General features: G+C 42.1%; 57 protein-coding genes, 1 rRNA gene and 1 riboswitch. Of the genes, 19 read left to right on the top strand and 39 right to left on the bottom strand.

The genetic code is table 11. The annotated features are described in order from the left end of the window. Window positions 1-280: 280 nt before the first annotated feature. Together ACHUFV_RS26225 and ACHUFV_RS26220 are read right to left on the bottom strand one after the other, a co-directional pair. Window positions 281-790, bottom strand: a complete 510-nt coding sequence (locus ACHUFV_RS26225; protein WP_394239388.1) for a YwhD family protein — start codon at window positions 788-790, stop codon at window positions 281-283. A gap of 262 nt (window positions 791-1,052) precedes the next feature. Next, on the bottom strand, window positions 1,053-1,763 hold the full coding sequence (locus ACHUFV_RS26220) for a site-2 protease family protein (RefSeq protein ID WP_394239387.1): 711 nt from the start codon (window positions 1,761-1,763) through the stop codon (window positions 1,053-1,055). A 143-nt stretch (window positions 1,764-1,906) separates the two neighbouring features. On the opposite strand from ACHUFV_RS26220, the gene ACHUFV_RS26215 reads away from it, so the two are divergent. After that, window positions 1,907-2,092 carry a 2-hydroxymuconate tautomerase gene (locus ACHUFV_RS26215; RefSeq protein ID WP_394239386.1) on the top strand — a complete coding sequence of 62 codons (186 nt, stop codon included), beginning with the start codon at window positions 1,907-1,909 and terminating at the stop codon, window positions 2,090-2,092. A 109-nt stretch (window positions 2,093-2,201) separates the two neighbouring features. Further along, the gene (locus ACHUFV_RS26210; RefSeq protein ID WP_394239385.1) at window positions 2,202-2,501 is read left to right on the top strand and encodes a hypothetical protein; all 300 of its coding nucleotides are present in this window, start codon (window positions 2,202-2,204) and stop codon (window positions 2,499-2,501) included. A gap of 12 nt (window positions 2,502-2,513) precedes the next feature. On the opposite strand, the gene ACHUFV_RS26205 is transcribed toward ACHUFV_RS26210, so the two are convergent. The 5 genes from ACHUFV_RS26205 to ACHUFV_RS26185 form a co-directional block, all read right to left on the bottom strand. After that, window positions 2,514-4,541 carry a Na+/H+ antiporter gene (locus ACHUFV_RS26205; protein WP_394239384.1) on the bottom strand — a complete coding sequence of 676 codons (2,028 nt, stop codon included), beginning with the start codon at window positions 4,539-4,541 and terminating at the stop codon, window positions 2,514-2,516. Window positions 4,542-4,657: 116 nt separating this feature from the next. Continuing rightward, window positions 4,658-5,167 carry a YwgA family protein gene (locus ACHUFV_RS26200; protein ID WP_394239383.1) on the bottom strand — a complete coding sequence of 170 codons (510 nt, stop codon included), beginning with the start codon at window positions 5,165-5,167 and terminating at the stop codon, window positions 4,658-4,660. A 23-nt stretch (window positions 5,168-5,190) separates the two neighbouring features. Further along, complete coding sequence (locus ACHUFV_RS26195; RefSeq protein WP_394239394.1) at window positions 5,191-6,507, bottom strand: HD domain-containing protein; 1,317 nt, start codon at window positions 6,505-6,507, stop codon at window positions 5,191-5,193. A 527-nt stretch (window positions 6,508-7,034) separates the two neighbouring features. Then, window positions 7,035-8,213, bottom strand: coding sequence for a phosphoglycerate dehydrogenase (locus ACHUFV_RS26190; protein ID WP_394239382.1), 1,179 nt, complete (start codon window positions 8,211-8,213; stop codon window positions 7,035-7,037). A 181-nt stretch (window positions 8,214-8,394) separates the two neighbouring features. Next, a riboswitch (glycine riboswitch) is annotated at window positions 8,395-8,471 on the bottom strand. A gap of 499 nt (window positions 8,472-8,970) precedes the next feature. Further along, on the bottom strand, window positions 8,971-9,195 hold the full coding sequence (locus tag ACHUFV_RS26185; RefSeq protein ID WP_394239393.1) for a DUF1450 domain-containing protein: 225 nt from the start codon (window positions 9,193-9,195) through the stop codon (window positions 8,971-8,973). A gap of 425 nt (window positions 9,196-9,620) precedes the next feature. Here ACHUFV_RS26185 and ACHUFV_RS26180 point away from each other — a divergent pair, with 425 nt between their 5' ends. Further along, window positions 9,621-10,364 (top strand): RsfA family transcriptional regulator, encoded by a 744-nt coding sequence (locus ACHUFV_RS26180; protein WP_394239381.1) that lies wholly within the window; start codon window positions 9,621-9,623, stop codon window positions 10,362-10,364. Window positions 10,365-10,487: 123 nt separating this feature from the next. Here ACHUFV_RS26180 and lipL read toward each other — a convergent pair whose 3' ends face one another. Both lipL and pta read right to left on the bottom strand, forming a co-directional pair. Continuing rightward, on the bottom strand, window positions 10,488-11,327 hold the full coding sequence (lipL, locus tag ACHUFV_RS26175; protein ID WP_394239392.1) for an octanoyl-[GcvH]:protein N-octanoyltransferase: 840 nt from the start codon (window positions 11,325-11,327) through the stop codon (window positions 10,488-10,490). Between the two features lie 358 nt (window positions 11,328-11,685). After that, on the bottom strand, window positions 11,686-12,663 hold the full coding sequence (gene pta, locus ACHUFV_RS26170) for a phosphate acetyltransferase (RefSeq protein WP_394239380.1): 978 nt from the start codon (window positions 12,661-12,663) through the stop codon (window positions 11,686-11,688). Between the two features lie 279 nt (window positions 12,664-12,942). Here pta and hemQ point away from each other — a divergent pair, with 279 nt between their 5' ends. Continuing rightward, a complete protein-coding gene (gene hemQ, locus ACHUFV_RS26165; RefSeq protein ID WP_394239379.1) occupies window positions 12,943-13,686 on the top strand; it encodes a hydrogen peroxide-dependent heme synthase in 744 nt (247 codons plus the stop codon). Between the two features lie 309 nt (window positions 13,687-13,995). Next, window positions 13,996-14,511 (top strand): spore coat protein GerQ, encoded by a 516-nt coding sequence (gene gerQ / locus ACHUFV_RS26160; protein ID WP_394239378.1) that lies wholly within the window; start codon window positions 13,996-13,998, stop codon window positions 14,509-14,511. Window positions 14,512-14,613: 102 nt separating this feature from the next. On the opposite strand, the gene ACHUFV_RS26155 is transcribed toward gerQ, so the two are convergent. Both ACHUFV_RS26155 and ACHUFV_RS26150 read right to left on the bottom strand, forming a co-directional pair. After that, complete coding sequence (locus ACHUFV_RS26155) at window positions 14,614-14,985, bottom strand: DUF423 domain-containing protein (RefSeq protein ID WP_394239377.1); 372 nt, start codon at window positions 14,983-14,985, stop codon at window positions 14,614-14,616. Window positions 14,986-15,116: 131 nt separating this feature from the next. Then, complete coding sequence (locus ACHUFV_RS26150; RefSeq protein ID WP_394239376.1) at window positions 15,117-15,419, bottom strand: YwdI family protein; 303 nt, start codon at window positions 15,417-15,419, stop codon at window positions 15,117-15,119. 334 nt (window positions 15,420-15,753) lie between these two features. On the opposite strand from ACHUFV_RS26150, the gene ACHUFV_RS26145 reads away from it, so the two are divergent. The 3 genes from ACHUFV_RS26145 to ACHUFV_RS26135 all read left to right on the top strand — a co-directional run bounded on the left by ACHUFV_RS26145 (window position 15,754) and on the right by ACHUFV_RS26135 (window position 18,214). Then, complete coding sequence (locus ACHUFV_RS26145; protein ID WP_394239375.1) at window positions 15,754-17,127, top strand: sensor histidine kinase; 1,374 nt, start codon at window positions 15,754-15,756, stop codon at window positions 17,125-17,127. Next, window positions 17,124-17,801 carry a response regulator transcription factor gene (locus ACHUFV_RS26140; protein WP_394239374.1) on the top strand — a complete coding sequence of 226 codons (678 nt, stop codon included), beginning with the start codon at window positions 17,124-17,126 and terminating at the stop codon, window positions 17,799-17,801. The genes ACHUFV_RS26145 and ACHUFV_RS26140 overlap by 4 nt, the downstream gene beginning before the upstream one ends. Before the next feature lie 131 nt (window positions 17,802-17,932). Further along, window positions 17,933-18,214, top strand: coding sequence for a hypothetical protein (locus ACHUFV_RS26135; RefSeq protein ID WP_394239373.1), 282 nt, complete (start codon window positions 17,933-17,935; stop codon window positions 18,212-18,214). Between the two features lie 104 nt (window positions 18,215-18,318). On the opposite strand, the gene ACHUFV_RS26130 is transcribed toward ACHUFV_RS26135, so the two are convergent. From ACHUFV_RS26130 to ACHUFV_RS26115, 4 genes are all read right to left on the bottom strand, one after another. Then, on the bottom strand, window positions 18,319-18,450 hold the full coding sequence (locus ACHUFV_RS26130; RefSeq protein ID WP_394239372.1) for a hypothetical protein: 132 nt from the start codon (window positions 18,448-18,450) through the stop codon (window positions 18,319-18,321). A gap of 13 nt (window positions 18,451-18,463) precedes the next feature. Next, window positions 18,464-20,902, bottom strand: a complete 2,439-nt coding sequence (locus ACHUFV_RS26125; RefSeq protein ID WP_394239371.1) for a heavy metal translocating P-type ATPase — start codon at window positions 20,900-20,902, stop codon at window positions 18,464-18,466. 97 nt (window positions 20,903-20,999) lie between these two features. Then, window positions 21,000-21,206: a copper chaperone CopZ gene (gene copZ, locus ACHUFV_RS26120; protein WP_394239370.1), complete on the bottom strand. Its 207-nt coding sequence runs from the start codon at window positions 21,204-21,206 to the stop codon at window positions 21,000-21,002. A gap of 15 nt (window positions 21,207-21,221) precedes the next feature. Next, entirely contained in the window at window positions 21,222-21,563 is a 342-nt protein-coding gene (locus ACHUFV_RS26115) for a metal-sensitive transcriptional regulator (RefSeq protein WP_394239369.1), read from the bottom strand. A gap of 268 nt (window positions 21,564-21,831) precedes the next feature. Here ACHUFV_RS26115 and ACHUFV_RS26110 point away from each other — a divergent pair, with 268 nt between their 5' ends. After that, a complete protein-coding gene (locus ACHUFV_RS26110) occupies window positions 21,832-22,881 on the top strand; it encodes a sulfite oxidase (protein WP_394239368.1) in 1,050 nt (349 codons plus the stop codon). Between the two features lie 71 nt (window positions 22,882-22,952). On the opposite strand, the gene ACHUFV_RS26105 is transcribed toward ACHUFV_RS26110, so the two are convergent. Continuing rightward, window positions 22,953-23,333, bottom strand: a complete 381-nt coding sequence (locus ACHUFV_RS26105; protein ID WP_394239367.1) for a YmaF family protein — start codon at window positions 23,331-23,333, stop codon at window positions 22,953-22,955. Window positions 23,334-23,773: 440 nt separating this feature from the next. On the opposite strand from ACHUFV_RS26105, the gene ACHUFV_RS26100 reads away from it, so the two are divergent. The 6 genes from ACHUFV_RS26100 to ACHUFV_RS26075 all read left to right on the top strand — a co-directional run bounded on the left by ACHUFV_RS26100 (window position 23,774) and on the right by ACHUFV_RS26075 (window position 27,059). Then, on the top strand, window positions 23,774-24,442 hold the full coding sequence (locus ACHUFV_RS26100; protein WP_394239366.1) for a copper amine oxidase N-terminal domain-containing protein: 669 nt from the start codon (window positions 23,774-23,776) through the stop codon (window positions 24,440-24,442). A gap of 10 nt (window positions 24,443-24,452) precedes the next feature. After that, window positions 24,453-24,704, top strand: coding sequence for a hypothetical protein (locus tag ACHUFV_RS26095; RefSeq protein WP_394239365.1), 252 nt, complete (start codon window positions 24,453-24,455; stop codon window positions 24,702-24,704). After that, complete coding sequence (locus tag ACHUFV_RS26090; protein ID WP_394239364.1) at window positions 24,670-25,602, top strand: FAD:protein FMN transferase; 933 nt, start codon at window positions 24,670-24,672, stop codon at window positions 25,600-25,602. The genes ACHUFV_RS26095 and ACHUFV_RS26090 overlap by 35 nt, the downstream gene beginning before the upstream one ends. A gap of 1 nt (window position 25,603) precedes the next feature. Beyond that, the gene (locus ACHUFV_RS26085; RefSeq protein WP_394239363.1) at window positions 25,604-26,158 is read left to right on the top strand and encodes a ferric reductase-like transmembrane domain-containing protein; all 555 of its coding nucleotides are present in this window, start codon (window positions 25,604-25,606) and stop codon (window positions 26,156-26,158) included. A gap of 197 nt (window positions 26,159-26,355) precedes the next feature. Continuing rightward, complete coding sequence (locus ACHUFV_RS26080; RefSeq protein WP_394239362.1) at window positions 26,356-26,691, top strand: DMT family transporter; 336 nt, start codon at window positions 26,356-26,358, stop codon at window positions 26,689-26,691. A 17-nt stretch (window positions 26,692-26,708) separates the two neighbouring features. After that, a complete protein-coding gene (locus ACHUFV_RS26075) occupies window positions 26,709-27,059 on the top strand; it encodes a DMT family transporter (protein WP_394239361.1) in 351 nt (116 codons plus the stop codon). Window positions 27,060-27,351: 292 nt separating this feature from the next. Here the strand turns inward: ACHUFV_RS26075 and ACHUFV_RS26070 are convergent, their stop codons facing one another. Next, complete coding sequence (locus ACHUFV_RS26070) at window positions 27,352-28,548, bottom strand: sensor histidine kinase (protein WP_394239360.1); 1,197 nt, start codon at window positions 28,546-28,548, stop codon at window positions 27,352-27,354. Then, window positions 28,541-29,218 (bottom strand): response regulator transcription factor, encoded by a 678-nt coding sequence (locus tag ACHUFV_RS26065; protein WP_394239359.1) that lies wholly within the window; start codon window positions 29,216-29,218, stop codon window positions 28,541-28,543. Before ACHUFV_RS26065 ends, ACHUFV_RS26070 begins: the two co-directional genes overlap by 8 nt. A gap of 164 nt (window positions 29,219-29,382) precedes the next feature. Here ACHUFV_RS26065 and ACHUFV_RS26060 point away from each other — a divergent pair, with 164 nt between their 5' ends. Next, complete coding sequence (locus ACHUFV_RS26060; protein ID WP_394239358.1) at window positions 29,383-29,670, top strand: hypothetical protein; 288 nt, start codon at window positions 29,383-29,385, stop codon at window positions 29,668-29,670. 61 nt (window positions 29,671-29,731) lie between these two features. On the opposite strand, the gene ACHUFV_RS26055 is transcribed toward ACHUFV_RS26060, so the two are convergent. From ACHUFV_RS26055 to fdhD, 18 genes are all read right to left on the bottom strand, one after another. Then, a complete protein-coding gene (locus ACHUFV_RS26055; protein ID WP_394239357.1) occupies window positions 29,732-30,934 on the bottom strand; it encodes an NAD(P)-dependent malic enzyme in 1,203 nt (400 codons plus the stop codon). 80 nt (window positions 30,935-31,014) lie between these two features. Next, window positions 31,015-32,358 carry a 2-hydroxycarboxylate transporter family protein gene (locus ACHUFV_RS26050; RefSeq protein WP_394239356.1) on the bottom strand — a complete coding sequence of 448 codons (1,344 nt, stop codon included), beginning with the start codon at window positions 32,356-32,358 and terminating at the stop codon, window positions 31,015-31,017. A gap of 120 nt (window positions 32,359-32,478) precedes the next feature. Further along, window positions 32,479-33,186 (bottom strand): response regulator, encoded by a 708-nt coding sequence (locus ACHUFV_RS26045; protein WP_394239355.1) that lies wholly within the window; start codon window positions 33,184-33,186, stop codon window positions 32,479-32,481. Window positions 33,187-33,197: 11 nt separating this feature from the next. Beyond that, window positions 33,198-34,781 carry a DcuS/MalK family sensor histidine kinase gene (gene dcuS / locus ACHUFV_RS26040; RefSeq protein WP_394239354.1) on the bottom strand — a complete coding sequence of 528 codons (1,584 nt, stop codon included), beginning with the start codon at window positions 34,779-34,781 and terminating at the stop codon, window positions 33,198-33,200. A gap of 164 nt (window positions 34,782-34,945) precedes the next feature. Continuing rightward, window positions 34,946-35,641, bottom strand: a complete 696-nt coding sequence (locus ACHUFV_RS26035) for a Crp/Fnr family transcriptional regulator (RefSeq protein ID WP_394239391.1) — start codon at window positions 35,639-35,641, stop codon at window positions 34,946-34,948. A gap of 31 nt (window positions 35,642-35,672) precedes the next feature. Next, window positions 35,673-37,571, bottom strand: coding sequence for a heavy metal translocating P-type ATPase (locus ACHUFV_RS26030; protein WP_394239353.1), 1,899 nt, complete (start codon window positions 37,569-37,571; stop codon window positions 35,673-35,675). A gap of 172 nt (window positions 37,572-37,743) precedes the next feature. Beyond that, complete coding sequence (locus ACHUFV_RS26025; protein ID WP_394239352.1) at window positions 37,744-37,965, bottom strand: heavy-metal-associated domain-containing protein; 222 nt, start codon at window positions 37,963-37,965, stop codon at window positions 37,744-37,746. Between the two features lie 686 nt (window positions 37,966-38,651). Further along, window positions 38,652-39,671: a MoeB/ThiF family adenylyltransferase gene (locus tag ACHUFV_RS26020; RefSeq protein ID WP_394239351.1), complete on the bottom strand. Its 1,020-nt coding sequence runs from the start codon at window positions 39,669-39,671 to the stop codon at window positions 38,652-38,654. A gap of 5 nt (window positions 39,672-39,676) precedes the next feature. Continuing rightward, on the bottom strand, window positions 39,677-39,910 hold the full coding sequence (moaD, locus tag ACHUFV_RS26015; RefSeq protein ID WP_394239350.1) for a molybdopterin converting factor subunit 1: 234 nt from the start codon (window positions 39,908-39,910) through the stop codon (window positions 39,677-39,679). Next, entirely contained in the window at window positions 39,903-40,367 is a 465-nt protein-coding gene (locus tag ACHUFV_RS26010; protein ID WP_394239349.1) for a molybdenum cofactor biosynthesis protein MoaE, read from the bottom strand. The genes moaD and ACHUFV_RS26010 overlap by 8 nt, the downstream gene beginning before the upstream one ends. Before the next feature lie 95 nt (window positions 40,368-40,462). Continuing rightward, entirely contained in the window at window positions 40,463-42,382 is a 1,920-nt protein-coding gene (locus ACHUFV_RS26005) for a molybdopterin biosynthesis protein (protein ID WP_394239348.1), read from the bottom strand. A gap of 10 nt (window positions 42,383-42,392) precedes the next feature. Continuing rightward, window positions 42,393-43,607, bottom strand: coding sequence for a molybdopterin molybdotransferase MoeA (locus ACHUFV_RS26000; RefSeq protein WP_394239347.1), 1,215 nt, complete (start codon window positions 43,605-43,607; stop codon window positions 42,393-42,395). After that, the gene (mobA, locus tag ACHUFV_RS25995; protein WP_394239345.1) at window positions 43,594-44,229 is read right to left on the bottom strand and encodes a molybdenum cofactor guanylyltransferase; all 636 of its coding nucleotides are present in this window, start codon (window positions 44,227-44,229) and stop codon (window positions 43,594-43,596) included. The genes ACHUFV_RS26000 and mobA overlap by 14 nt, the downstream gene beginning before the upstream one ends. A 13-nt stretch (window positions 44,230-44,242) precedes the next feature. Continuing rightward, entirely contained in the window at window positions 44,243-45,040 is a 798-nt protein-coding gene (locus ACHUFV_RS25990; protein WP_394239343.1) for a formate dehydrogenase accessory protein FdhE, read from the bottom strand. A 211-nt stretch (window positions 45,041-45,251) separates the two neighbouring features. Next, on the bottom strand, window positions 45,252-46,001 hold the full coding sequence (locus ACHUFV_RS25985) for a formate dehydrogenase subunit gamma (protein WP_394239341.1): 750 nt from the start codon (window positions 45,999-46,001) through the stop codon (window positions 45,252-45,254). Beyond that, window positions 45,991-46,815: a 4Fe-4S dicluster domain-containing protein gene (locus tag ACHUFV_RS25980; RefSeq protein ID WP_394239339.1), complete on the bottom strand. Its 825-nt coding sequence runs from the start codon at window positions 46,813-46,815 to the stop codon at window positions 45,991-45,993. Before ACHUFV_RS25980 ends, ACHUFV_RS25985 begins: the two co-directional genes overlap by 11 nt. After that, window positions 46,815-49,793: a formate dehydrogenase-N subunit alpha gene (fdnG, locus tag ACHUFV_RS25975; protein ID WP_394239337.1), complete on the bottom strand. Its 2,979-nt coding sequence runs from the start codon at window positions 49,791-49,793 to the stop codon at window positions 46,815-46,817. The genes ACHUFV_RS25980 and fdnG overlap by 1 nt, the downstream gene beginning before the upstream one ends. 52 nt (window positions 49,794-49,845) lie before the next feature. Continuing rightward, on the bottom strand, window positions 49,846-50,622 hold the full coding sequence (gene fdhD / locus ACHUFV_RS25970; RefSeq protein WP_394239335.1) for a formate dehydrogenase accessory sulfurtransferase FdhD: 777 nt from the start codon (window positions 50,620-50,622) through the stop codon (window positions 49,846-49,848). A 530-nt stretch (window positions 50,623-51,152) separates the two neighbouring features. Here fdhD and ACHUFV_RS25965 point away from each other — a divergent pair. The 3 genes from ACHUFV_RS25965 to bshB2 all read left to right on the top strand — a co-directional run bounded on the left by ACHUFV_RS25965 (window position 51,153) and on the right by bshB2 (window position 53,734). Further along, a complete protein-coding gene (locus tag ACHUFV_RS25965) occupies window positions 51,153-52,151 on the top strand; it encodes an NADPH:quinone oxidoreductase family protein (RefSeq protein WP_394239390.1) in 999 nt (332 codons plus the stop codon). A gap of 465 nt (window positions 52,152-52,616) precedes the next feature. After that, window positions 52,617-52,967, top strand: coding sequence for a YojF family protein (locus tag ACHUFV_RS25960; RefSeq protein ID WP_394239333.1), 351 nt, complete (start codon window positions 52,617-52,619; stop codon window positions 52,965-52,967). A 101-nt stretch (window positions 52,968-53,068) separates the two neighbouring features. Then, window positions 53,069-53,734 carry a bacillithiol biosynthesis deacetylase BshB2 gene (gene bshB2, locus ACHUFV_RS25955; protein WP_394239389.1) on the top strand — a complete coding sequence of 222 codons (666 nt, stop codon included), beginning with the start codon at window positions 53,069-53,071 and terminating at the stop codon, window positions 53,732-53,734. Between the two features lie 76 nt (window positions 53,735-53,810). On the opposite strand, the gene ACHUFV_RS25950 is transcribed toward bshB2, so the two are convergent. The 3 genes from ACHUFV_RS25950 to rrf all read right to left on the bottom strand — a co-directional run bounded on the left by ACHUFV_RS25950 (window position 53,811) and on the right by rrf (window position 55,171). After that, window positions 53,811-54,077, bottom strand: a complete 267-nt coding sequence (locus tag ACHUFV_RS25950) for a hypothetical protein (RefSeq protein ID WP_394239331.1) — start codon at window positions 54,075-54,077, stop codon at window positions 53,811-53,813. A gap of 149 nt (window positions 54,078-54,226) precedes the next feature. Next, on the bottom strand, window positions 54,227-54,895 hold the full coding sequence (locus ACHUFV_RS25945) for a DNA alkylation repair protein (RefSeq protein ID WP_394239329.1): 669 nt from the start codon (window positions 54,893-54,895) through the stop codon (window positions 54,227-54,229). Between the two features lie 159 nt (window positions 54,896-55,054). Beyond that, window positions 55,055-55,171, bottom strand: a 5S ribosomal RNA gene (rrf, locus tag ACHUFV_RS25940). Between the last annotated feature and the right edge of the window lie 178 nt (window positions 55,172-55,349).

Genomic DNA, 55,349 nt, shown 5'->3' with positions numbered 1-55,349 from the left:
CTGAAACGGGCATCAGGTCCCACTTCTGATTACCTTTTTACACTCTCGCCCTCTGAAACGGGCATCAGATCACACTCCTGATTCCCTTTTACCTCCCTTTCCCTCTTCAACAGTCATCAGATCGACCTCCTGATTCCCTTTTACCTCCCTCACCCTCCACAAAGGGCATCAGATCATACTCTTAATTACCATTTACACCGTTCTTCACCCTCAACGAGCATCAATAACCCCTCTACAAGTCTTCCTAACAAACAAAAAAAGCCTAGGGTCTCCCCTAAGCTTATGCTTGCAAATCGTCCTTTAATTGCTGCGCTGAACGTTCCCACATGCCTTCATCATGTTTCTGCAGGAACTCCCGCAATATCCCTTTTGACTTCTCATCCATATGGTCAACAATAATATGGCGCTTAATTGATTTATCCATGCGGTTCACATGCTCAGGTAATGACTTGTATCCTCTGCGGATTTCGCGGTCTACTGTCATCTCACATGCTGTCACCCCTGCATAATGCGGCCCGCGTTCATCACGGTCCACCGTTACCCAAACAAGCCAATAAGGCTTGCCATTTGGAACCTCATCTTTATTTGGCAGGAACTTAATCCCCTTTTCCACCACGCTTCTGGCATGCATGGCACCGATATCAATGACAGCGTCACCTTCTTCGACATCAATGATTACCGGTGACACATTATCAAGACTCAACGCGCCTTTGCCAAACCCTTTATGTCCATCCAGCGGTTCATTTTTAATAATATTAAACTCAAGCTTCTTTTTCTTTTTTTCTTCCATCTATAAAAATCCCCTTTCACTTTTAAACAGCGTTGTTGATTTCCGTTGCGGGCACTTCGCTTTCCGCGGGCGACCGCCGAGCCTCCTCGACACTTCGTGTCTGCGGGGTCTCGACTGTCTCGCTTCTCCCGCAGGACATTGAAATTACTTCTTCGAACCTACCCACGCAAGAGAAAATTCGATAGAATTTTCGAGGAGTCTTCGTGCCCTCCACTGCAATCAACCTGCTAAATCTAAATCAAAACTAAAGGTTTTCTCTGCTTTAAAAAAACCAACTATAAAAAAACTCATTCAATCCATTTACCAGCCATGGCAGGACGGTGCCGAAGATCGGCTGGATTGTGTAACGGTCAAGCGGTGTAATGACGAGGATAAGAAATATCAGCATCCCATACTGTTCAAACTGCGTCATTTTTGCCCGTAAGTCAGTTGGTGCAAGGTCCTCAAGGATCCGGTAGCCGTCAAGCGGCGGGAGCGGAAGCAGATTAAAAATAAATAGCACGGCATTCAGCTGAATAAATACATCAAGAAAATCCGGAACAAACGACGGCAGCGATGCGGCCAGCCCTGAGGCCACCAAGCTATACCAAATGATAAAAGCGATACAGACCATAATTAAATTACTCAGCGGTCCGGCAAAGGACACCGTGATGCCGGCAACGCGCGGCTTTTTAAAGAAAAAGCGATTGACCGGTACAGGACGCGCCCAGCCGAAACCAGCAATAAAAATGAGAATCGTACCGATTGGGTCTAGGTGTGAGGCCGGGTTTAAGGTCAATCTTCCCTGATTTTTCGCTGTATCATCGCCAAATCTCCAGGCCGTAAACGCATGCGCAAACTCATGGACGGAAAAAGCAATAATCAATGTTAACGCGACATAAGGAATTTTTTCTAACGGGTATGCCAAAAATTGCGAGAATGAGGAATCCAACGGCAAAAACTCCTTTTCAACTCTTTGAATAAAAGTATACATGATTACCGCGGTAAAGTGAAAAATGTTGCCATTCTGCCTGCAAACAAAAGGAAATTAAATAGGAAAACTTGTGGTACACTAGGTAACAGGTGAAATCCACCGCAGGGCAATACATACTACTCAATAATAGGAGGCTTGTGAACATGCCATATGTTACCGTAAAAATGCTTGAAGGCAGAACAGATGAACAAAAAAAGGCACTCGCTGAAAAGGTAACCGATGCCGTAAGTGAAACAACAGGAGCACCAAAGGAAGCAATCGTTGTCTTCATCGAGGAAATGACAAAAGACAACTATGCTGTAGCCGGGAAACGCTTAAGCGATCAATAATCGCACACCATTCCCCTTGCAAAAAAATATGGTTCTATCCACAGCGATAGAGCCATATTTTTTGATAGAATGAATGTAACAGCTACTCATGGCGCTAGGGGGAACCAAGATGGAAGTCGGGACAAAAATTGCTCAAGTTCAGAACCAAATCAACCAGCATATCGAAACAATTGAGAAATTGGTCAATACATACGAAATTGAGGTTAAACATAATCAATCCTACTCGGAAGATGATCGTATGGTTTTTAAATTATGGCTGCGTGATAATATTTTCCGCATCTGGCTGAACGTCCTTCAGCAGGCCCTCCAAAGCATAGACGACAGCAATAAAACTGACATTATACGTCTATTGACTGAATTTGAAAAACCGATTGCCGACTATATCAATAAGGAATTAGATCTATCATAGACTGCCGTACCCTCATTCCACATGCTCGTACAATGTCACACTCTCAATATAATTAATAAATCGTCTTAATTCCTTTGCCTGCTCCTTGTTGATATCACCCGCTTCGTACATGCGGTGAATTTCGGAACGTTCGATATCCATAACCTTGATACGAAGCTCTTCCTTTTGCTCTTCACTTTTCTCATTATAATGAACAGTCGGCCGCTTTAAACGCCTAATCAGCCGATTATAATCGGCAATCACAATGCTCAGCACCTCTGTCTGATCCATTTCTGACTGCCGCGAATATTCCTCCAGCTTCTTCACCGCATTTTGCAGCGTCTTTATTTGAATGTCCCTTCCAAGAACTCGCAATTCCGCTAATCTTGTTTCCTGACGATTCTGCCCGAGAAAACGAAGCCAAGCTCGTTTAGATCTCCCAATTATGAATAGGATTCCCGAGCGGACATTATTTGACAGGGCGTCTTCCCGGTAATCAAGGGATTTCTCAAAGGTGGCAAACAATTCTTCATCCATCCTGCCTTGACCCATCATCTCCTGGATATACTGCCTTTCTGCTCTTAAGGCTGTCAGGCGGACTTCGCGCACTTTTTTCTGAAACGCATCTGTGTTTGAAGTCTGCTCCTGCTTGTATTTGGCAAACATTCGTTTATACTCATCCATTAATTCATAGGCAACAGCCGCATTTTCCTCCGTCATTTCCACTTTGATTTTCTGTATCGCAGCAAGTAATATTCGACTCTTGGCCTCCGTCAAGTTAAGGACAGAAGGTTCCTCACCTGCCGTCTGCTCCTCTTTACTTAATAGCGGCAGGAAAACTGTCGCCACAATCAACGTAAACAGAATGACGCCCGCTGCTAAAAAAAGGATTAGTGAACGGTGAGGAAACGCTTCTCCATTCTGGATGACAAACGGTATTGAAAGGACCCCTGCCATCGTCACCGCACCACGAACACCTGTCAGACTAATGAACAAGGTATTTTTCACATTTGGTTTGACGTCCATTTTCTTTTTCAAAAACCGATATTCTTGATAGGAAAAAAGATACGACCAGGCAAAGCGGATGGCTAATATCATCAATCCAACTGCCACCACATACCCAATAGCAAGCCAATTACCGATATTCGGGTTTTCTACCGTTTCAATCATGGACGAAGGAATATTTAATCCCAGCAGCAAAAAGACAATCCCGTTTAAGATAAACAAGACAATCGACCAAATATTTTCCGTCAGCACCTTTTCCTGAGCATTCATCGTTTCCGTTTTTTCATGGATAAGCGAGTGAACAATCCCTGCCACCACAACAGCAATCACACCAGAGGCATGGAGCATTTCCTCCGTTATGATAAAAATAATAAATGGAGTCATGATCTGTAAAAGGGAATGAAAGGTAATATCATTAATCCCCTGCTTCCGTAAAATAAAGCGAATCCAAATAATCAGCAGCCCAAGTATAAGACCGAGTAAAGCACCGGCAATGAACATATAGGTAAAATCAAAAACTGCTTCTTTTATCGAAAAGAAGCCAGTAACAACCGCAACAACTGCATAATCAAACGCTACTAAACCGGAAGCATCATTGATAAGTGATTCCCCTCTGACCAGATTCAACACCTGCTCAGGAATGTGGATTCGTTTCGCAATTCCATTCACGGCTACAGGGTCCGTCGGTGAAAGAATCGCTGCCAAGGCGAACGATGCGGCGAGTGGGATTTCAGGAACCATCCAATGAATAAAATAACCACCGCCAACCGCTGTTAGCAAAACCAGCACAATGGCATTTCCAAAGATAGACGCCCTCATCCTCCATAATTCCTCACGCGGAAAATGCCGCCCGTCGTTGTACAAAAGCGGCGCCACAAACAACAGCAAAAACCATTCTGTTTCCAGCTCAAGGGAGATATCCCCGTTAACTAGAGCCAGAACGACCCCAAAGGCAATCTGTGTTAAGGCCGTTGGAATAAACGGAATATAATGGCTGATCACATTTGAAATTAATAAACACAATAATAGCAGTAAGATCGTAAGCAAAAAGTCCAAATGAATATCCTCCCTTTAAAACCTCCTTTTATTTTGCTCTTTTTCTTAATTCTTATTTGAAGAAGGTCTTCAATCACATAAAAAAAGTACAGCGCCCTCTAGCACTGTACTCTGATCTATTGAAGCTCCGCTTTCCCCTTCAGCATCGCAATATATTCATACGCACTATCTACTTCCTCGGTTGTATAGCGCTGTTTGCTTTTTAACGTAAAAATCTTTTCCTGCACTTCTTCCTTTGGCAGGTTATCAAAATATAATACTGTTGAGACAAGTTCAAGAAATCTAGCATTTTGGTTATTCATATCTGTTAAGCATTCCTGCAGATGAGGGATGTCGACATGGCTTTCAGACAGGAATTCCTTGCCGTTATCGGTTACGGTATAACGATATTGATAGTAACCGCCCTTTTTTTCCTTTACTTCTTCTAAAAATCTCATGTTACAAAGCTCTTCAACCTGTACCGTTAACTCCTCTGAGTAGGGTCCATAAAAATGAAATTGAAATTTTTCTCCGAATGGAAAGGATAATTTTTTTGAGATATAAATCATCTTTTGAAGCTTTTTCCTTCCGATAACTTCTCCAGAGGCTGCAATGGCCTGCATGACCTTAGCATGATCTTTTAACACAATTTTCAACTCCTACATCTATATCAATGGACTTTACTTTCGTCTATATCCAGCAGCTTGCGTATTTTCCTTTTAATCTCTTTTGCCGATGAATCATCACAAATGAAATCAATTGGATAATACAGCTTATGATCTGTTCTTCTTTTTCCCGAAATGGCATCAACAATTTCCGACTCTCGTGACAGCTCACGAATCTCGCCGCTTTTCATTAATAAATGAATCGGCAGACGCTCCTCTTCCTCACCAGGCCGGTAAAAATCATACGGTAAATCCGAGGACGAATCGACAACAAGATAATACTCAGGATCCATTCCTGCCTTGTCAAACAGGATAGACAGCTCGGCCAGCTTTTTGTATTCCTTGGCCGGATCAAACTCGGCATATTTAAATAGATTGCGATTCATAAAGCGGCGGCATAGATCACTCAGGATTAGATCATCTTCCTCCTGCCACATTTGAAAATAATAAAGAATCACTGACTCATCCAGCTTCAAATAATCCTCCAGAGTGACCTCTTCTTCAAACATAGAATAGAAATGAACAGGATGGGATTTAAAGGAATAATACTGTTCATGAAGCGCCTTGGCACGGTGCAAAATTTTGGTCAAAATAACCTCCGCACTGCGGGTGACCGGGTGAAAATACACCTGCCAATACATTTGGTAACGGCTCATGATATAATCTTCCACCGCATGCATCCCGCTTTTCTTGATGACAACCTGGTCCTCTCGAGGGCGCATCACCCGCAAGATCCGCTCCATGTCAAAATGGCCGTAGCTAACCCCTGTAAAATACGCATCGCGCTGCAGGTAATCCATACGGTCAGCATCGATTTGACTGGAAATCAAGCTGATGACTAGCTTATTTTGATAGGTTTTAGCAATGACCTCGGCTACATTTTTCGGAAAATCATCTCCTACTCTGCTTAGTACAGCATTTACCTCTGTATCTCCTAAAATAATGGCCTGTGTAAAATACTCATGATCCAGCTGGAACACTTTTTCAAAGGAGTGAGAAAATGGTCCATGTCCTAAATCATGAAGCAGCGCAGCACAGAGGGATAGCAGCCGTTCGTCATGACTCCAGCCTGGACGGCCTTCAAACACATCATCAGCAATACGCCGGACAATCTCATAGACTCCAAGTGAATGGTTAAACCGACTATGCTCTGCTCCATGGAAGGTCAGGAAGGTTGTCCCCAACTGTTTAATTCTACGCAGACGCTGAAATTCCTTCGTTCCAATTAGGTCCCATATCACCCGGTCACGCACATGCACATACCGGTGCACAGGATCCTTGAATACCTTTTCCTCCAACAGCTTTTCCTCTGAATAGGCCATTTTCTCCCCTCTTTTCTGTTCAATCTCATTATGGCAGCCTTCTTGTAGGCGGATTATTTTCTTATGAAAACTTTTATCGGCTTTCGGTACATTGTCCATCATACCCAAATAAATCTGCGATCTCGACAACACTTTATTTATTATACTCAATCTCCCTGCCACTTCTCTACAAAATTCAACAAAAACCAACCTTTTCTATAAACTGTTAACTTTGTTGTTGATTTCCGTTCAAGAAACTTCGCGCACCTTAGGGCGACCGCCGAGCCTCCTCGACACTTCGTGTCTCCGGGGTCTCGACTGTCTCGCTTCTCCCGCAGGACATTGAATTACTTCCTTGAATCCGCCCACGCACGAGAAAATTCGATAGAATTTTCGAGGAGTCTTCGTGCCTTCCACTGCAATCAACCTACTCACTAAAATTAAGTTTTTTTATAATACATTCTAATATAGTACTGTTGCTATTCTATTCTTCTCCAAAAAAATAAAGCACCTGCCCTAAGGCAAATGCTCTATTTTTTAAAAATCTATTAGATAATACGAACGTTAACCATTCCTGGGATTTTTCCGATATTTTCTTCTAAAGCAGGTGTTAAGTCGCCATTAAATTTATTATCGATATCGATAAGAGTATACGCGTATTCCCCACGGCTTCTGTTTACCATGTCCGCAATGTTTAAGTCATAGTTTGATAAAACAGCTGTAATGGAACCAACCATTCCTTTTACGTTTTGATGGAAAGCTGCCACACGGCGTTTTCCTTCATAAGGAAGTGAAGCATTCGGGAAATTCACTGAATTAACAACATTTCCTGTTTCTAAGAATTCCTTCACTTGGCGGGATGCCATAATCGCACAGTTCTCTTCAGACTCTGAAGTAGATGCACCAAGGTGTGGAATGCACACACAGTTTGTCATTTTTAATACTTTTTCATTCGGGAAGTCTGTAATATACTTGCCAACCTTACCACTGACAAGCGCTTCAGCCATATCGTCCTCGTTCACAAGCTCACCACGGGAGAAGTTCAAAATATGAACGCCATCCTTCATAAGTGCGAAAGAATCTTTGTTGAACATTCCACCTGTATCCTTAGTAAATGGAACGTGAACTGTAATGTAATCAGCCTTTGCATAAAGCTGCTCAAGAGTCATCGCACGTTGTACATTACGAGAAAGGTTCCAAGCGATATCAACTGAGATGAATGGATCAAATCCGATTACGTCCATATCTAAACGAAGCGCATCGTTTGCAACGCGGGCACCGATTGCTCCAAGTCCGATGATACCAAGCGTTTTACCTTTAATTTCTTTCCCAACAAACTGCTTCTTACCTGCTTCAACTAGCTTAGGAACCTCTTCACCCTTGCCCTCTAAGCCTTTTGTCCATTGAATTCCGGCAAACAGATTACGAGAAGATGCCATTAATGTTGTTAATACCAATTCTTTAACCGCATTCGCATTTGCACCTGGTGTATTGAAAACAACAATTCCTTTTTCGGTATACTCATTAACCGGAATATTATTAACACCTGCTCCAGCACGTGCCACAGCTTTTACATTGCTATCAAGCTCCATATTATGCATATTGAAGCTGCGAAGAACGATCGCATCAGGTGATTGGGCATCATTATCAATTTGGTAGTTATCATTGCTTTTAAATACATCTAATCCGACTTCTGCAATTGCATTTAACGTTTTAATTGTAAACATTTGTTTCTTTTCTCCCCTTTGGTCTTTTATGTTTTGTATAAAAAAATGACTAGTTAACTATGAATCTTACGTTTGAATTAGTACAAGATACTTATCAAATTCGCTCCAACTGAATGAAGTAAAAAAGAGATTGGACTCTTCTCCAATCTCCTGCAAAAACGTAAGAATAACAAATAACACTTGTTATTCTTCTGTCCTTTTGCCTGAGATTGTGAACCCTTCGGCGCCGCGCATTGCAATCTCTCCAGAAGCCGCTCCAGTCATAGCTTAATCCATAACCATCTTCGCTTGCGTATATTCTATTTCTAAGTGATGAATTTTGTTGAAAATACTTTACATTTTTTGTCGAACAGTTGTGTAATAATTTTAAATTTTACCAATATTATCTTACTTGTTCAAGCTCTACAACCTTTAAATTACTCGAAAAACGAATATTGTTTAGTCAAATTCACATTCATTCGTCTTTTATTAAAAATCAGAAAATTTATTAATATAATGTTTGAATTATAAATCATTTCAAAAAACATATCAAGTGTTTAAAATTAAGACTTTAACCTACTTTTTTTAACGGTACCGCTTACAATACGAGTGCACCAATCATTCACTAACACGAACATTTTTTAAATTTTTTTCACCTTCATTCGTAAAGAAGTAAACTTCCTTAGGAAGTCGAGGATTGTGTCTATCAGTTCCACCGGATTTAGATAGTTCCTTTTATAGAAAAAAACCCCCCCAGACTAAAGTCCGAGGAGATTCTCTATTTTTTCAGCTTCTTTTTAATTTTTTCTTCCAGCTCTTCTTCTGATAAAGCAGCAAGCGGCCGGTTATTAACAAAGGCAAAGGTTTTCTTTCGGCCCGGTCCACAATAGGATTGGCAGCCGATTTGAATTTCTGCTTCCGAATCAATTTTTTTCAGCATTGGTACTAACGTTTTTAAATTCACTGCCTGGCAGTCATCACAGACACGGAATTCATTCGACATAATGAATACATCCCCTTTTAACATTTCAATCATATCTATAAGAAATATGAAAACAATCTGTTTCTCACATTTTCATTCTTTTTGAAAACATTATACTCGTGCGATTTACACTATGTGGTATTTTAACGCTTCTTTTTCAGTATTGCAAGTTGACTCCACATCCCATGCTACCCGCTGACGTTCAAACTATTAATTTATAGATAAGGTAAATAGTGTCTTTGAAAAATAGAACTAAAGATACGTTCTGCCCCCACACTCAATATTAGATCAAACCACGTTCATTAGTATGTGTTTCACATCAAAAACCATTCCTTTTTACATAAGTCTACTATCCTTTTAATCACCTTGTATAAAGTTTGAAAACATTGGACATGATGAAAGTAACGCTTTATAAAAATACAAAAATATGATAGGGAGCTGAAGAAATGAAAGTTCGTCAAGATGCATGGACAGAAGAAAACGACCTGCTGCTTGCTGAGACTGTCTTAAGACATGTTAGAGAAGGAAGTACACAATTAAATGCGTTTGAAGAGGTAGGAGACAAGCTTAATAGAACATCTGCTGCCTGCGGTTTCCGCTGGAATGCCGTTGTGCGCCATAACTATGAAAAGGCGCTGCAGCTGGCGAAGAAACAGCGCAAGCAAAGACAACGTATTTTGGGGAGAGATCAAGGAGGCAAGAAAAAACTATTATACTCACCGCCACAGCCGAGTATGGAAGAAATTGAAACCTTGACTACACCAACCGATGTACAGCCATATAATGAAAATATGAATTTTGAAATGAGTGAAGAAATGACTGCTAACATGAATATGAACTCAACTGAACCTTCACCTGCACTAACGAACATGCCAACAAGCGGCATCAATCTCGATACTATTGTAGCTTACCTGGAAAATATGAAAAACTCAGGTTTTCAGGTTGAGATATTAAAAAGTGAGAATGAAAGATTAAAACGAGAAATCGCAGAGCTTAGAAGAACCAATAAAGAGCTTGAAGCCAAGATAGGCGAAATGGAGCAAAATACTGAAACCATTCAAGAGGATTACGAGACGTTGATGAAAATTATGAACAGAGCCCGCAAATTAGCTTTATTTGAAGAGGAAGAACGTCCAGCAACAACCTTTAAGATGGACCGAAACGGTAATCTTGAAAAAGTAGCTGAATAGTCTCGAATAATGGATAAAAGGCCGTGTACTAACGGCCTTTTTCTTATTTTGCAAATCTAAGCTCTGCCTTTTACGATGAAGTAGTTCACTAGATTGAAAACATCGTGCTGCAGAAGGTGAACTTCACTCTCCCATGACCTTTTGATTCCGCTCCACTACCCTTTCATAATAGCTTTCAAACAGTGGAACCTCATCTAGTGACAATGAACCTGTAAAAAGCTGCCCTGACTTGCCTTGCAGTACCTTTAAAAAGCGCAGCATTACATCCTGAACGGTTAAGTCCACCTGAAGCAGCTCTGACAAGGATGCCATCACCTCAGGGACAATCTTAGGATACACATGCCTTGTTTCTTCTCCTTTTTTACTAAGCTGATAAAATTGTTTAATCAGCTCGGCCCGTTCACTGCCGCTGCCATGAACGCAAAGATAGATTTGCACGGCCACGCCTTTCTTGATTCTCCGCTGCGAAATACCGGCAAATTTCTGTCCATTTATACTAAGATCATAGCTGCCTGGACAGTAAGAGCCGACAATTTCCCGCGCCTCAATCTCCTGATCGTGATCTGCAAACATGTCCTTCACAAGCTGCCACATCGCATCATAGCCGCGGTTGATATCAATCCCTTTTGCCTTTTCCGGAAAAACAAGCGTCAAATTTAATACTCCTTCATCCAGTACAACCGCCAGCCCGCCAGAATTGCGGACAATTACCTCATAGCCGTTTTCCTGCAAAAGATTCATGCCATCTTTTAAAAATGGAAGCTTCGTATCCTGTATTCCGAGTACAACTGTAGGCTGGTGGACCCATGATCTCGCCGTCGCCGGTGCTTCGCCTGAACCGACTGAAGCACATAGAGTATCATCCATCCCGAACGATTGCAGGGCACTAATATAAAGACCGGACACAGATTGATCAATCACTCTCCACCGCTCCTGAACTAATAAATCCTTTGTATCGTGCATGTTTTGTCTCCTTGTTGTAGCTTTCATTTCTTTATTATAGCATTCTTCTTTTTCATTATTAAAATTCAGTTTTGGTGACAGGTTGATTTCCGTTCCAGGCACTTCGCTTTCCGCGGGCGACCGCCGAGCCTCCTCGACACTACGTGTCTGCGGGGTCTCGACTGTCTCGCTTCTCCCGCAGGACATTGAATTACTTCCTTGAATCCGCCCACGCACGAGAAAATTCGATAGAATTTTCGAGGAGTCTTCGTGCCTTCCACTCCAATCAACAAGGGAACCATATTCGATATTGTTTATTAACACAGTCAAAAAAGGCAAAAAAAGTACACCACCCAACAGGTGATGTACTCCAAATCACTTATTTTTTCAAAGCCTGTGCTGCTGTAATAAGTGCTAACTTATAAACATCTTCTTCATTACATCCGCGGGAAAGATCATTTACCGGGCGGTTAAGTCCTTGCAGGATTGGGCCAACAGCCTCGAAATTACCTAAACGCTGCGCAATTTTGTAGCCGATGTTACCTGCTTCCAAGCTTGGGAATACAAATACATTTGCATCGCCTTGAAGCACGGAACCTGGTGCTTTGCTTTTCGCAACAGAAGGAACGAATGCTGCGTCAAATTGGAATTCTCCGTCAATGACTAACTCTGGAGCACGCTTCTTCGCTTCCTCCACTGCTGTCGAAACCTTTTCCGTTTCAGGAGATTTCGCTGAACCCTTTGTTGAGAAGCTTAGCATCGCTACACGCGGTTCGACATCAAACATTTCCGCAGTCTTCGCACTTTCGATCGCAATTTCCGCTAAATCATTGCTGTCAGGTGCAATGTTGATTGCACAATCTGCAAACACATATTTCTCATCTTCGCGAACCATGATGAAGACACCGGAAGTCTTGCTGACGCCTTGCTTTGTTTTGATAATTTGCAATGCTGGACGAACTGTATCAGCAGTTGAATGTGCTGCACCACTTACAAGTCCGTCAGCTTTATTTGTATGAACAAGCATCGTACCGAAGTAATTTTCATCTAAAAGGATTTTGCGTGCATCCTCTTCAGTTGCCTTCCCTTTACGGCGCTCCACAAATGAAGCAACTAGCTCGTCAAATGCTGCATAGCTTGCTGGGTCATAGATTTCTGCTGACTCCAAAGAAACATTTAGTTCCTTTGCCTTTGCTTCAATTTGCTCGATGTTCCCTACTAAAATAGGGGTTAATACGTTATCCTCTGCCAAACGTCCGGCAGCTGTTAATATTCTTTCATCTAATCCTTCCGGAAAGACAATTTTCAGGTTTTGACCTGTTAGTTTTTGTTTTAAGCCTGCGAATAAATCACTCATGTATTTACCCTCCTTTAATATTTCCCTATATTAGCATACTCTTCCAAAGTAAAAATTCAAGAACCTTGCAGCTTCCTAATAAATGTTCCATTTTTGGAATATTTCTAAATAGTTATTCATATTGGTAAAATTGTCCCTTTACTACTATCTACATATTTCAAAATAATATCCTGATAAATGATGATTCTGATTTTTTCGTGTTTCATCCATGAGGTTATGGAGAAACTATGATATAGTAGTTTATGAAAAATGTATTGTATAGACAAGGAGTGAAAATAGATGAGTCAAGCAGCAAAAACGCTCGATGGATGGTATTGTTTACATGATTTCCGTACAATGGATTGGACCACGTGGAAAATGGTGCCTAGCGAGGAACGCGAAGCAGCGATCCAAGAATTTCAAGGTCTTGTAGACAAATGGAACCGCACTGAAAAGGAAGCGCAAGGAAGCCATGTTATTTACAGCATTGTTGGCCAAAAGGCAGATTTCATGATGATGCTTCTTCGACCAACGATGGAAGAGCTGAATGAAATTGAAAACGAATTCAACAAGACAAAGCTGGCTGAATTTACAGTACCAGCCCATTCTTATGTATCTGTGGTTGAATTAAGTAACTATCTGTCTTCTGAAGAAGATCCATACCAAAATCCGCAAATCCGTGCGCGATTGTATCCGATCCTACCGAAATCCAAGTACGTTTGCTTCTATCCAATGGATAAGCGTCGTCAAGGTGAGGATAACTGGTACATGCTTCCGATGGAGGAACGTATGAGCCTGATGAGAAGCCACGGCATGATTGGCCGTCAATATGCAGGTCTTGTTAAACAAATCATTACAGGCTCTGTTGGTTTTGATGATTATGAGTGGGGCGTTACACTTTTCTCAGATGATGTTCTTCAATTTAAGAAGCTTGTCTATGAAATGCGCTTCGATGAAGTAAGTGCGCGTTACGGCGAGTTTGGTTCCTTCTTTGTCGGAAACCACCTTGCAGATGAAAAAATTCAACCCTTTTTACATGTATAACGACTAAATTTGCAAGCATGTGCTTACATAACTAGAGTCCTCGGCATCTTCCGAGGGCTCTTTTTGTGCTGTCTTGATTAAATTACCTATGGCGATAGGGTAGTCTTAATTTTTAGTCATATTTGGCCCACTTCCCCCATATCCATTAGTTAGTGAGCATGATACATTACATCACGATTTTAGCTTTAACACTTGCTAGTCAGTAACAGATTGTTTAGTCCTGAATGGGACCGGCAGTCTATAATCATTCACCTTATTAGACCTGCGCAAGTTTCACCGCTTGTGATTAAAGTATTAGGAGGGAATTGAATGAGCCAACAAAACTATAATCCTTATGGGTATTACAGATCGTACCCATCTTACGGAAATACACAGCCGCAATATGGAGGGGCTTCAATGGGTTCAATGCAGCCAGCCATGTATCCGCAGCAGGGTGCTATGCCTGGAACTATGTTCCCACCTCCAGGAGGTACAGGTATGTTTCCCCCTGCAGGCGCTGCACCAGGAACAGGAGCTCCTTCCATCCCAGGTATGCTGCCTGTTGAACAATCCTATATTGAAAATATCCTTCGCTTGAACAAAGGAAAGCTTGCCACTGTTTATGCAACCTTTGAGAACAATGCGCAATGGAACGCAAAAATCTTTAAAGGCATTATCGAAGCAGCCGGAAGAGACCATTTGATTTTAAGCGATCCAGAAACCGGACAACGTATCCTACTGCCGATGGTCTATTTTGATTATGCTACATTTGATGAAGAACTAGAGTACGAGTACCCATTTGCAGCAACAGCTGCACCGGATCTAGCTACTTTTTCACCAAGATAACCTAGCAAGGCTTTCCCGGCCACATTATATCCAAAGCTGACCACCTATTTATATAAAAAGGAGTCTGACGCTCTTGTCAGACTCCTTTCTTTCATCTAGAGCTTATAGAAATTTTACCGCAGCAACCACAATCAATGCCCATGCCACAATAAATGCCACACCGCCGAGCGGTGTAATCGCACCAAGCATGCTGATTTTTGTAATACTTAATACATATAGGCTTCCAGAAAAAAGCACGACACCAATAAACATCAACCAGCCGGACCATGACAGTAATGAGCTTGAATGAACCTTACCGAGCAAAATGCCCACAATCAACAATCCGACAGAGTGAAGCATTTGATAGGTTACAGCCTTCCCCCATGTATCCAGATATTTTGGCTCAAGCTTTCCTTCAAGAATATGTGCTCCAAATGCTCCTAAAGCAACAGACAACCCAGCCAGAACGGCACCTAGAATTACAAATAATTTCATCCTTCTCTCCCTTTCATCCTTTGCTTTTCTCTATAAAAATTAGGCTATGAAACGTAGCTGCCACTTTCCGTTACAGGTAAATGAATCTACAACCGAACGAAAATAAACAGTGTTCTTCACACAGCCAAAAATTAAAAATCAAAAATAGAATCTCCGTTTGCCCCGTCCTCTACCTCCAATTTCTTCTGCGGCGGCTGGAAGGTTACAGGCTGCGGCTGAAAACTTATCGGCTGCTGTTGGAAGGTAACAGCTGGCGGTGTTATAGATCGTTTGCTTGTCTCCACATCAGCATGTGATGGTTCCTCTAAAATAAGCTCACAAAGAGCTTTCATAGCATAAGCATGTTCACGTATTTTCGTATCAGAACCGGCATGCCTTGCTTCCTGTAGTTCTTTTCCGATCCTATCTAGAAGTTTATTAATTGAAATATTCATCCTGACCTCCAGATCATTCTGTATTTTCTCTATGTAAATCTAGTGTTTACCCATTATCTATTATGGCAGCTGCTGCAGCCATCGAATTCTTCTTTATTCTACATGAATTTACATCAAATTACAGCCTTTTAGCATTCATCATGTAAACCTCCTTCCACCTGCATCATCCGACATTAGATACTACAAAAACTAGACATGTTTCACGTGAAACATTTTCTTTCCAACAAAACCAGCACTTTCCATTGAAACCACGATAATCTTTTTATTTCTGCACCATTTCTCCAATTTTTTGCCGTACACTATATCTATCCTCTTTGAAATTAGGTGAATCCGCTTGAAGAAGCTTTCCGTAAAACTAGGAATTTTATTTTTCTTCATTATCTTTGGTTTAGTTACGTTCATGTTTTTCTTTTTACATAATGGAATCACTCAGTCACGGGTTGAGGAAGAGCTGAGCAGCCTGCAGAAACGCGGCAATTCCCATCGTGACATTCTCGAAAAACACTTTGACCTTGATACAATTGATCATGTTGTTTTAATGGAATCTGAAGCAGAAACCGATGTGGTCATTACCAATCAAGACGGGCAGGTATTAAACTCTTCAGCTCCTCCAGAGGTCTATGAGAAGTATTTGAAGGTATCTCTCACTTCTTTACCTAGTGAGGGTCGTGTCATTGAAGGAAATTGGGAAGATGAGCCTTATATTTCAACCGTCAGTCCCATTCAAAAGAATGATCAGCTTGTTGGACTTGTGTATATGTTTCAGGATACAACATCCGTTCATTCCATGATGAAACGATTGAATGAACATTTTGTTATCGCAGGCTGGATTTCCGTTATTTTTACGATTGTCATTATTATTTTTCTCTCAAAAGGAATTACCAAGCCACTCTTGAGAATGAAAGAAGCGACAAGCCAAATCAGCAAAGGAAATTACTCCGTTTCCCTCCCTAATACGTATGAGGATGAATTAGGTGATTTAGCGAAATCAATTGAAACCTTAGCCCGCGACCTACAATACTTAACCAAGCAGCGCAATGAATTTTTGGCAAGCATTTCCCATGAATTGCGGACACCTTTAACGTACATCAAAGGTTATGCTGATATACTACGGAAACAGAGCCTGCCAAAGGAGGAAATGGAAAAATATTTAACGATTATTGTAGAGGAAGCGAATCGGCTAACTCAATTGGTAAAGGAGCTTTTTGAATTGGCCAAGCTTGATCAGAATCAATTTGCGATTGTAAAGCAACCAATTGATTTACACCCATTTTTCGAAAAAATGGAGCGTCAGTTTCTGCCGATCTTTCAAGAAAACTCAATCGATTTTACCGTCAACTGTCCACCGAATTTATACGTCATGGCAGACCCGCTCCGGCTGGAACAGATTCTTTTCAATCTTTTAGACAATAGCAAAAAGTATTCCCCGAATGGCAGCAAGGTTGTTTTAAGGGCCTGGAACCATAAAAATAAAGTTCATATTCTCGTTCAGGATCACGGAAAGGGAATTCCTGAACAGGACCTCCCCTTTATTTTTAATCGATTCTATCGAGTGGATAAAGCCCGCAGCCGTTCTCTTGGCGGGTCAGGACTTGGACTGGCCATTGTGAGGGAGCTTGTTCATGCACATGGAGCAGATATTACCGTCAACAGTAAAGAGAATTCCGGCACATGCTTTGAAATCATTTTTTCAGGAGGACCATTATGAAAAACATCTTATTAGTAGATGATGAACCGTTAATGTTAGATTTATTATCCTTGTATTTAAGCCCCCGCGGCTATCATTGTATAAAAAAGGAATCAGCACTAGCAGCAATCGACTACCTAGAATCACAGTCGGTTGACCTTATTTTGCTCGATATTATGATGCCCGACATGGATGGCTTAGAGGCCTGCCGAGAAATCCGTAAATATTGGGATATCCCCATCATTATGCTGACGGCTATGAGCGAAAAATCGGATATCGTCAAGGGACTGAATACCGGAGCAGATGACTACATTTCAAAACCGTTTGATGAAGATGAATTGCTGGCAAGGATGGATGCCGTTTTACGGAGAAGAACAAAAAACAACGGCATTCTAGCTTTTCAGGGACTTGTGTTAAATCAAGACTCCTTCCAGCTCCATTACAATCAACAGGAAATCTCCCTAACCCCAAAGGAGTTTGGCATGATGAGCTTGTTTTTAACGAACCCGAATGTCGTTTTTACAAGGGAGCACTTGATTAACACCGTTTGGGGATATGGCGTTTCAACGGAGGACCGGACCATTGATTCCCATGTTAGAAATCTGCGCGAAAAGCTTCGCAGAGCCGGTTTCCCTGCTGATGATCATTTACTTACCGTCTGGGGAGTCGGGTATAAATGGAACGGGCAGGAATAATCACAGGTAGCGTAATCATCAATATCATTCATACTCTCTAACATTCATAAGATTGTAACAACTTCCCTACTTTTCTGCATACCTTCTGCAAATCATTACGGTACGATTAAGACAAGAAGGGAGCTGATACCATGAAGAAAAAAATAGTAATTGGATTGTTAACAGGCGCAATTCTTTTAGGCGGAGCCGGCACAATAGCGTTTGCGCAGGCCAATGACGGGAATGATACAGGAATTTTAGATTTTGGTGAGATGAAGCCTTATATGGAAAAAATGCATCCAGAGTTATCAGACCAAGAATTACAGGACATGTACAATTCCTGCCATGGTGATGGCGGCATGATGGAAAACGTGAACCCTAAAGACATGATGCAAAACGGTGTGCAGCCAGGAAACATGATGAATAATTTGTAGATAGACGTAAAGGGATTGGTTCGGATACCAATCCTTTTTTTACTTGAATAGTGACAAAAAAAGTGACCTCCAGCTTTCACTAGAGGTCACTTCATACGACCATTCTATTCCTCATGCTGCTCTGTATTAGTATGCCCCGAACTGTCTGTAGGAGACTCCGCTAATCCTGTATAAGCATAATATACACCGACAATGACCAGCAAATAAACAATGGCGGAAAGCGCCCATTTTTTCATTTGTCACATCTCCTTAAAGTTTTACTTTTTGCAGACGAAGTGCATTCAACACAACTGATACCGAGCTGAATGCCATTGCTGCACCTGCAAGCCATGGCGCCAGGAATCCAATTGCGGCAATAGGGATTCCGATTGTGTTATAAGCAAGAGCCCAAAAAAGGTTTTGCTTAATATTACGAATCGTTTTATGACTCATTAATATTGAGTCCGCGATACTGTTCAAATCGCCGCGGATTAACGTAATATCAGCGGCTTCCATAGCCACATCCGTTCCTGTACCAATTGCCATTCCAATATCAGCAACAGCCAGTGCCGGTGCATCATTGATTCCATCTCCAACCATGGCTACCTTCTTACCCTGTGCCTGAAGCTTCTTCACTTCTTCCGCCTTTCCTTCCGGCAGAACCTCCGCAATGACAGAATCAACGCCCGCCTCTTTTGCGATGGCAGTAGCTGTCTGCTGATTGTCACCTGTAATCATAATCACTTCAAGCCCCATGTCCTTCATGCGTTTAATCGCTTCTGTTGAGGTTTCCTTGATTGTATCCGCGACGGCAACAAGTCCGGCATAGACACCGTCCACTGCAGTCAGCATCGCTGTTTTTCCTTGCTTTTCAAGGTCTTCCATTACATCAAGCATACCGTCGATTTCGACATTAAATCGTTTCATCAGCCTGCGTGTTCCAACCAACACCTCCCGGCCATTTACAGCTGCTTTAATACCATAGCCAGGTATATTTTCAAACTGGGACACCTCACTAAGCTCAATTGACCTTTCCTTAATTCCAGCTACAATTGCCTGTGCAAGAGGGTGCTCCGATTGTTTCTCAGCAGATCCTACGAGTGATAAGAACTCTGCCTCTGCCAAGTCTGTTACTACATCTGTAAGAACCGGCTTTCCATTCGTGATTGTGCCTGTTTTATCTAAAATAACGGTATTAATCCTGTGCGTCATTTCAAGATGCTCTCCACCTTTAAACAGGATGCCGTATTCAGCAGCCCGGCCGGAGCCAGCCATAATGGATGTTGGTGTGGCCAGACCAAGCGCACATGGGCAGGCAATGACAAGCACTGCAATCAGTTTCTCTAATGCCTCTGCAAAGTTACCCGGATCCACCCAGATATACCAAATCAAGAACGTAATCATGGCAATCCCGACAACTATTGGGACGAAGACTCCTGAGATTGAATCGGCCAAGCGCTGAATCGGTGCTTTCGAGCCCTGTGCTTCTTCAACCACTTTAATGATTTGAGCAAGTGCCGTTTCCTTGCCGACCTTTGTTGCCTTCATTTTCAAAAATCCATTTTTATTAATCGTTGCGCCAATAACAGTATCCCCTACTGTCTTATCAACCGGAACACTTTCACCGGTAATCATGGATTCATCCAACGCAGAGGTTCCTTCTAAAATTTCACCATCAACAGGGATCTTCTCGCCCGGTTTGACTAATAAAATATCTTCATTGACCACATCTTCAAGTGGGATGGTCATTTCCTCGCCATCGCGGACCACCGTTGCTGTCTTCGCCTGCAAGCCCATGAGTTTTTTAATCGCCTCTGATGAGCGCCCCTTTGCTCTTGCTTCAAACAGTTTTCCGAGGATAATTAATGTGATTAATACAGCACTTGTTTCAAAATATAGTCCGACTGAATGGGTACCTTTACCAATAGTCTGAAGAGTTAAATATACACTGTAGAAATAAGCTGCTGAGGTTCCCAGAGCTACCAGCACATCCATATTCGCACTTTTATTTTTCAGCGCTTTATAGGCTCCTACATAAAATTGCTTCCCAATGATAAATTGGACAGGTGTTGCCAACAGCATTTGCACCCACGGATTCATAAAGGCCTCTGGTACATATAAGGAGGATGTAAAGCTGAAATGTCCAACCATTGCCCATAGAAGCGGTATGGAAAGGATTGCCGAGAAGATGAATTTCCCTTGCTGTTTGATAATTTCCTTTTGCCTGTGATCAACAGTCTCCTGCTTTGTTTCATCACTTTTAACAATGGCACCATAGCCAAGGTTTCCAACCTTTTGAATCATTTCCTTAACAGAGACAGCGGCAGGATTATATTCAACCGATGCTTTCTCCAAGGCCAAGTTAACATTTGCGTTTAACACGCCATCCAATTTACTAAGGCCTTTTTCAATTCGGGTTGCACAAGCAGCGCATGTCATACCTGTAATATCCAATTCCTGCTTTTCTGTCACAACATCATAGCCAAGGTCCCTCACCTTTTTCTGAATTTCCAAAGCACTCATTGCTGCCGCATCATATTTCACAGTAGCTGTTTCAAGAGCAAGATTCACATTCGCTTCCTGCACACCCTCCATTTTCTTCAAACCCTTTTCAATTCGGGTCGCACAGGCGGCACATGTCATACCGGTTATTTGGAACTGATTTTCAGCAGTATTTCCAGCTGCCTTTTCAGCCATTTTTTCACTCATTTATATTCACCTCATACCTATATAGGGTATATTTCATTGTAAAAGAGAGAGCGAGTGCTTTCAAAAACACATTCGCTCTTCATTTTTACCCATTGGCCTATTTTACATCATACCCTTGATCATCAATGGTTTCCTTGATTGTATCTAATGTTACTTCATCTGCATTATATTCAACGTCGACTGACTTATTTTCCAGGCTTACCTTCACACTTGCCACACCATTTAATTTACCAACGCTGCCTTCTACTGCTTTCACGCAGTGCCCACAAGACATACCTTCAACGTTTAGAGTTACTTTTTCCATCTAGAACAGCTCCCTTTACTTTTTCATTAATTTTTGAACCGTAACAAGCACTTCATCTACAACCTCTAAATCCCCACTTTGAATGCGATCGACCACACACTCCTTCATATGGGCTTCCAGAAGGATTTTTGCCACGCTGTTTAAAGCGGCCTGGGTAGCAGCAATTTGTGTAATGACATCGTCACAATAAGTATCTCTGTCAATTAACCGCTTTATGCCCCGAACCTGACCCTCAATCCGATTTAACCTGGATTCAAGGTTTTTCTTCATCTTATCAGAATGATGACTCTTCCGTTCACCTGAATGACAGCAGTCTTCTCCTTCTAGTAGGGGGTCTTTCTCCATTTCGGATGACATTGGCTATCCCTCCTTGATTTTATTATAGTATACGGGGGTACCCTATGTAAAGTTCCTTTTCTAAAGATTTTATGGAAAATTTTTTCTGAATCCCCACAGGATTGTTTATCCAAATTGGTAAACCTTAATATATGAAAAATACATCACCTTTATACTCAAGGAGGGTACCTTACCTATATTATACTCCCCCACCCTATCCTATTCCTTTTCTTCATTGTTCTATTAAGAGGATTTCTAAATATGATTTACAATGAAAAGAGGTGCTGTAATGGAAAATAAACCATTTCTTACAACTAGATCACTGCAACCGGAAAATCAAGAATCCCCCATTCACTTTCTTTCTTCCTGGCTGACACCGGACAAATACTTTTACCGTCGAAATCACTTTTCCTATCCTGTTTTAACTTCAAAGCATCTTTGGCTGCAAATTAATGGGAATATATCTCAGCCCCGTTTCTTTCATTTGTATGAAATGCTTAGCTTACCCGTAAAATCACTCATCCTTCCCCTCGAATGTGCAGGCAATAAAAGAGCTCACTTTCATCCAAAGGTCTATGGAGAACAGTGGGAGGATGGAGCCATCAGTCAAGGAAAATGGACGGGAGTGCCTTTGTTTTATTTACTCGAACAGACAGGATTCTCAAAAAATACAAAGGAGATTGTTTTTGAGGGTGCAGACTTTGGCCGAAAGCCTAATAAAGATAACATGATTCCCTACAGGAGAAGCCTTCCGTTAGAAAAAGCCTTACATCCAGATACCATCATTGCCTATCAGTACAATAATAAATCCCTCGATTATAAACATGGCTATCCATTTAGATTGATTGTTCCAAACTGGTACGGGATGGCCTCCGTTAAATGGTTGAATAAAATTGAAATCATCGATCATTCCTTTGAAGGGCCCTTTCAAACAGAAGATTATGTCTACTACCCTCATAAAAACGATGATCAAGAATCCTACCCCGTTACGACTCTACATGTAAATTCGATTATTCAACAGCCGCTTCCGTTTACCGTGTTGAATACGGGAATTCACGAGATTAAAGGAATTGCCTGGACAGGGAAAGGAGTTGTAACCGAGATTGAGGTCAGCTTAAACAATGGCGACACCTGGAAGCAGGCCGTTCTCGAGCGTTCGAATGACCCTTATGCATGGACAAAATGGTTCCTTTTGTGGCATGCAGAGAAAAAAGGAGAGTATTCTATTTATGTAAGGGCAAAGGATTCACATGGTAGGGTCCAGCCACTGCAGCCTTTTTGGAACCGGATGGGTTATGGATATAATGCTGTTTCAAAAGTGAATGTGAAAATAGAATAAACCATAAACCATTGTTCTTTAACACAGCTTTTAAAAAGACTCACCATTTTCGGTGAGTCTCAGATTATCCATTATCGACTTGTTCTTCCACTATATCTATGACTATGAGGCCTCATCCCACTAACGGTGGTAAAGCCGCTAAATTCATGATAATGACCGCCGCCGGGAAGTGGAATAGCTGGGCCGGTTACGCCTTGAATCTGATGGTGATGCTGATTATCTATTGAGGTAAAGGTAAAATATCGATGGGTGTGCTGGACTCCACTTGGAGCAGGTTCAGTCTTTCCAGCATATCTGTGACTATGACCATCATCAAACGACGTTATCCCTCTAAATTCGTGAACATGCGTTGGAAGCTGTCTCCCGTCCCATGTTGTAATATAAAGATGATGTGAATGCTTTGAGTCCGCATCATCAGCATGGTACATAAATCCAGTAACAGGAATCTCCATTAATCCATCTCCTTTTTGCCTTCTACTGACTGTTTGTTGTAAAACTGGCAAGGGATTCAAATATTCAGAACTATGCTATTTGCCAAATATAAAAAATATGCATCTTTTATAGAAAATGCATAAATTCTGCACATATTGCTAGTAAGATATACAAAACAAGTTGATTGACCTCTCCTTGTTTTGAAACACAAATGGGCGCCTGCAAGGCGTCTTTTTTTTGCATTTTTTTCAAAATCAGACGAATCTATTAAGACTTTGTCAAACCTCCTCTTTTCTTGCATCGAAATATGACATGTTTCACGTGAAACACACAATTTGGCACATTTTCCAACTTCCTTTTACATATCCATTATTTAAAACGAAACCCAACTTTCCCCATAATTTCAGTTCTTTTTCAGAAACACGGGTTACATTTGTTATCAATAAGGAGGGATAAGAAAATGAAGTCAAAAATGACAAAGTGGACATTACTCTTATGTATGCTTCTCTTCATTACTCAAACAGGAACAATCGCCAGTGCAGACGACGATTATGAGGATGATGAGGAATGGTATGAAAGGCATGAACATGAAGATGAGGAACGTGAATATGAGGAGGACGAATATTGGGAGGACGACGCTGAGGAGTCCTATAATGAGAACGCCCCTGCTTACGAAAACGGCACACAGTATGAAAGCACTGCTACGCAAGGCTCCTTTTGGAATCTATGGACAAGGGAACTAGGCAGCACTTCCTCAAACTCCAACCTTCCCTTCCAGGAAGCAAAGGAAGTGAGCATTGAATTAAATAATACAAGCGAATTATTTTACATGATACCGCAAAACGGACAGCTCCTTGTTCCAGGTGAAAAGGTAGCGGCATTTCTTGGGGCAACATCACACTACTATCAGCAAAGCAGAATTCTAGAAATTAAGAAGGAGCAAGAAGAGCTTATTGTCCGTGCGGGAACAAATGCAGCCTATGAAAATATGGTCAAAACACCAATGCCAATTCAAGCTTTCTATTATGAGAAATCTGTTTATGTGCCAATTTCAGTGATTGCCAATGTATTAGGGTACCGTGTTAGCTGGGATGCAGCAAAGTCTGCGATTATTCTACAGGAAATATGAGGTGAGAAGGATGAAAATGAACACAAAGGCAAAATGGATTGTTGGTATTTCGGGAGCAGCCTTTTCCGCTTTTATTCTTAGTGCACTTGATAATCCTGCGCCGAAGGAACAAGGGACCCTTTCGGCAGAAGTCACCGACAAGATGAGCGAGCGTGAAAAAGAACTCGTCCAGCTAGACTGGAGTGACTTTTCTCCACAAATTCAAAGCTCTGGAGGGAATACCGGAAATGACCGTACGACAAGAAGATCAGCACGGAACTAATATCGATTCACTGACCATTGAAGTAATGAACTGCTCGTTTTATGTGGCCGTATCAAACAGTGAGCAGCCTGATTGGAAGCAGACAGTTACATCATTGCTTCACTATTTTGATTCGGAGTTTTCCAGGTTCAAAGCATTTAATGAGCTTTGGCGGTTTAACGAAGCGGAGCAGAATTCTACAGTAACCGTCTCCCCTGTTCTTTATGATTTATTAAAAAAGGCTGAAAATTATCGCATCCTAACGGAAGGTCGCTTTTCACCCTATATGCTCACACCGCTAGAACAGCATGGCTATCATCAGTCATTTCCATTTACGGAAGCGGTGAGTGCAAAAGTACCTCCATCCATTTATAAGCTTGAGTCAGAGCCCTTGATTTTCCATGGTGATGGAAGAATTACCAAAAGAACGAAGCAAAAGGTAGATTTGGGCGGGATTGCAAAGGGCTATGCCGTTGAAGCTGTTTCAACGTGGCTGCAGCAGCAGGCACATGCCTGCTTTGGCATTGTCGATGGCGGCGGTGATATGGCCGTCTGGTCAAACGGGGAGAAAACGTGGAAAATTGGAATCATGGATCCCTTCGATGAGGACAGGGAAATAGGTACATTTTCCATTATGAACGGCGGCATCGCTACCTCGAATACGGTCTATCGGAGCTGGCTTCAGGACGGGATCCTCAAAAGTCATTTATTAGACGGCAGAACCGGCAAGCCTGTAAAGTCGCCGATTGTTCAAACCACCGTCATTACTAAACATTGCATTGATGCAGAAATCGGTGCCAAGGTTTGCTTTATGGAGGATCCCGCAGCAATCAAAACTGTTTTAAATAAAATCTCTGAAAACTATCAGTACGTCCTTGTTACGTTAGACGGACAAACAATCAATGGAAGGAGTAACTAAATTGAACCTTGAGTTTATTTCTAGTTGGAATTTCATCCGCCTCTCCGGTTTTCTTGCCTATTTCCTATTAACCATTTCATTAGCTGCAGGGTTAGCAGGCCGGATGGCAGGACTTCAGAAGAAAAAGCCCCTCATGATGACGCTGCATCAAACAAGCGGCTGGGCAGGATTTTTAACCATTATTTTTCATATTATCTTATTATGGAAGGATGAGTATGTTCCCTATACACTCCTAGAGCTGCTGGCCCCTTTTTCAGCACAGAACGCCCCGATCCTATCAGCATTCGGAACCATTTCCTTTTATTTATTTCTCATCACCATCGCCGCATCCGATTTTTTTATGCGGACATTAGGCCACAAGCTATGGAAGACCCTCCACTTCCTTGTTATTCCCGCATGGGCATTAATGGTCTTACATGGTCTTTTGATTGGGACAGATTCCACACAGCCATGGGCTGCCTTCCTATATGGCGGCGGAGTGATTCTACTCTTCACATTGCTTGCACTTCGGTATGCAGAGACGAAGCTGCAGCCTGCCGCAAAATCCTCAAGTTGATAGATATCGGACAATGCGAGCTTGGAATCCCAGGCTCTTGCCTATTTTCACCATCAAGTTCTCTTCAGCATTTAGAATACCTCTCTCGTAAAAAATATCCTTCTTCGTCCAATGTAAGTTGATTGAATATTACAACATTTCTGTGATATACATAGATAAGATTCTTACCGTAAGTGTTACTCTAGGAGGATAAATTCATGAACTCGTTCATTCTATTGTTCGCTGCTATCATTAGTGAGGTATTTGCCAGCTCTCTATTAAAGGCTGCGGACGGCTTTAAAAAGCTGTTGCCCTCAATCGGCGTTGTAATTGGATATGGCTTTGCCTTTTACTTTTTATCACTTTCGCTTAAAATCCTGCCGCTTGGTATGGCTTATGCCATTTGGTCTGGGTTGGGAACTGCTCTAACTGCATTAATAGGCGTCACAATTTATAAAGAAGGCTTTAACAGCAGGACATTTTGGGGCTTAGCACTTATTATTTTTGGGGTCATTCTCATAAACTTCGCGAACGGAGAATCCCATTCGATTTAAAGATTGGAGGAAGCAAAGTGAAGGGCTATCTATTGTTAGGAATTTCGATTATCAGTGAACTATTTGCTACCACTATGCTGAAGCTTTCAGAGGGATTTACCGTCTTATTCCCCTCACTTGCCGTGGTAATTGGCTACGGATTATCCTTTTATTGCTTATCATTATGTCTGAAAACCGTTCCCTTAAGCTTGGCCTATGCGATATGGTCTGGCGTTGGTACAGCGTTGACTGCATTACTTGGTGTAATGATTTGGGACGATCCTTTTAATTCTCTTACCTTTGCAGGCTTGGCACTTATTATCGGAGGCATTATTCTTTTACAATCATCAACGAAGCCGGAAAAGGTTAATAAACAATCAAATCGATAATAAAAAGAGTAAGAATCTGATAGGATCCTTACTCGTTTTTATTGGACTATTATAAATATGTTCTTGATTTCCGTTCAAGAAACTTCGCTTTCCGCAGGCGACCTCCGAGCCTCCTCGACACTTCGTGTCTGCGGGGTCTCGACTGTCTCGCTTCTCCCGCAGGACATTGAATTACTTCCTTGAATCCGCCCACGCACGAGAAAATTCGATAGAATTTTCGAGGAGTCTTCGTGCCTTCCACTTCAATCAACAAGTGCATCCAATCCAAAATTGTCTTTAACATAGTTATTCTTTAAAAGGTTATGATAAATTGAGTTCCTTTGCCTTGCTCACTTTTTACGTCCATCTTTCCCCCATGTGCATCAACGATTGTTTTAGCAATTGATAATCCAAGCCCGGAGCCGTCTCTTTTTCTAACAGAATCAGCTCGATAAAATCGATCAAAAATATGGGGAAGGTCCTCCGGAGAAATACCTGAGCCTGTATCCTCCACACTTAATCTAATTTTTTGATCCCTTTTCAATGTACAGGTAATGGTGCCTTCCTTTGTATAACGGACGGCATTTTCCAGCAGGATGTACAGCAGCTGCTGAATCCGCACCTTATCACCCTTCATCACAACCTGATCTTGAATATCCCAGACAATTGATAATGGTGCAGGAACCGTTCTAGCAAAACTAGTTAACCAGGAACGTAGTTGAGAGGACAAATCAAATTCTTCCCTATTCAATTCCATATTTCCCTGATCACTTCTTGCCAAAAATAGCAGGTCACTTAGCAGCTTATTCATCAACTCGGCTTCATTTTTTGCATCCTCCAGCACTTCCTTTCCAAACGTGCTTAGATTTTCCTCCCCCGAAAGGACATCAATTGAGCTGTAAAAGATGCTTAACGGCGTCCTTAATTCATGCGAGGCATCCGAAACAAACTTTCGCTGCGTTTGAAAGGACTTCTGAATCGGCTTCATCGCCTGTCCAGCAAAAAAGTGTCCAATCCAGGCAAACAAAAGGCTGAGAACTAATGTTAACGACAGAAGAATCCAGACAATCTTGTCAATGACATGCTTTTCATTGGTAATGTCCATACCAATAATCACAGCCCCAATGTTCTCCAAAGGATAGCTCTTCACTAATAAATGTGACTTCTCCCATTGAATCTCTTCTGTTTCATTTGGTTTATCCATATTTGAGAGAAAACGATAAAGTCCTTGGACTGTTTCTTCGCCTGTGATTAATTGCTGATCTCCATCTACCACATAATAGAAATACCTTCTATCTTCTCTATATTCTAACTGTTCATCCTCTCGCTCATAGTAATGCTCATAGAATTCATGCCTTTCATTTTCAAAAAATAAGTCTAATTCATTGATATCTTCCTTTTTGATGACCTCTGAGATAAATCCATATAATACAAGAATAAAAATCACCAATATTAGTAATAACGAGCCTGTAAACAGGATCATCAGTCTGGATTTAACGGTATTAAACATGACCGTCCCTCAATGTATAGCCGACACCTCGAACGTTTTTAATGATTGAGGGCTTCCCCGGCAGGTCAATCTTCTTCCGAACCAGCTTCACAAGTGCATCAAGGGCATTTTCCGTTACATCAACCTCAAAGCCCCAGATTCGATCAAGCAGCACTTCCCTTGTCATTGTTTGATGTTTATTCCGCAGCAGCAGCTCTACTAACGCATACTCTTTCCTAGATAGCTCGATGGCTTTTCCATTTCGCTCCACCACATGTGTATTCAAATGTAACTGCAGCCCATCACAAGAGAGAATCTCTTCGAACGGCTTCTCAATTCTTCTCGAGAGTGCTCGTAATCGTGCCGCCAATTCCTCAAATTTAAAGGGCTTAACGAGATAATCATCTGCACCGGAATCAAGACCTGTGACAACATCTTCAATGGAATCCTTTGCTGTCAAAAATAAAATACAGCCTTTATAGCCGTTCTTCCTTAATCGGCTGCACACCTCAACACCGCTAAGGCCCGGCATCATCCAATCGAGAATCACAACATCATAGTCTGATACTAAAGCGTAATCATATGCAGAGCTGCCATCCTTCACCCACTCTACCCGGTTAAATTCCTTCTTCAGCAAATGATAGATTAACTTTCCTAGGCTTTCATCATCTTCAGCAAATAAAATATCCATTACATGCACTTCCTTTATCAGCTGGCACTATTTTACACTTATGATAACAGAGAAATCTGAAAATCGGATGAAAATCTCAAAGAAGTGTGTGAACTATTAGGTGAGAATAAACTACATCCTTTAGAAAAAAAATAGAAGCATCAACAAACCGTAGGAGCTGTTTCATGATACAAGCCAGAACAGAGCAGGAATGGGTCGTAGAATATGTAAAAAGGAAAAAACATCCACTGCCTGTTGTATTAGGCACAAGAGGAACCTGGACAGGCAACGGAAAGCCAATGATTATCTTAATTGGTTTTACAATTGAGGATGTATTTGTTTTAGGTGATATCTATGGAGTGTCCCATCATCCTGTAAGAGAAATGAAAGAGAAGCAGGTAACGTATTATGCGATAAATATTATCGATAAGAAAAAGGTAAAGGAAATTATCAAGGAATGGAAGGAGCCCTAAGGCCTAAGAGGATAAAAAAGGCAGTACCCTTTTAATAAGAGTACTGCTTTACTACTGTCTATTAAACATACATTAATATTTTGCTGTTTTTTGCAACTCCAGACTCAATTGCTGCTTTTGATACTGCGAAGGCTACACCTTCAACAACACGTTTATCCAATGCACTTGGAATGACATAATCGCTTGTTAATTCATGATCCGGGATAATATGTGCAATCGCATATGCTGCTGCAATCTTCATTTCTTCGTTAATGTCAGTTGCCCGAACATCAAGGGCGCCACGGAAAATTCCCGGGAAGGCCAGCACATTATTCACTTGATTTGGAAAATCAGAGCGACCTGTCCCTACGACTGCCGCTCCGGCGGCTAAGGCTTCTTCTGGGAGAATTTCCGGTGTTGGGTTTGCCATCGCAAACACGATTGCATCATCATTCATTGTTCTAACCATATCTCCTGTCAACACGCCAGGACCTGAAACGCCGATAAAGACATCTGCATCTACAATCGCATCTTTAAGATCGCCTTTTGCCTTTCGATGATTCGTAACTTCTGCAATAAGTGACTGATTAGGGTTCATCCATTCCTCACCAGGACAAAGGATTCCTGCTCGATCCACAAGTGTAATATCTCTCATCCCTGCTGTCATTAATAGTTTGGCAATCGCAATGCCAGCGGATCCAGCGCCATTAATAACAGCCTTAACGTTTTCGATATTCTTTTTCACCAAACGTAACGCATTGATTACTGCTGCTAAAATAACAATCGCTGTTCCGTGCTGATCATCATGAAATACAGGAATGTTTAGTTCCTTTTTCAAACGTTCTTCAATTTCAAAGCATCTAGGTGCAGCAATATCTTCTAAATTAATCCCGCCAAAGGTCGGCTCTAATGCCTTAACAATATTGACAATCTCATCAACATTCTTTGTATTAAGACAAAGAGGAACAGCATCGATGCTTGCAAATTGATTAAATAGCAGAGACTTCCCTTCCATTACAGGCATAGCTGCTTCCGGCCCGATATCACCCAAACCTAATACGGCAGTACCATCTGTCACGACGGCCACCATATTGCCGCGTCCAGTATACTCATAAGAAGCTTCTTTATCTTCAGCAATCGCTAAACAAGGTGCAGCAACACCTGGTGTATAGGAAAGACTTAGATCTTCAGCAGAATTTATTTTTACTTTACTAACTACGCGAATTTTACCGGCCAACTCTTTGTGTAATTGCATGGCTCTTTCTTTTATTGAATGATCACTCATGGTTTTCCACTCCCCTATAACATTTAAGTTCATCTGAATATACGAGTCTATTTATAAACGCTTGTCTTTAGCGTTTTTGATTAGCTGAGCGCTTTCATTAATAACGTTGCTAGAATAACCGTTGAAGCACCGCCAAGTCTTGTTGCAACCTGCGCAAATGGCATTAAAGACATACGGTTTGAAGCGGAAAGAATCGCTACATCACCTGTACCTCCTAAACCACTGTGGCAGCCAGTTACAATCGCAGCGTCAACTGGGTACATTTTCATGAACTTGCCAACAACATAGCCTGTCCCTATCATGGCTAAAACAACAGACATGCAAACAATAATATAAGGAATCGTAACTAGTTTCACTACATCCTCTAATGGAATATATAAAAGGCCTAAACCAACCATTAATGGCCAAGTCAAACTTCCTGATACAAATTTATATAAGTGAAAAGCACCTTGTTCCATTGATGCAGGCATAACTGAAATCGCTTTAATAAGTGCGGCTAATATGATCATTAAGACTGGTCCTGGGATACCAAGGAACTCATGTGCCAAACCACCAAAGATAAATAAAGTAGTTGCTATTAATAATCCAGCTCCCATTAGTTGGAAATTGACAGGTTTATTAATCGTTGTATCTCCTGTCATTCCGTCTCCGCCTTTTGCTTTAACCAATACACCATTACCAGAAAGATGCGGTTTCTTTTCACCGACTCTCATTAAAATACCCGCACAAATAACGGCTACAATATTCCCGATAACAGCGGCCGGAATCATTTGAGCAACAAAGGTTTCCGCAGAGTCTCCTAAAATCGAAGAATAGGCCAATGATAAAGGTAAGATTCCTTCACCAATTCCTCCTCCAATAATTGGAACAATAATATAAAATACGGTATGTTCCCAGTCATAGCCGAATAATGCACCGACTCCTATTCCTACTACTACTGAAGCCATTGTACCTAAAACAAGTGGGACAAACATTTTTACTAAACCTTGGATCAATGCAGTTCTGTTCATTCCCAAGATGCTTCCACATACTAATACGGCAATATACAAATATAGAAAATTTGAGGTTTTCATTAAGGTATGTGCTGCATTCATAGCTGCTGGATTCATAAAATCTAAGAAAACTAGCGTTGATGGCACTAATAAGGATAAAATAGCCGGTCCACCAATATCTTTTAGAATGGGAATTTTCATTCCGAGGTCACCGAGTAGGATACCCATGATCATAATCACTGCAAAACCGCCAATCATATCATTTGGCAGTGATCCCCTGTATGATGCTCCAAGAATAATGGCTGCTAAAACTACATAAAGCGGTAATGGTATAATTCCTATCTTATAATGTGCTATTTTTGTTAAGAGACTCTGGCCCCCACCAGTCGACTCTACTTGTGGAATCGTTTCCAACTTTCTTGCTGGTTCCATCATTACAACCCCCTAATAGTTGATAAGCCAATCATATTTGATATCAGAGTTTTCTAATAGATTATGTAATTAATGTAAGCGTTTAAGAAACCATAAAAAAGTAAGCAGCCTTTTAGCTGCTTACAAATATTTTTTTATTAAGTGCTCCTCATATTTATTAATTTCATATTGGTATACAGGCCTGCCGACTGTTCCATGGATAATGCGTTCCTGCAATACGCCAATGTCCGTCATAAACTTTAAATATTTCCGGACAGAGACACGGGAGATTCCAACCATTTTAACAATGTCCTCTGTTGAAAAGTACTCCTCCTTAAGCGAGCTAATGGCTTCCCAAATTTGTTTTAACGTATTATTAGTCAAACCCTTTGGAAGATTCTCCAAAACTACTTTTTCTTTAATATGAAAAAATTGCTGATCCAGCTCTTTTTGGCTTATTACCTGCTGGTCCTGTATAAACCTTGCCTTTTCCTTATAAGCAGTCAGGGTTTTATTTAGGCGTTCAAATTCAAATGGCTTAATTAAATAATCAACAACTCCATATCTTATTGCCTTTTGTATCCTCTCAATATCTGACGCAGCAGAAATCATAATGACATCTATATCCATCTCATTTTCACGCAAATAAACTAACAGCTCTAATCCATTCTTACCGGGCATAAAAATATCCAGCAGAATCAAATCAACCGGCTGTTTTCTAATCACTTCGATTGCCCCATCAACTGTAGAGGAAACGGCAACTAACTGAAATCCCTTTATTTCTCCAATGTAGCGTTTATTAAATTCTGCAACCATTGGATCATCTTCTACAATCATTGTCCGAATCATTTTCCTCCTCCTTAACTGTAGTATGGAATATATACGATAAACTCTGTACCTTGACCAGGTTTAGAGGAAATAATAAATTCACCCTCTAATTTAGTTAACGATTGAGTGACTAAATGTAACCCAAGTCCTCTATTCTGCCCTTTTGTCGAGTATCCTTTTTCTAGGACTTTATTTTGCTCATCCTCTGTCATCCCGTTCCCTGTGTCCGAAACCACTATTGTTAAAATATCATCAGCGTATTCAAAAACTGCTTCAACTCTTTTTATCGGACAATCCATTACAGCGTCTATTGCATTATCAATTAAGTTTCCTACTATTGTAATCAACTCATGAACAACTTCATATTCCTGCGGTTTAGGAATAGGATGTTCGCTTGAAAAATGAAGCTCCACACCCGCCTCCCTTGCATAGCTTAACTTTCCAATTAAGAAGCCTGCCAGGACAGGATCCTTCATCATTCTGGACACAAAGTTGATTTCATTGCTGCGATGATCGACTGTTTCACTGATATACTCAGACAGCTCATCATAATTTTTCATATGGACCATTCCAAGAATCACATGGAGCTTATTCATGAACTCATGGGCCTGAGCTCGAAGTGCGTCTGCATAAAGCTGTACGCCCGTCAGCTGCTCCGCTAATTGACGCATTTCTGTCTTGTCACGGAAAGTTGAAATGGCACCAACCGTTTGTTTATTCAGGACAATCGGAACCCGATTGACTAATAAAATAACTCCATTGATTTCCTGCTCCTCATCGTGCTCCGCTTTACCTGACCTAATCACATTCGTCATGCGGGATGTAGACATATACATGTTAACATCCTTTCCAATCGGCTGTTCATCAAGCCCTGCCTTTTTAAATATGGCTAAGGCCGATTTATTAACGAGTGTAATTCGAGAATCTTGATCAGTCGCGATAATCCCTTCACGTACAGAGTTCAACATAGCACTTCGTTCTTCCACTAATCTGGCGATTTGAATGGGTTCCAATCCCAACAAAATTTTCTTTATGTATCTTGCTAAAACAACAGCCCCGATAATTCCAATTAATAACCCAAGACCAATCCCTATTAAGATTCCTTCACGGCTTTTATCCACAGACTTCTCTACATTCTCAAGAGTGATTCCAACAGCTACAGCACCTATCTGTTTCCCATCATCCATAACGGGTGTAAAGGATCTTAAAGAACGGCCTAATGTACCTTTAGAAATCGATACATGCTCTTTTCCTTGTAAAACAGGCCCCTCATCACCACCCCGAAAATGCTTTCCTACTAGACTTCTGTCGGGATGAGACTTCCGTATCCCGGCCATATCCATGACCACAACAAATTCTACATTTGTTGCTGATTTAATGCTATTTGCAAATGTCTGGATATCTGATTCATCACCTTGACCATTCAAACCTTCCACAACAAGCGGACTTAGCGCTACCATTCTGGCGACATTGGTAGCTTTCTCAGACTGATTGTCTTCAACTGTATCAGCCACTAATTGACTAATCAGTATTTCGGTTATCAGCAGTGATACAAAGATGACTGCACAAACCAAAAAGATGATCGTATTTTGTAGGCTTACTTTTCCTTTATGCATTACTTCCTCCTAAGCGCACCATGTTCAACAAAACCCTGCCTCCAATTGCTCTGACATGAATATTCAACCTATTTACTATAGTAGAATGCAGGTATTTTTTAAAGTATGAAAAAAAGGGATACACATAGGCGATCCCTTTAAAGCATCGTAGAATTATCAGCTAATCAAATAAGCAGCAGACCGTCCAAATCGATAATTTTTATTTTCCGCTGGCCGTTTTGTTTAATAATCCCCGCATCCTCAAGTTCTGCCAGCTTGCGACTGATCGTTTCGGGGGTCGTACCCAAATAGGAGGCGAGATCCTTTTTGCTCATCGGGAGTGTTACTTCCATTGTCGCTTCTTCAAGAAGCTCGGAGAGAAAGAGCGCAATCCGGGTTTCTACCTTTTCCGTTGCAAAGCGGGTTGTTTGCTTCTCTGACTGCTCTAAGCGGCTCGAAAACTCTGCGAGAATTCTTAATGAAATAGACGGATATTTTAAAAGAAACTCCTGTAAATCTGACCTTTTAATCATGCAAACCTGTGTATCAGCCATTGCCTCCGCATATGATTCATGAATGCCTTCATTAAACAAGGCCAGCTCGCCTGTAAAATCACCAGGATTAAGAATCCGCATAAGCTGTTCCTTTCCCGATTCGGACAGACGGTATATTTTAATTTTTCCCTTGCTCACGATATAAAGGGAGTCCGATTCTTCACCCGCCTTGTAAATGATTTCCCCTCTTTTGTATGAGGAGGAATGAGCAGTATACATAACCTCATCCATCTGCTCTGCTTCTAAATGATTGAAAATCGGTACCAACGAGATACACTGCTTGTGATGATCGTGGGTATGACATTGGGTATGATGGTGCTGTTCCATTCTATTCACTCCCATTCTTAGCCTGCTAAGCCTACGCAACTGCCTCCCGGAGTGCTGCTTCAGACGTCTCTTTCTTTTTATTAAAGCGAATTAATCTCATTGCATTTAAAATAACCAGAAGTACACTAGCTTCGTGTATAAACATTCCGGAAGCCAGATGAACCGAACCGACTAAAACACCGAGCAAAAGTATAAAAACAATGCCGACTGCAAAGTACGTATTCTGCTTCATATTTGCAATCGTTGCCTTCGAAAGGGAGTGCGCGTGCGACAGCTGCTCAAGCTTGTCCGCCATTAAAACGACATCAGCTGTTTCCATTGCGACATCTGTGCCGCCTTCCCCCATTGCCAGTCCAATATCCGCAGCTGCAATCGCCGGCGCGTCATTAATTCCGTCTCCAGCCATCGCGACAACATGGCCTGCTTCCTTTAATCTCTTTACATAGTCTACTTTATTTTCCGGTAATAATTCTGCATAGTATTCGTCCATTCCTAGTTTTCGTGCAACAAGTGCTGCTGTATGCTGATTGTCTCCTGTTAGCATGATCATTTTCTTAATGCCATTTTTTCTTAATTGAGCTAAAGCACTTATCGCATCTTCACGAATCGTATCAGCAATTGAAATAACCCCTGCCAGCTGCCCATCAATTGCTGTAAAAATAGCTGTGTTTCCCGCTTTTTCCTGACCCTCTGCATAATGCGCAGCCTCTTCTGAAATGACGATGTTCTCACTTTTCATTAGCCTGCGGTTCCCAATGACTAGAACACTGCCATCCACTAAGGCTGTAACGCCCTTTCCCTTAATGACTTTTCCGTCCACTGGCTTTTCTTTGATGCTTAATTTTCGGGCCATGGCTTCTTTTACAATTGTCTGACCTAAATGATGCTCGGAAATGGTTTCAGCCTGCGCTGTTAATTGCAGGAATTGATTTTCTTTGACGTTCTGATCGAACAGTTTGATTTCCGTAACCTCAGGCTTTCCCTTTGTCAATGTGCCTGTTTTATCTAAAACAAGGGTATCCACCTTCGAGAAGGCATCCATAACCTCCCCGCCTTTTACAAGCACGCCATTTTTTGCACCATTTCCAATTCCTGCTACAGTTGACACCGGTGCGCCAATCACCAATGCACCTGGACATGCCACTACGAGGAATGTGATGGCCGTATGAAGATCTCTCGTTAAAACATAGACGAGGATTGATAGTATGACGACGGATGGTGTATAAATCGTGGAAAATCGATCTAGAAATTTCTCCGTTTTCGACTTCGATTCCTGCGCTTCCTCCACCAATTCAATGATTTTAGCAAATGTCGTATCATCACCGACCTTCTCGGCTCTTATTTCCAGATAGCCGTTGTCGACAAGCGTCCCGCTAAATACCTTATCGTCTGTTTTCTTTGCCCGTGGCACCGATTCTCCTGTGATAGCTGCCTCATTTAGGGATGCATGTCCAGAAATGACCATCCCGTCCACCGGCACTTTTCCTCCAGAGCGGATGATGACCGTATCGCCCACCTCTACATCCTCGACAGGAATATTCGTTGGTTCTCCGTCTCGAAGTACAATAGCTTCCTGCGGAGCCATATCCACCAGTTCTTTAAGGGAAGAGCGCGTTCTTTCCAGCGTTCTTTTTTCCAGATAATCTCCAAACAAGAATAGGAACGTGACAACCGCTGACTCCGTATACTCCTGAATTACGAGTGCTCCGATCACTGCAATGGTCACCAATAGTTCAATACTGAACGCCTTCATTCTTAGGGCCTGGAACGCTTTGATAAAAATGGGTATGCTGGCAATGATGGTTGCTAGAATAAGAGCTATTGTTTTCATAGTTGCGCTGCCTAAAAGCCCTGCTATCAATCCCGTAATGATGAGAAGAAATGAAATAGCCGTTAAATGAGATTTGTGTTTGTTTATGGCAACTAGCATTTATGGTATCCTCCTTTATTCTGGGAAATCCGTTGTTTATACCTATATACTAGACTTCTTTTCTTGTAAAAGAATTGACGGACATCAAGATTGATACCTTTTTTTCAGTAAAAAAAAGACTTATATCCGAGGACATTGCCTTGGTTATAAGTCTCCTTTTTCCATTAGTAAGCTATAAAACCTTTGCCGATATTACCTCATAACCAAGCTTTTCAATCGTTTCCTCCAATTGAGTAGCCTCCACTTTCGTTCCATCAAATTCTGTCTTTACCTTGCTTGAGTTAAATAGTACTATAACAGATTCAACTCCTGCCGTTTTCGTAAGCGTTGATTCGATTTTTTTAATACAAGACGGACAGGTTAACGGTTCTAATTGAAATACGGCTTTTGTCATGTTAGGTTCCTCCTCTGATTGATTATAGGTTTATTTTAGAGGAGTTTTGAGTGAAAAAAATTGATAGGAATCAAGTTTGGGATTTTTTGTGCAAATGTAGGTTTCAAACTGATGCTCGGGCATTATCAACTCTCGGATAGTTCCCAAGCGGCTGTTTCTATCCTCGGTTCGGGCATTATCAATCCCTGATAGTTCCCATTTGTCAGGTTCTATCCCCGTACCCGGCACTATCAGTCCACCATAGTTCCCAATCAGCTGGTTCTATCCTCGGTTCGGGAACTATCAATCCCTGATAGTTCCCATTTGTCTGGTTCTAATCCCGTACCCGGCACTATCAATCCACCATAGTTCCCAAGCGGCTGGTTCTATCCTCGATTCGGGCACTATCAATCCCTGATAGTTCCCATTTGTCAGGTTCTATCCCCGTACCCGGCACTATCAGTCCACCATAGTTCCCAAGCGGCTGTTTCTATCCTCGATTCGGGCACTATCAATCCCTGATAGTTCCCATTTGTCAGGTTCTATCCCCGTACCCGGCACTATCAGTCCACCATAGTTCCCAATCAGCTGGTTCTATCCTCGGTTCGGGCGTTATCAACTTCCAATAATGCTGATCCACACTCCACTCAGCAATAAAACCCCCAAAAAAGAGGACAAACCCCAAACAGGCTCATCCTCAATTCCTACTACCCAAGTATCTTATTATACAAAGTCTTCGCAGCCGTCATATCCTTTGTCCCGTGCACCAACGCACGGCCATCTTTAAAAATAACAACCCGCTCATCCTTCATCTCAACAGACAAAAGATACGGATTTCCTTTTACAGTATAACCAAGTGCCCCAAGCTGCTTGGCCAGCTCATCCAGCTGGATTTTCAGCGGCTTTGGCGGGCGGACCTGCACCGTATCGCGGCCACACAAAACGGTTGATTTCGTCTGATTCTCCGCTTCTAAAAACGGATACGTCGGATCCTCACCGCAGGATAAACATGATTCATCCTTCGCCTTCCCCACCTTGATGCTCGAATACTGATTTCGCCACAAATCAAAGCTGACAAAGGCTGGACGAACGGCCTCCCAATCCTCAACCAAAATTTTCAACGCTTCAGCCACCTGATGGGATACCACCATCCCAACGGCAGGAGAGATTACCCCGACTGTATCACATGTCATCCCCTGAATCGGAAGCTTCTTCAGCAGGCAATTCAAACAGGGAGTTTTCCCAGGTATAATCGTAAAGCTCATGCCGTAGCTGCCTACACAAGCTCCATATATCCAAGGTATCTTACATTTTTGCGAAATATCATTAATCGCAAGCCTTGTCTCAAAATTATCGGTAGCATCGAGAATTAAATCCTTTCCAACAGCAAGCTCTGCCAGCTTCTCGGGATTTGCATCACCAATCACAGCATGAATCGTAACATCGGAATTAATCTCTTGCAAACGCTTCTTGGCAGCAGCAGCCTTTGGAAGCTTCAGTGCCACATCCTGCTCCGTATACAGCTGCTGGCGCTGCAGATTGCTTTCCTCAACATAATCCCGGTCCACAATCGTCAGCTCGCCAACACCGGCCCTCGTAAGCATCTCTGCACTTCCGGAGCCAAGTGCCCCGGCTCCAATAATCAGCACATGCTTCCCACGGATCTTCTCCTGACCGTCCTTCCCAATCGGGGAAAATAAAGTTTGACGGGAATAACGTTCACTCATCCCGATCACCCCCCGCTGACAGGAGGAATAAACGCAATCGTGTCGCCTTCCTTGATAACCTCATCATCGTCGGCAAACTCCTCATTCACCGCCGCCATCACAGCATCTAATTTCTGAATCCCATGGGCTTCAGCAAGCTGCTGCTTTAATTCAGCAATCGTTTTTCCTGCCGCTTCCACTTCCACACTTTCCTCGCCAACTGCATCACGCAAATGGGCAAAAAATAGCACTTTATTCATGTAAATCAGCCTCCTCAGGTTTTCCGGTTGGATAAGAGACTGTCTCCTTCTGGTTTCCAATCCATTCCTGACCGTCTTCCCAATGTTCCTTTTTCCAGATTGGGACAATTTCCTTGATTCTTTCAATTGCATAACGGTTCGCTTCATAGGCATCGGCACGATGTGGGGTGGAAACAGCAATTACAACCGCCACATCCGTGATGTCGAGCTTTCCAACCCTGTGCGAGATAGCGACCTCTGAGCCCGGCCACCTTTCTTCGATTTCCTGCCCAATCTGCTCAAGCTTTTTGACAGCCATTGATTCATAGGCCTCATATATAAGATAAAGCGTCTTCTTTCCGTGGGTTAACTCTCTTACTGTGCCGATGAAGGTAGTAATCGCGCCTGCTTCACGCTGTACTACCTTGTCAATCACAGACTGAATGTTAATCGGCTCTTTTGAAATTTCATAATTCATCTATTATACCTCCGCTCAAAGTGAAGCTTCTATAGTGGGGGTCTCACGACTCACAAAAGGGCGCAGCGTTACTAGTCCACCGGCCCATTGCAGCTTTAGCTGAAAAATACTGGCTCCGGATGATCCATCACCACATAGCCGCCAATCTCCAGAACGTCATGTTTAAACCTATCGCTTTGGATGACCTCAATCAGCCTTTTCCCCTGCTCGCTTTCGAAAAATTCCTTCGTCATCAATAATTCATAGCTTTCGTCTGAAACCGGTACAAAATCAAGCCCCATCGTTTTAGCAGCTGAATAGATGCCCAAGCCGACAGCATTCTCATCTACCTTTACCTCTGCTGCGACGCTTAAATGTGAGAACATTTCCCGCTGGTAACCGATGATAGTCTCAGAGGATAAGCCCCTCTGTTTTAACAGCATATCAAATAGGATTCTTGTTCCCGCTCCTTTTTGCCGGTTAACAAAATGGGCTTCCTTTTCCGCAATATCCTTCACGGTTTCAATCCCTAACGGATTTCCCTTCGGCACAAGCCAGCCCTGTTTTCTTTTTAAAAATGGATAAAGAACAACTTCCTGACCCGCTAAGAACCGCTTTATGTACGGAATATTATAGGTGTTTGTGTCCGGATCGAGAAGATGCGTGCCCGCAATATGGGCCTCGCCCTTCTTAATCGCCATCAGGCCGGCCATGCTGCCAACATGGGACGATATGATTTTCGAATGAAAGTCCAGCTCCTTGAGATGCGATGATAGCATATCAATTGTTAAATCGTGACTGCCGTTAAACACAATGGCCTGTTTGATTTCGGCACGCGGCTTTAACAATTCAATTTCGACCTGTTCACCCTGTTCAAACCCTAAGGAATGAGACGGAATCAACAGCATGCCGTCCGCCTTTACAAGCGACATCGTCACGCCGGCTGCACGCGGCAGCGGGTTGGCGATGTATTCTCCGTTCACATAGCCAATACTCATGCGGATAAAATCCTCCGCCCCCATCGTTCCAACAATCCGACGGCCCAGCTTCACGGTCAACGTTTCCCGCTTTGGCACCGGAATCTGGAGATAATCACAAATTAACGGCTGCACAAACCATTCAAGGTCTAAATAAGCTGATACCGGATACCCCGGCAGACCGATAACAATTTTATCCTTAATTCTACCTAAAATGACGGGCTTCCCTGGTCTTGTTGCCACCCCATGGGTAAAGACCTCGCCAAGCTCTTCAATAATATGGACCGTATAGTCCTCAGAGCCTGCAGAAGAACCCGCATTAATAATGACAATATCAGACTCTTCAACTGCATGAAGCAATGCCTGCTTAATCTCTTCGGGACGGTCCTTTACAATCTCAGAAAGCTTAGGCTCGCCGCCCCATTCACGGATATAATTGGCCATAACAGAGCCGTTGAACTCAACCAATTTCCCTGGCGGTGTTTCCCCATCCGGAAAGACAAGCTCATCACCTGTTGGAATGATGCTGACAACTGGCTTTTTCACAACCGGAACCTCAATCCGCTGTGAAGCTAAAAGCACCCCGATATCAACCGGACGGATTTTGTGCCCCTGAGGAAACAGCATTTCCTCTTGGATAATGTCCTCACCAATTGGACGGATATGCTGCCATGGAGAGGCCGGCTCGATAATTTCCACTGTTTCTTCATCGATTTCGTCCACATGTTCAATCATGATTACCGCGTTATAAGGGGAAGGAATCTCATTTCCCGTGTTCACATAAACAAAGCCCTCTCCCAGCTTTAGCTGAACCGGGTTCTGCTCATGTGCTGAAAAGGTCTCCTCTGCCTTTACCGCGATTCCATCCATGGCCGAAGCATGATAGTGCGGATTGGACATTTTTGCAAAGACCGGATAGGCCGTTACTCGTCCCAGCGCCTCCGTACTGAAGATGGTTTCCGTTCTCCGCTCAGTTGAAAATGCACGCAGCAGCTCATCTAAAGCCTCCTGCCGCGGTGTATCCTGCAAATAGATTTTTCGTTTATATTTCTTTGTCATCCTAATCACCTCACCCAAATAATCTGACTGAAACAAGGTCGCCTTTAAGCACACCTTCGCTTCGTGATGGAATTTCAATCAAGCCTTCACTTTTGACAAGTGTTGAGATCAAGCTAGATTTTCCGATGATAGGTTCAGCGTACCATTGATTATCTTTATAGATGAGACGCGCTCGAATATAATCACTGCGGCCCGGTGTGGACGGCAGATTCTTTGTAACGATGGCCCGTGCCAGATTTTTTTCTTCTCTTACCCAGCCCTGCAGCTTATGTAAAATGGCTTTGCCAAATAGATGAAAAATAACAATTGCGGACGCCGGATGTCCAGGCAGGCCGATGATTGGTTTATCGTTTGCTGACGCCAGAATGGTCGGTTTCCCCGGTTTAATCGATACCCCGTGGACAAATACACCGGGTGTTCCAAGGGAATCGATGACCTCTACGGAATAATCCTTCGTACCAACCGAGCTTCCGCCTGATAAAATCAAGCAGTCCACCCTCTCAAGCATTTCCTGTGCCTGTCTTTCCAGCTCTTCACGGCTGTCCTCGATAATTCCGCCATAAATAAACTCACAACCCCACTCAGAAACAAGGGAGCCAATCGTAATCCCATTCATATCACGAACCTGTCCAATTGCAAGCTCCTGCGTTTCAATCGGCACAATTTCGTCACCTGTGGAAAGATAACCGATTACAGGCTTCCGGTAGACGGTTACTTCTCTAATTCCCTGTGAAGCCAAGGCTCCTAATTCCTGCGAACGCAGCTTCATGCCTGCTGTTAAAAGCTGTTCACCTTCTTTTAAGTCCTCACCGATGGAAATCACATTTTCCCCTGGCGCGACCTGGCGATACAGATTCAACAGCCCGCTTAAATCCTCGCAATGCTCGATCATAATGACAGCATCACTTTCATCTGGAAGCATTCCACCTGTCGGAACATAGATGGCTTCACCGTCAGCTAGAGCCTTTTCCGGCTGTTCTCCCATCTTCACTTCACCAGCTACCGTTAAAAATCCAGGCATGCTTTCCGATGAACCAAATGTATCCTTTGCCTTCACAGCATAACCGTCCACAGACGAACGGCGAAATGCCGGTACATTTTCCTTGACCGTAATATCCTCGGCCAATATGTAATTTAGCGCTTCATGTAGCGGCTTTGTTTCTTTTTCTGTTAGAGGTTTGATCATTTCTTCAATGAGAGAAAAGGTCTCCTCAACTGTTTTCACCTGAAAAAACTTCATCTATCTCACTACCTATCCTTTTCGACATAGTAAACGCCTTCTCGTATTCATTACGGTCATTCATATTAAAAAAGTAAATCTCTTCATCAGGCAAACCGAGTGATTCTAGTAAATCATTCTTTACTATTTTAACATGAATACTATGTAAAAAGTGTCTAATACGCAGCTGGTTTTCATCGAGTGCTTTTGTCACGGCTCCCTTAACATCCTTCCGGTAAGCCGCAAAAAGAGGATGCAGCCGTCCGGATATTTCCGGTACAGCCGCTTGGTAGTCCTCTAAACAGGATAATAAATAGGTCCCTAGATCAACAGAGATAAACGGCATATCACAGGCCACAATCAAATTATGCTCTGTTTTCGAAGCAGACAATCCGGCCTCAATCCCGGCAAGGGGCCCCATGCCCTTCCATTTGTCCTCTGTCATGGGCAGGTGCAGAAATTTGTAATCGTCAGGTGTGTTTGTCACAATAAGCAGTTCATCTGCCGTCTTTTCTAGGCTTTCCGCAATCCCTTCAATCACGGTTTTCCCATTTAGTGTAAGCAGTGCCTTATTCGTACCCATTCTGCTTGATTTTCCCCCAGCAAGGATGATTGCCGTTGTCTTCACTTCACTTCACCTCTTAATGCTTTTCGTTTTCTGCTAATCCGTAGCCATTTTCCTGCGCAATATAGTCTAAATGAATCGTTTGTAAATCGAGAATTTCCGGTGCAGGCACCTCAAGCATTTTTCTAGTATCAATTACTTTAGTATACCCTTTACATGATTTACATGCATAAATTTCCGCACGCTCATCCTCTTCAAGCTTTAATACAACTACTTCACCCTGTGCATCAGATCCACAGTGTGCGCAGGCAATCTTCTTCTGCTCCCATTTTGTATGGCATCGCGGACAGAGCAGCGCCTTTTTTCCATCTTTATTGATAAGCGCCAAACGTACTGGCTCACCGCAGCATGGGCAGCCACCCGCATGACCCTGCTTCGGAAGCTCATCCTTTAGCTCAATGGCAGATTTCTGCAAATAAGGTCGTACGGCATGCTCGGCTGCATATAATGGCAGCCATTCAGGCACAAGGTGTTTCTCAGCCCAGTCAGCAAAATAATACGTATTGACGATTAGTGCTTCATGAAACCATTTTGTTAATGTTTCATCGTCTAACCCAGCCTCGATTTTAGCTAAATCCTCGCTTAATTCCGGTTTATTTTCCTTTAGGACTTGAAAAAGGTCCTGTAAAAAAGAATGATAATCCTTTTCATTAAACTGTAAATCAATCTGTGGAAGAAGCGGAAATTGCTTCACATCTAGTTTCTCTTTTTCCACAATCGTTTGCTGTGATAAAGCCCCCACCCATCGTGTATATAATACGCTAATTTCCTCTTGCAGCTTCATATATTCCGGACTGATAATTTCTGTTTTCATCTATTCTTCACCCCATGTTATTCTTTCGCAAAATAAAAGAGACTGACTCAGAATGCTGCCTGACTCCCACAAACAAACATATCTAGAATGGAACCAATTGTTGATGCCTAGATATTGTATTGTGGGGGTCTGACCTTTCTTCCTACGAGTCAGCCTCTCTTTCTTTATAAAATTACTTTATTCTCTTTTAAGTTAACTCTATACTCTTTAATTATGCACCTTTATGGTGATCATTTTTAGGATCCAAATCAAGCTTCTTTTCTTCTTCAACGATATCATTATACCAATTTGTGTGGTGATGCTTCGCATAGTCCTCAGAAACCCAGCCTGTTGTCATTCCTTCTAGTGATGCCTTTGATGATGGATTCGAACTGGATAAGTAAATATGTCCGACTACCACCATCAAGGATAAACCTAACGCAATATTATGCATTGGATAGGACCAATCAATCACCCATCCTGGGAAATAACCTGGGAACCACATGACAATACCTGATCCAACAAACATAAAGAATGTTGCAATTTGCATGAGAGAATTTAACTTTTCCCCGCCGCTGATGAAGTCCTGTGGCGGATTTTTTGTTTTAAAGCCGAACATATCAAATGGGAAGTTCATTAAATATTTAATGTCATGCTTGCCCCATTTAAAGGCATTTCTTAACCATAAAGACATGCTTTTTCTATCAAAAACAAGCATATAGATTGGCATGAGGATAAAGATAACGGCTGCAACTCTATGAATGATACGAGCCATTGCTGGGCCGCCGAATAATATATACAGCCAGTCAAAGAACTCCGTGTACATCGCTAGCCCTGATAAATAGAGAACAAAGTAGGCTCCTGCAAACCCCCAGTGAAAGATTTGAAAATGGATGGTAAAGCGTTTAACCTTGCCATCTTTTATTTTTCTTTTTTCCTTGTTCTTCATCAGATCTACAATTTGCATCAGATTATCCTTCATGGTGGTCTTCACCTTCCTTTCCTCTATTCTTCAGTTTTAATGCACCCTGTACTGCCATTGCACTAAGAACCCCAAATGTAGTTGCTCCAACCGCGAGCTTACCTAATGGCTGGGCCCAGTCCTTCCAGATGACCTGAGACAGCTTTACCTGTGGATCTTCAGGAAGTCCATACACAGACGGCTTTTCTGCTAAAAGATATACCGTTGTTGTTCCGTCAATTCCCTGCGGGTTATAAATATTTGCATTTGGATAACGTTCTTTTACCTTTGCTAAACGAGCTTTTGCATCGCGAAGAACCTCATCCTTCTTACCAAATACAAGGCAGTCTGTGTGACAGGCTGTAACACATGCCGGCTGCAGTCCGTTTTCAAGGCGGCTTGTACAAAGATCGCATTTCTGTGCTAAACGGTATTCCTTGCCCTTCTTATCTTTGTAAGTAGCAAGCTGAATCACATCAAAGTAACAGCCTTGTACGCAATAGCCGCAGCCAACACATTTATCATGATCAATCACAACAGAACCGAATTTTGTTGTGCTAATGGCATTTTCAGGACATGCCATCTCACAGCCCGCAGTATTACAGTGTAAGCAAGCAGAGTGGCGGAACAGCCAGTCAAAGCTGCCATCACTTCTTTCATGCTCATCATAGGTGATTACATTCCAAGTATTTGCAGTCAATCCTGCATGTGATTGAATACTTCCGTGAAACTCCTCTGGTTCAGCAGGAAGGTCATTCCAGTTTTTACAGGCTACCATACAGGCACGGCAACCGTCGCACTTCGTCACATCAACAAACTTTACATAATCTGACATTATTTAGCCCTCCTAACATCACATAGGAACGCCTTATATTCTGGAATAAATGAGTTTGCATCCCCAATATGTGGAGTTAAACGGTTTGCAATCGCACCCTTTGCAATTCCTTTAAAGCCGTACTGCCATATCATTCCGATTTGGTGAACCGTTTTGTCCTTCAACTTGAATGGTTTGAACCGCTTTGTCACCATTGCGTAAGCTTCGATTTCATCACGGACCGTCGAAATGATAATTTTATCTTTATTTTTAATACCCTTTTCCTTTGCTAGCTCTTCACTGATTTCAACAAACATATGCGGTGCAAGCTCAGCAAGAAACGGCATATTGCGTGTGATTGTTCCTGACTGCCAATGCTCGGAAACACGGTAGGTTGTAGCAATAATCGGGTATTTGGAAGCATCTCCTTTGATGCTCAGCTTCTCTTCACCAAACTGTACAGCAGGGTTTAATTGAACGCTTGAGAAAGCATTTGAAATCGGATTTTCATATGGTTCATAGTGTTCAGGGAATGGGCCTTCGTTCATCTTAGGTGAGTAAAGAGCTCCCTTTCCGCCTTCCATCATGATAAATGGATCAATAAAGGTTGGATCGTCCGGACCCTTTGTTGCAACAAAGTCAGGAACATCAAAGCCTGTCCATTTTCCTTGAACGGCATCCCATTGAATTCCGATTCGGTCCTGACTCCATGCTTTTCCATTCAAGTCGGCGCTTGCACGGTTATATAGAATACGACGGTTCATCGGCCAAGCATAAGCCCAATTTAAGAAATTGCTCATGCCTTCATTTGTATTGTCACGGCGTTTTGCCAAGTTTTCATTCCCTGGATAGAAGCCGCAGTATATCCAGTTACCACTGCATGTAGACCCATCATCTTTCAAATCACCAAAGCCCTTAATCTGCTGCTTTGTGACCATGTCATAACCATTAATTTCTTTATTAATCAAATCAAGATCCGGATGGTGCTTATCAGGTCCATAATTCCATGTGAGTGCCTTGATCGGCATATCTGCTGGTTTTGCACTGTCTTGATAAAGCTCTTTTAGACGAAGTGCAAGCAGATGTAAAATATGCAAATCTGTTTTGGATTGCCCTTTTGGTTTAATTGCTTCCCAGCGATATTGCATCCAGCGGCCTGAGTTTGAAATAGAACCTTCTTTTTCCATTGATCCACAGGCAGGCCAGTAGAATACTTCGGTTTGCACCTTTTTAGGGTCTGAGCCCGCTTCCTCCTGCCAAAATGCCGCCGTTTCAGTTTCCCAAAGGTCACACACAACAAGCCATTTCAAATTTGCTAATGACTTTCTTCCTTCACTTGCATGCGGACCGCCAACAACAGGGTTTGAACCAAATAAGATCATCCCTTCAAGCTCTTTACGGTACATCGCATCGAATAGGCGCAAATAGGAATAGTTCTTACTTGCAGCAATCTTTGGCATCCAGTGGTAGCCAAATTCATTTTCGGCCGTTGCACTTTCGCCATAAAGTGACTTCAGCATACTTGTATAAAACTTCGGCTTATTCACCCAATAACCTGACTTCGGAGTGATACGATCAAGGAAGCCTTGATACGTTGTATCTGATGATGTCGGTACTTCCATGTATCCAGGAACGTTATGGTACAGAAGACCAAAGTCCGTTGAACCTTGTACGTTTGATTCCCCGCGAAGTGCGTTAACACCGCCGCCGGAAATACCAATATTTCCAAGTAGAAGCTGTAAAACAGCAAAGATACGTACGTTTTGCGAACCAACCGTATGCTGCGTACCTCCCATTGCATAAAGCAAGGTGCCGGCTTTTCCTGCTTGGCCTGTACCTGCGAATGTTTTACAGATCTCTAAATACGTTTTCTTATCTGTTCCTGTTACACCAACAACTGTATCCACATCATAGCGTTCATAATGCTTTTTCATCAGCTGAAGTACGCAGCGTGGATCACTTAATGTTGGGTCAGTTAAAACATTTCCCTCTTCATCTGTTTGAAATGCCCATTGCTTCTTATCATAGCTTCTTGTTGATTCATTATATCCGCTGAACATACCATCCTCGAAGTTGTATGTGTCAGCTACAAGATAAGCAGCATTTGTATAAGAGGCAACATATTCTTTATGGTAAAGCTCATTATCTAAAATATATTTAATCATTCCGCCCACGAACGCAATATCTGTTCCGGAACGAAGCTGGCCATAGATATCTGCCATTTGTGAGGTTCTAGTATAACGCGGGTCAACTGAAATCAGCTTCGCGCCATGTTCCTTTGCTTTTGTAATCCATCTAAAACTGATTGGATGATTCTCAGCAGGGTTTGCTCCAATAACCAAAAGCACATCTGCATATTGAAGATCATTCCAATGGTTTGTCATTGCTCCACGACCGAACGAAGGTGCCAGACCGGCAACCGTTGAACTATGTCATATTCGGGCCTGGTGTTCTATATAGGATAGTCCTAAACCACCGCGCATTAGCTTTTGCACTAAATAACATTCCTCGTTATCCAGCGCTGCACCGCCTAAATAAGCGATTGAATCTGTTCGATTGACAATCACACCGTTTTCCTCATGAATAAAGGTATGGTCACGTGTTTCTTTAATTCTTTGTGCCACTTTATCAATTGCAAACTCCCAATCTACTTCTTCCCACTTATCGCTTCCCGGTGCACGGTACATTGGTGTTGTCCAACGTTTATCTGTTGTATATTTCTGACGGATATTTGTCCCTTTACTGCAAAGGGTACCTTCATTAATCGGATGATCCGGGTCCCCTTCTGTATAGACAACATCTGTTTCACTTGCATATACTAGGATCCCACATCCAACTGCACAAAACGGACAAATAGTCGGCGTTGGTGTTAATTGAGCAATTTTAAACTTGCCTGAAGCTGCTTTTGCTTTTTTATCATCAAAGCCTAGCTCAACAACTGCAAGTGTTGCTGCCATGGCACCAGATATTTTTAGAAACTGCCTTCTGGTTACTTCCATGCTTCTTTTCCCCCTAACTTAATGAACCTCATAGTAGTTTTCAATAACCCATTTATGGTAGAACCCTTAGATTAGGTTGAGTTCCCGTCTGATCTGTGACATCATCGATGACCCTGCCTTTTGATGTATAGACAATGGCCATTTTTCCCCGTAAATAGCCTACCAGCTCAATATTTAAGTACTTTGCCAGCTGGATGGCCTGTTTTGTCGCTGCTGTTCTTGAGCCGATCATAGAAAATCCAAATTTAGCTGCCTTTGAGAGCATTTCATAAGAAACTCTTCCTGTTGTCAGCAAAATTAAATTCTTTGGATTCAGACCCTGTCTTACCGCGTGGCCGATCACTTTATCTACCGCATTATGGCGGCCAATATCCTCCCGAATGACCATGTCCCCTGATTCATTTACAATACAAGCCCCATGCATGCCGCCTGTTTCCAAATAAAGCGGTGAGTTTTTTGCGAATTCAGCCCGCATTTTTAACAGGTAACTCAGCTTATATGTTTTTTTACTTTGAACCTTCGTGAAGTTTTTGACGTCTGTCATTGAAAAGAAGGTGACCCCTCTTCCACAGCCTGCCGTATAATGCTTTTTCTTTGTAAGCATTTTCTCAGCGTCCATTTCACTCTCTAATACAACACGAATGGCGCCAAAGTCAGAATCGACTTTAAGCGACTGAATATCATTCCTATGTTCAATCAGGCCTTCAGAAAACAAGTATCCATAAGCCCAGTCCTCTAAATCCTGATTGGTTAATTGAAATACTGCTACTTCATATCCATTCACTATAAGCGTAATGGGATACTCCTCCGGACAACTCTTTCTGTGCATATCCTTCACCTCTTTCATTTCTTAAAAATGAAATGGTCAGCCCTGTCAGCGTTTTTTTATAAGAAAATAACTGCCAATATGGGTTCCTTTTTTATGTTTGAGATTCCATACCTTCCTGTTTTATAACAGTGGATAAATGCTTTATTGGAATCCCATACCACTATCCTAATGCTAATTTCCTGCATGGACAGTAACATTTATCACCCCAAAAAAGGTGAATATGGCTTTCCTGTGAACAAAACCACCCTTTGACAAAATAAATCTCACTTTTACAGCAAGAAATAAAAGCATTCTACTCATTGTCCAAGGGCAGTTTATTGATATAATGGAATAGGAAAAAATGCTTTGCTGAAGGGAATCATAAAAAATTGTGGCAGTTTGTCGAAAATTGATAAGCTTAGCACTTGAGGAAAAGGTTCATAAGACATTGCCCACGAAACTTTACAGCATTGGAGGAATAATCCTGGCAATGAAAAAGGCAGTAGCAATTCGAAAGCCCTTTCAGCATGATTCAAAATAAAGGAGCTATCATGATGGCAGAAACATTCAAAGCATTAATCGTTGATAAAAAAGAAGCTGATTTCAGCGTATCAATTAAGGACGTTACATTGCAGGAATTACCTGAGGCTGACGTACTGATTAAGGTAGCCTATTCCGGCATTAACTACAAGGACGGGTTAGCATCAACACCGGATGGTAAAATTGTCCGTTCCTATCCATTTGTACCTGGGATTGATTTAGCTGGTACGGTTGTTACCTCTTCAGACCCCCGCTTTAAAGAGGGAGATGAAGTAATTGCGACAAGCTATGAAATCGGTGTGTCCCATTTCGGGGGATACAGTGAGTATGCTCGCATCCCTGGAGATTGGATTGTCCCGCTTCCTAAAGGACTGACATTGCGGGAAGCTATGGTGTATGGAACTGCTGGATTAACTGCAGCACTTTCTATCCAAAGACTTGAGGATAACGGGGTGACTCCTGAAAAAGGAAAAATCCTTGTGACAGGTGCAACCGGCGGTGTCGGCAGCTTAGCTGTTTCAATGCTTGCCAAATTAGGCTATTCTGTTGTCGCAAGCACCGGCAAAGAATCGGAGCATAAATTTCTACGTGCGTTAGGTGCTTCAGAAGTGATTTCTCGTGAAGATGTACATAACGGTAAAATCAAAGCGCTCGATAAACAGCTATGGGCAGGTGCCGTTGACCCTGTCGGCGGTGAAACATTGGCTGCTATTATCAGTAAAATTTCATATGGCGGTTCTGTTGCTGTGAGCGGTTTAACAGGCGGCGGCAATGTGCCAACATCTGTTTTTCCTTTTATCCTCCGCGGCGTGAATTTGCTTGGCATTGACTCTGTTTACTGCCCAATGGAGATCAGGGAAAAGGTCTGGAATCGTATGGCAGACGAATTAAAACCGGAAAACCTGTTACAAAATATTCAAAAGGAAATTACACTTGAGGAGCTTCCGAAGAATCTCCCTATTCTATTAAAGGCCCAGGCACGTGGAAGAATATTAGTGAAGATTTCATAGAGGGAAAGTCCTTCATCCTAGTGATGAAGGACTTATTGTTTAAATAGCGCCAGGGTTTTGTCCTTCAAACACCCTTTGAGGTACATTTTTTGTGGACTTTTCCTATCTTTTGTCCTTCAGACAGCTCATGAAGGACATTTTATGCGGATATATCCCGCCTCTTGTCCTTCAAACGTCCCATGAAGGACATTTTACGCCCGTTCTCCCAACATTTTGTCCTTCAGACGCCCTTTGAAGGACATTTTTCGTGGATCTTTCCCGCCTTTTGTACTTCACTGCAGTTATGAGGGACAACTAACATGTGTTTCCCTTAAATTCTGTCTTTCATCGCCTTTATGGAAGAACGAATCAATCCTCCATCTCATAAATTCAAGCTTAAAATTTCGCTTTTCTGCCACATTTTTAGTAAGATAAAACTATCGTTTTTTTCATGAACCATTCTGAAAGGGAAAGGAGGCTGAAAAAATGGAACCAGTTATCGTAGAAACAGTCCAAAAAGAAATAGATAAAAATGCTAATCAGGAAGTGTACCTTCATCTTGAAACGACTGCTGGTGCATATGCTTCTCATTTCGATGAGAAAGTCTTCTCCTCTGGAGCCTATATCCGTAATGCACTTGTTCAATATGAGAGAGGAAAGATTGCAGGAACCGGCCCTTCTTACCGAGTTGGCCTAAAAACGCAAATTGGCTGGATTTATGCAGAAGGTATTACACATTTTGAGGTAGACTCAGATGGGAGATTGCTATTAGCAGGCCATGACTATCAAGGAAAACTTGCTGTCTGCCTTGAAATTAGCTTAAAGCCCTTTGAATAAATGACCGCTCAAACTATAGGCGAAATCGCCACGAACTTATGTATATAACTTGAACGACGGAGTAAAAAAACAATAGTAAGGAGCTAGATTGAATGGATAAAATGGAAAAAGAACAGCATGTCTTAGTTGTTCTTCCCCACCCTGACGACGAAGCATTCGGTGCGTCCGGAACCATTGCCGCTCATATTGCAAATGGAACTCCTGTCACCTATGCTTGTTTAACACTCGGTGAGATGGGCCGTAACTTGGGTGACCCGCCATTTGCTACCCGTGAGTCATTGCCGTTAATCCGGAAAAAGGAACTGCAGAATGCGGCAAGGGTACTGGGGATTCAAGATTTAAGAATGCTGGGATACCGCGATAAAACGGTTGAATTTGAGGACGAGGAGAAGCTGATTCAAGATTTCACTTCCATTATTGAGGAAGTACATCCAACGTTAGTCATCAGCTTTTATCCTGGTTATGCTGTTCACCCTGATCATGATGCAACAGGGGCAGCTGTAGTAAAAACGTTGGAACGAATACCAGCGAGCAAAAGACCGAAGCTGCACTGCATTGCTTTTGCCCATGGCTGTGAAGAGGAAATTGGTCAAGCAGATATCGTATATGACGTAAGCAAGGTGGCACAAACGAAAATGGACGCTATCTTATCACATGCCTCACAGGCACAATTGATGGTAGCGAATATGAAGGAAAAGTATCAACAAGGTGACCTTGAAGTATTAACAAGAATAAATACAGAGCGATTCTGGACATATAAATTTTAATAAAAATGGGGCTGTCTCAATGACAACCCCACTTTTTTTATATTAGAACGCTTCGCTTAGGCTTTTCCAAAAAAATCTATCTTTCAAAACCAAGTCTTAAATGCTGCTTCAATTGATTAATTTCCGGCTTAATAGGTGCCAGTGTAATGGATGATAGAAAATTTACAGAGCTTTCTATCGCTAGTTTATCTTGCTGCTTACCAATCAATGTTTCGAGTCGATCCAGGATTTCAAAGCTCTTCATGATTTTGCTGTTACGGACAGGCATCGTTTCAAGCTTCACTCTGATTGTACTTAATAAATTGCCAACTGCTTCTGTTTCATGTTCTTTCTTTTTCACCATGGATCATTCTCCTTCCCAGATTAAGAAAATGCTTCTTGGTCATTCATTTTTTATTTAGAGAAACTACAAGTTGTAACTTGTGTGACTACCATTATACAAAGAGCCATCATAATAATCTATTCAAACGACTTCATAAGTTGCAAATTCTTTTACGGTAAATATTTACTTCCTTCCCTTATGCTTAATGGTGCCAATGAGTGGCTGTTGATAAACTCTCTAACCGATTCCGGGTGTGTTTTTGAATATTCACGAAGGGCCCAGCCGATGGCCTTTTGGATAAAAAATTCCTTACTTTCAGCATTGCTTTCAATATAACGGTATAGCAACACTTCGTTTGTATTGCCTTTGTACTTGAGCTGGAACAATAGAGCAGTTCGTCTTAGCCATAAATTCTCGCTGATTGCCCAGCTATCAATACTCTCCGTTATGACCTCAGGGTATTTTTCAGCAATGGTTCCGACCGGCTTCTGTGCAAGCATATCCACTGTATCCCACCACGATTTCGTTGTAATCAGTTTCTCAAAAAACGGAAGATCCTCTTTGACAAGCTTCTTTAACGACCTTCCTATATAATCAATGGCCGCATATTGATATTCCCTTTCAGGCTGCTGCCATAGCTCGAGTACAACATCATGTTGAAAATCTAACTTTAATATGCCACTTTGCTGATAAAAAAGCTTTGTCAGCTTGTTCCTTTCAGGTGTTTTAATCCCAAGAAAGGGAAACAAATTTTTCATATACTTTTTCATCGGCTCCGCATTTTGCTCATTTCGTTTGTTTTCAAAATGAAAGGTAAGTGTTGCTAGTACTTCATTCATTATGTATGCTCCTCTCTACGCAGTGCCCAATTTCTATTCTCATTATGTACAGAATATATTAATTTTAGTAAGTGAGTAATATGTATCCACTTTTACTTTACCCGAAAAACTCCTTTTCTGCATAAAAAAAAGAGCACCTAGTTAAGGTACTCTTCGTTTGCCTGGCGGCGTCCTACTCTCACAGGGGCGCTTGCCCCAACTACCATCGGCGCTGAGAAGCTTAACTTCCGTGTTCGGGATGGGAACGGGTGTGACCTTCTCGCCATTGTCACCAGACTTGTATAACATTCTTTCAAAACTAAATAGAAGTCAAATAAGAAGCAAAATATCATTTTTATTGATCAGCTGCAGCGCCTAAACGCCTTCGCAGACAATTGTGGTTAAGTCCTCGACCGATTAGTATTTGTCAGCTCCACGTGTCACCACGCTTCCACCCCAAACCTATCAACCTGAT

Source organism: Niallia oryzisoli, assembly GCF_043641075.1.
In the GTDB taxonomy this organism is placed as follows: Bacteria; Bacillota; Bacilli; order Bacillales; family Cytobacillaceae; genus Bacillus_BD; species Bacillus_BD oryzisoli_A.
Note: the sequence above shows the minus strand (reverse complement) of the source record. Positions and strands in the feature narration are given on the sequence as shown.

Excerpts from the sequence above, each read along its gene's own strand:
- ACHUFV_RS26225 (WP_394239388.1), bottom strand. The coding sequence starts at position 790 with ATGGAAGAAAAAAAGAAAAAGAAGCTTGAGTTTAATATTATTAAAAAT.
- ACHUFV_RS26220 (WP_394239387.1), bottom strand. The coding sequence starts at position 1,763 with ATGTATACTTTTATTCAAAGAGTTGAAAAGGAGTTTTTGCCGTTGGAT.
- ACHUFV_RS26215 (WP_394239386.1), top strand. The coding sequence starts at position 1,907 with ATGCCATATGTTACCGTAAAAATGCTTGAAGGCAGAACAGATGAACAA.
- ACHUFV_RS26210 (WP_394239385.1), top strand. The coding sequence starts at position 2,202 with ATGGAAGTCGGGACAAAAATTGCTCAAGTTCAGAACCAAATCAACCAG.
- ACHUFV_RS26195 (WP_394239394.1), bottom strand. The coding sequence starts at position 6,507 with ATGGCCTATTCAGAGGAAAAGCTGTTGGAGGAAAAGGTATTCAAGGAT.
- ACHUFV_RS26190 (WP_394239382.1), bottom strand. The coding sequence starts at position 8,213 with ATGTTTACAATTAAAACGTTAAATGCAATTGCAGAAGTCGGATTAGAT.
- ACHUFV_RS26185 (WP_394239393.1), bottom strand. The coding sequence starts at position 9,195 with ATGTCGAATGAATTCCGTGTCTGTGATGACTGCCAGGCAGTGAATTTA.
- ACHUFV_RS26180 (WP_394239381.1), top strand. The coding sequence starts at position 9,621 with ATGAAAGTTCGTCAAGATGCATGGACAGAAGAAAACGACCTGCTGCTT.
- lipL (WP_394239392.1), bottom strand. The coding sequence starts at position 11,327 with ATGCACGATACAAAGGATTTATTAGTTCAGGAGCGGTGGAGAGTGATT.
- pta (WP_394239380.1), bottom strand. The coding sequence starts at position 12,663 with ATGAGTGATTTATTCGCAGGCTTAAAACAAAAACTAACAGGTCAAAAC.
- hemQ (WP_394239379.1), top strand. The coding sequence starts at position 12,943 with ATGAGTCAAGCAGCAAAAACGCTCGATGGATGGTATTGTTTACATGAT.
- gerQ (WP_394239378.1), top strand. The coding sequence starts at position 13,996 with ATGAGCCAACAAAACTATAATCCTTATGGGTATTACAGATCGTACCCA.
- ACHUFV_RS26155 (WP_394239377.1), bottom strand. The coding sequence starts at position 14,985 with ATGAAATTATTTGTAATTCTAGGTGCCGTTCTGGCTGGGTTGTCTGTT.
- ACHUFV_RS26150 (WP_394239376.1), bottom strand. The coding sequence starts at position 15,419 with ATGAATATTTCAATTAATAAACTTCTAGATAGGATCGGAAAAGAACTA.
- ACHUFV_RS26140 (WP_394239374.1), top strand. The coding sequence starts at position 17,124 with ATGAAAAACATCTTATTAGTAGATGATGAACCGTTAATGTTAGATTTA.
- ACHUFV_RS26135 (WP_394239373.1), top strand. The coding sequence starts at position 17,933 with ATGAAGAAAAAAATAGTAATTGGATTGTTAACAGGCGCAATTCTTTTA.
- ACHUFV_RS26130 (WP_394239372.1), bottom strand. The coding sequence starts at position 18,450 with ATGAAAAAATGGGCGCTTTCCGCCATTGTTTATTTGCTGGTCATTGTC.
- ACHUFV_RS26125 (WP_394239371.1), bottom strand. The coding sequence starts at position 20,902 with ATGAGTGAAAAAATGGCTGAAAAGGCAGCTGGAAATACTGCTGAAAAT.
- copZ (WP_394239370.1), bottom strand. The coding sequence starts at position 21,206 with ATGGAAAAAGTAACTCTAAACGTTGAAGGTATGTCTTGTGGGCACTGC.
- ACHUFV_RS26115 (WP_394239369.1), bottom strand. The coding sequence starts at position 21,563 with ATGTCATCCGAAATGGAGAAAGACCCCCTACTAGAAGGAGAAGACTGC.
- ACHUFV_RS26110 (WP_394239368.1), top strand. The coding sequence starts at position 21,832 with ATGGAAAATAAACCATTTCTTACAACTAGATCACTGCAACCGGAAAAT.
- ACHUFV_RS26105 (WP_394239367.1), bottom strand. The coding sequence starts at position 23,333 with ATGGAGATTCCTGTTACTGGATTTATGTACCATGCTGATGATGCGGAC.
- ACHUFV_RS26100 (WP_394239366.1), top strand. The coding sequence starts at position 23,774 with ATGAAGTCAAAAATGACAAAGTGGACATTACTCTTATGTATGCTTCTC.
- ACHUFV_RS26095 (WP_394239365.1), top strand. The coding sequence starts at position 24,453 with ATGAAAATGAACACAAAGGCAAAATGGATTGTTGGTATTTCGGGAGCA.
- ACHUFV_RS26090 (WP_394239364.1), top strand. The coding sequence starts at position 24,670 with ATGACCGTACGACAAGAAGATCAGCACGGAACTAATATCGATTCACTG.
- ACHUFV_RS26080 (WP_394239362.1), top strand. The coding sequence starts at position 26,356 with ATGAACTCGTTCATTCTATTGTTCGCTGCTATCATTAGTGAGGTATTT.
- ACHUFV_RS26070 (WP_394239360.1), bottom strand. The coding sequence starts at position 28,548 with ATGTTTAATACCGTTAAATCCAGACTGATGATCCTGTTTACAGGCTCG.
- ACHUFV_RS26065 (WP_394239359.1), bottom strand. The coding sequence starts at position 29,218 with ATGGATATTTTATTTGCTGAAGATGATGAAAGCCTAGGAAAGTTAATC.
- ACHUFV_RS26060 (WP_394239358.1), top strand. The coding sequence starts at position 29,383 with ATGATACAAGCCAGAACAGAGCAGGAATGGGTCGTAGAATATGTAAAA.
- ACHUFV_RS26055 (WP_394239357.1), bottom strand. The coding sequence starts at position 30,934 with ATGAGTGATCATTCAATAAAAGAAAGAGCCATGCAATTACACAAAGAG.
- ACHUFV_RS26050 (WP_394239356.1), bottom strand. The coding sequence starts at position 32,358 with ATGGAACCAGCAAGAAAGTTGGAAACGATTCCACAAGTAGAGTCGACT.
- ACHUFV_RS26045 (WP_394239355.1), bottom strand. The coding sequence starts at position 33,186 with ATGATTCGGACAATGATTGTAGAAGATGATCCAATGGTTGCAGAATTT.
- dcuS (WP_394239354.1), bottom strand. The coding sequence starts at position 34,781 with ATGCATAAAGGAAAAGTAAGCCTACAAAATACGATCATCTTTTTGGTT.
- ACHUFV_RS26035 (WP_394239391.1), bottom strand. The coding sequence starts at position 35,641 with ATGGAACAGCACCATCATACCCAATGTCATACCCACGATCATCACAAG.
- ACHUFV_RS26030 (WP_394239353.1), bottom strand. The coding sequence starts at position 37,571 with ATGCTAGTTGCCATAAACAAACACAAATCTCATTTAACGGCTATTTCA.
- ACHUFV_RS26025 (WP_394239352.1), bottom strand. The coding sequence starts at position 37,965 with ATGACAAAAGCCGTATTTCAATTAGAACCGTTAACCTGTCCGTCTTGT.
- ACHUFV_RS26020 (WP_394239351.1), bottom strand. The coding sequence starts at position 39,671 with ATGAGTGAACGTTATTCCCGTCAAACTTTATTTTCCCCGATTGGGAAG.
- moaD (WP_394239350.1), bottom strand. The coding sequence starts at position 39,910 with ATGAATAAAGTGCTATTTTTTGCCCATTTGCGTGATGCAGTTGGCGAG.
- ACHUFV_RS26010 (WP_394239349.1), bottom strand. The coding sequence starts at position 40,367 with ATGAATTATGAAATTTCAAAAGAGCCGATTAACATTCAGTCTGTGATT.
- ACHUFV_RS26005 (WP_394239348.1), bottom strand. The coding sequence starts at position 42,382 with ATGACAAAGAAATATAAACGAAAAATCTATTTGCAGGATACACCGCGG.
- ACHUFV_RS25990 (WP_394239343.1), bottom strand. The coding sequence starts at position 45,040 with ATGAAAACAGAAATTATCAGTCCGGAATATATGAAGCTGCAAGAGGAA.
- ACHUFV_RS25985 (WP_394239341.1), bottom strand. The coding sequence starts at position 46,001 with ATGAAGGATAATCTGATGCAAATTGTAGATCTGATGAAGAACAAGGAA.
- ACHUFV_RS25980 (WP_394239339.1), bottom strand. The coding sequence starts at position 46,815 with ATGTCAGATTATGTAAAGTTTGTTGATGTGACGAAGTGCGACGGTTGC.
- fdhD (WP_394239335.1), bottom strand. The coding sequence starts at position 50,622 with ATGCACAGAAAGAGTTGTCCGGAGGAGTATCCCATTACGCTTATAGTG.
- ACHUFV_RS25965 (WP_394239390.1), top strand. The coding sequence starts at position 51,153 with ATGATGGCAGAAACATTCAAAGCATTAATCGTTGATAAAAAAGAAGCT.
- ACHUFV_RS25960 (WP_394239333.1), top strand. The coding sequence starts at position 52,617 with ATGGAACCAGTTATCGTAGAAACAGTCCAAAAAGAAATAGATAAAAAT.
- bshB2 (WP_394239389.1), top strand. The coding sequence starts at position 53,069 with ATGGAAAAAGAACAGCATGTCTTAGTTGTTCTTCCCCACCCTGACGAC.
- ACHUFV_RS25950 (WP_394239331.1), bottom strand. The coding sequence starts at position 54,077 with ATGGTGAAAAAGAAAGAACATGAAACAGAAGCAGTTGGCAATTTATTA.
- ACHUFV_RS25945 (WP_394239329.1), bottom strand. The coding sequence starts at position 54,895 with ATGAATGAAGTACTAGCAACACTTACCTTTCATTTTGAAAACAAACGA.